50 protein-coding genes, 18 pseudogenes and 3 riboswitches (2 of these 71 only partly in view) are annotated in these 57,671 nt (G+C 39.7%); of the genes and pseudogenes, 32 read left to right on the top strand and 36 right to left on the bottom strand.

Annotated features, from left to right (window positions below):
• The 4 genes and pseudogenes from ribE to ribD form a co-directional block, all read right to left on the bottom strand.
• Positions 1-270: the 5' portion of a 6,7-dimethyl-8-ribityllumazine synthase gene (gene ribE / locus G4D76_RS08715; RefSeq protein WP_026859458.1), read on the bottom strand. 198 nt of this gene lie to the left of the window's left edge; 270 of the gene's 468 nt are visible here — the first part of the coding sequence; it begins with the start codon at positions 268-270; its stop codon lies off the left edge, out of view.
• A gap of 12 nt (positions 271-282) precedes the next feature.
• Positions 283-1,448 (bottom strand): annotated as a pseudogene (gene ribB, locus G4D76_RS08710) (3,4-dihydroxy-2-butanone-4-phosphate synthase).
• Positions 1,441-2,055, bottom strand: a complete 615-nt coding sequence (locus G4D76_RS08705) for a riboflavin synthase (protein WP_213809678.1) — start codon at positions 2,053-2,055, stop codon at positions 1,441-1,443. Before G4D76_RS08705 ends, ribB begins: the two are co-directional and overlap by 8 nt.
• Positions 2,040-3,080: a bifunctional diaminohydroxyphosphoribosylaminopyrimidine deaminase/5-amino-6-(5-phosphoribosylamino)uracil reductase RibD gene (gene ribD / locus G4D76_RS08700; protein WP_250129871.1), complete on the bottom strand. Its 1,041-nt coding sequence runs from the start codon at positions 3,078-3,080 to the stop codon at positions 2,040-2,042. The genes G4D76_RS08705 and ribD overlap by 16 nt, the downstream gene beginning before the upstream one ends.
• 144 nt (positions 3,081-3,224) lie before the next feature.
• Positions 3,225-3,366, bottom strand: a riboswitch (FMN riboswitch).
• A gap of 232 nt (positions 3,367-3,598) precedes the next feature.
• Here ribD and tcuA point away from each other — a divergent pair.
• Positions 3,599-5,094 (top strand): annotated as a pseudogene (gene tcuA / locus G4D76_RS08695) (FAD-dependent tricarballylate dehydrogenase TcuA).
• Positions 5,095-5,138: 44 nt separating this feature from the next.
• On the opposite strand, the pseudogene G4D76_RS08690 reads toward tcuA, so the two are convergent.
• A pseudogene (locus G4D76_RS08690) lies at positions 5,139-6,004 on the bottom strand (LysR family transcriptional regulator).
• 247 nt (positions 6,005-6,251) lie between these two features.
• Here G4D76_RS08690 and G4D76_RS08685 point away from each other — a divergent pair.
• Together G4D76_RS08685 and G4D76_RS08680 are read left to right on the top strand one after the other, a co-directional pair.
• A pseudogene (locus G4D76_RS08685) lies at positions 6,252-7,627 on the top strand (phosphate--AMP phosphotransferase).
• A gap of 39 nt (positions 7,628-7,666) precedes the next feature.
• Complete coding sequence (locus tag G4D76_RS08680) at positions 7,667-8,395, top strand: SDR family NAD(P)-dependent oxidoreductase (protein WP_213809677.1); 729 nt, start codon at positions 7,667-7,669, stop codon at positions 8,393-8,395.
• 45 nt (positions 8,396-8,440) lie between these two features.
• On the opposite strand, the pseudogene glnA reads toward G4D76_RS08680, so the two are convergent.
• The 3 genes and pseudogenes from glnA to G4D76_RS08665 form a co-directional block, all read right to left on the bottom strand.
• Positions 8,441-9,768: pseudogene (gene glnA, locus G4D76_RS08675) on the bottom strand (type I glutamate--ammonia ligase).
• Positions 9,769-10,227 carry a hypothetical protein gene (locus G4D76_RS08670; RefSeq protein ID WP_213809676.1) on the bottom strand — a complete coding sequence of 153 codons (459 nt, stop codon included), beginning with the start codon at positions 10,225-10,227 and terminating at the stop codon, positions 9,769-9,771.
• Positions 10,228-10,637: 410 nt separating this feature from the next.
• The gene (locus G4D76_RS08665; RefSeq protein WP_213809675.1) at positions 10,638-11,054 is read right to left on the bottom strand and encodes a pyridoxamine 5'-phosphate oxidase family protein; all 417 of its coding nucleotides are present in this window, start codon (positions 11,052-11,054) and stop codon (positions 10,638-10,640) included.
• 136 nt (positions 11,055-11,190) lie between these two features.
• Between G4D76_RS08665 and G4D76_RS08660 the strand changes: the two are divergent.
• The 7 genes and pseudogenes from G4D76_RS08660 to gltS all read left to right on the top strand — a co-directional run bounded on the left by G4D76_RS08660 (position 11,191) and on the right by gltS (position 16,018).
• Positions 11,191-11,453, top strand: a pseudogene (locus tag G4D76_RS08660) (4a-hydroxytetrahydrobiopterin dehydratase).
• Between the two features lie 73 nt (positions 11,454-11,526).
• The gene (locus G4D76_RS08655; protein ID WP_213809674.1) at positions 11,527-11,775 is read left to right on the top strand and encodes a hypothetical protein; all 249 of its coding nucleotides are present in this window, start codon (positions 11,527-11,529) and stop codon (positions 11,773-11,775) included.
• Positions 11,763-11,933, top strand: coding sequence for a hypothetical protein (locus tag G4D76_RS08650; protein ID WP_213809673.1), 171 nt, complete (start codon positions 11,763-11,765; stop codon positions 11,931-11,933). Before G4D76_RS08655 ends, G4D76_RS08650 begins: the two co-directional genes overlap by 13 nt.
• A gap of 18 nt (positions 11,934-11,951) precedes the next feature.
• Positions 11,952-13,444, top strand: a pseudogene (locus G4D76_RS08645) (pyruvate kinase).
• Positions 13,445-13,473: 29 nt separating this feature from the next.
• On the top strand, positions 13,474-13,860 hold the full coding sequence (locus G4D76_RS08640; protein ID WP_026859445.1) for a GtrA family protein: 387 nt from the start codon (positions 13,474-13,476) through the stop codon (positions 13,858-13,860).
• A 69-nt stretch (positions 13,861-13,929) separates the two neighbouring features.
• Positions 13,930-14,564 (top strand): annotated as a pseudogene (locus G4D76_RS08635) (HD domain-containing protein).
• A 252-nt stretch (positions 14,565-14,816) separates the two neighbouring features.
• Positions 14,817-16,018, top strand: a pseudogene (gene gltS, locus G4D76_RS08630) (sodium/glutamate symporter).
• 58 nt (positions 16,019-16,076) lie between these two features.
• On the opposite strand, the gene G4D76_RS08625 reads toward gltS, so the two are convergent.
• Positions 16,077-16,295, bottom strand: a complete 219-nt coding sequence (locus tag G4D76_RS08625; RefSeq protein WP_250129869.1) for a hypothetical protein — start codon at positions 16,293-16,295, stop codon at positions 16,077-16,079.
• A gap of 130 nt (positions 16,296-16,425) precedes the next feature.
• Positions 16,426-18,180 (bottom strand): annotated as a pseudogene (gene ggt, locus G4D76_RS08620) (gamma-glutamyltransferase).
• A gap of 164 nt (positions 18,181-18,344) precedes the next feature.
• Here ggt and G4D76_RS08615 point away from each other — a divergent pair.
• From G4D76_RS08615 to G4D76_RS15015, 6 genes are all read left to right on the top strand, one after another.
• On the top strand, positions 18,345-18,755 hold the full coding sequence (locus G4D76_RS08615) for a 6-pyruvoyl trahydropterin synthase family protein (protein WP_213809672.1): 411 nt from the start codon (positions 18,345-18,347) through the stop codon (positions 18,753-18,755).
• A 71-nt stretch (positions 18,756-18,826) separates the two neighbouring features.
• Positions 18,827-18,918: riboswitch (TPP riboswitch) on the top strand.
• A 58-nt stretch (positions 18,919-18,976) separates the two neighbouring features.
• On the top strand, positions 18,977-19,558 hold the full coding sequence (locus tag G4D76_RS08610; RefSeq protein WP_213809671.1) for an ECF transporter S component: 582 nt from the start codon (positions 18,977-18,979) through the stop codon (positions 19,556-19,558).
• A 1-nt stretch (position 19,559) separates the two neighbouring features.
• Complete coding sequence (locus G4D76_RS15990; protein WP_256440446.1) at positions 19,560-19,721, top strand: ATP-binding cassette domain-containing protein; 162 nt, start codon at positions 19,560-19,562, stop codon at positions 19,719-19,721.
• Positions 19,722-19,810: 89 nt separating this feature from the next.
• Positions 19,811-20,959 carry an ATP-binding cassette domain-containing protein gene (locus G4D76_RS15985; protein WP_256440445.1) on the top strand — a complete coding sequence of 383 codons (1,149 nt, stop codon included), beginning with the start codon at positions 19,811-19,813 and terminating at the stop codon, positions 20,957-20,959.
• A complete protein-coding gene (locus G4D76_RS08600; protein WP_250129868.1) occupies positions 20,952-21,518 on the top strand; it encodes an energy-coupling factor transporter transmembrane component T family protein in 567 nt (188 codons plus the stop codon). The genes G4D76_RS15985 and G4D76_RS08600 overlap by 8 nt, the downstream gene beginning before the upstream one ends.
• A gap of 62 nt (positions 21,519-21,580) precedes the next feature.
• Positions 21,581-21,742: a hypothetical protein gene (locus G4D76_RS15015; protein WP_250129867.1), complete on the top strand. Its 162-nt coding sequence runs from the start codon at positions 21,581-21,583 to the stop codon at positions 21,740-21,742.
• 44 nt (positions 21,743-21,786) lie between these two features.
• Here G4D76_RS15015 and G4D76_RS08595 read toward each other — a convergent pair whose 3' ends face one another.
• Entirely contained in the window at positions 21,787-22,635 is an 849-nt protein-coding gene (locus tag G4D76_RS08595; protein ID WP_250129866.1) for an SDR family oxidoreductase, read from the bottom strand.
• 133 nt (positions 22,636-22,768) lie between these two features.
• On the opposite strand from G4D76_RS08595, the gene G4D76_RS08590 reads away from it, so the two are divergent.
• On the top strand, positions 22,769-23,848 hold the full coding sequence (locus tag G4D76_RS08590) for an aldo/keto reductase (protein WP_213809669.1): 1,080 nt from the start codon (positions 22,769-22,771) through the stop codon (positions 23,846-23,848).
• Between the two features lie 190 nt (positions 23,849-24,038).
• Positions 24,039-24,602: an immunodominant staphylococcal antigen IsaB family protein gene (locus tag G4D76_RS08585; RefSeq protein WP_213809668.1), complete on the top strand. Its 564-nt coding sequence runs from the start codon at positions 24,039-24,041 to the stop codon at positions 24,600-24,602.
• A gap of 37 nt (positions 24,603-24,639) precedes the next feature.
• Here G4D76_RS08585 and G4D76_RS08580 read toward each other — a convergent pair.
• The 3 genes and pseudogenes from G4D76_RS08580 to G4D76_RS08570 form a co-directional block, all read right to left on the bottom strand.
• Positions 24,640-25,526, bottom strand: a pseudogene (locus G4D76_RS08580) (DMT family transporter).
• Positions 25,527-25,609: 83 nt separating this feature from the next.
• Positions 25,610-26,308, bottom strand: coding sequence for an AraC family transcriptional regulator (locus tag G4D76_RS08575; protein ID WP_213809667.1), 699 nt, complete (start codon positions 26,306-26,308; stop codon positions 25,610-25,612).
• A 172-nt stretch (positions 26,309-26,480) separates the two neighbouring features.
• Positions 26,481-27,215 carry a glucose 1-dehydrogenase gene (locus tag G4D76_RS08570; RefSeq protein WP_213809666.1) on the bottom strand — a complete coding sequence of 245 codons (735 nt, stop codon included), beginning with the start codon at positions 27,213-27,215 and terminating at the stop codon, positions 26,481-26,483.
• 115 nt (positions 27,216-27,330) lie between these two features.
• On the opposite strand from G4D76_RS08570, the gene G4D76_RS08565 reads away from it, so the two are divergent.
• Together G4D76_RS08565 and G4D76_RS08560 are read left to right on the top strand one after the other, a co-directional pair.
• Complete coding sequence (locus G4D76_RS08565) at positions 27,331-27,963, top strand: TetR/AcrR family transcriptional regulator (protein ID WP_026859432.1); 633 nt, start codon at positions 27,331-27,333, stop codon at positions 27,961-27,963.
• Positions 27,964-28,018: 55 nt separating this feature from the next.
• Positions 28,019-28,495, top strand: coding sequence for a glutathione peroxidase (locus tag G4D76_RS08560; protein WP_213809665.1), 477 nt, complete (start codon positions 28,019-28,021; stop codon positions 28,493-28,495).
• Between the two features lie 51 nt (positions 28,496-28,546).
• Here the strand turns inward: G4D76_RS08560 and G4D76_RS08555 are convergent, their stop codons facing one another.
• From G4D76_RS08555 to G4D76_RS08540, 4 genes are all read right to left on the bottom strand, one after another.
• Positions 28,547-29,938 carry an efflux RND transporter permease subunit gene (locus tag G4D76_RS08555; RefSeq protein WP_250130309.1) on the bottom strand — a complete coding sequence of 464 codons (1,392 nt, stop codon included), beginning with the start codon at positions 29,936-29,938 and terminating at the stop codon, positions 28,547-28,549.
• Complete coding sequence (locus G4D76_RS08550) at positions 29,922-30,146, bottom strand: hypothetical protein (RefSeq protein WP_213809664.1); 225 nt, start codon at positions 30,144-30,146, stop codon at positions 29,922-29,924. The genes G4D76_RS08555 and G4D76_RS08550 overlap by 17 nt, the downstream gene beginning before the upstream one ends.
• Positions 30,147-30,151: 5 nt before the next feature.
• Entirely contained in the window at positions 30,152-31,015 is an 864-nt protein-coding gene (locus G4D76_RS08545) for an efflux RND transporter permease subunit (RefSeq protein WP_213809663.1), read from the bottom strand.
• A gap of 128 nt (positions 31,016-31,143) precedes the next feature.
• The gene (locus G4D76_RS08540; RefSeq protein ID WP_213809662.1) at positions 31,144-31,779 is read right to left on the bottom strand and encodes an efflux RND transporter permease subunit; all 636 of its coding nucleotides are present in this window, start codon (positions 31,777-31,779) and stop codon (positions 31,144-31,146) included.
• 142 nt (positions 31,780-31,921) lie between these two features.
• Here G4D76_RS08540 and G4D76_RS08535 point away from each other — a divergent pair, with 142 nt between their 5' ends.
• Positions 31,922-32,503, top strand: coding sequence for a TetR/AcrR family transcriptional regulator (locus G4D76_RS08535; RefSeq protein ID WP_184283395.1), 582 nt, complete (start codon positions 31,922-31,924; stop codon positions 32,501-32,503).
• A gap of 80 nt (positions 32,504-32,583) precedes the next feature.
• Here G4D76_RS08535 and G4D76_RS08530 read toward each other — a convergent pair whose 3' ends face one another.
• The 7 genes from G4D76_RS08530 to G4D76_RS08500 all read right to left on the bottom strand — a co-directional run bounded on the left by G4D76_RS08530 (position 32,584) and on the right by G4D76_RS08500 (position 37,722).
• Positions 32,584-33,042, bottom strand: coding sequence for a dihydrofolate reductase (locus G4D76_RS08530; protein WP_213809661.1), 459 nt, complete (start codon positions 33,040-33,042; stop codon positions 32,584-32,586).
• Positions 33,043-33,113: 71 nt separating this feature from the next.
• Positions 33,114-33,830, bottom strand: a complete 717-nt coding sequence (locus G4D76_RS08525; RefSeq protein WP_213809660.1) for an ABC transporter ATP-binding protein — start codon at positions 33,828-33,830, stop codon at positions 33,114-33,116.
• Positions 33,817-34,941, bottom strand: a complete 1,125-nt coding sequence (locus G4D76_RS08520; RefSeq protein WP_213809659.1) for an ABC transporter permease — start codon at positions 34,939-34,941, stop codon at positions 33,817-33,819. The genes G4D76_RS08525 and G4D76_RS08520 overlap by 14 nt, the downstream gene beginning before the upstream one ends.
• Positions 34,938-35,648, bottom strand: coding sequence for an ABC transporter permease (locus tag G4D76_RS08515; RefSeq protein ID WP_213809658.1), 711 nt, complete (start codon positions 35,646-35,648; stop codon positions 34,938-34,940). Before G4D76_RS08515 ends, G4D76_RS08520 begins: the two co-directional genes overlap by 4 nt.
• A 22-nt stretch (positions 35,649-35,670) precedes the next feature.
• Entirely contained in the window at positions 35,671-36,156 is a 486-nt protein-coding gene (locus G4D76_RS08510; protein ID WP_213809657.1) for an ABC transporter permease, read from the bottom strand.
• A gap of 25 nt (positions 36,157-36,181) precedes the next feature.
• The gene (locus tag G4D76_RS08505) at positions 36,182-36,586 is read right to left on the bottom strand and encodes a hypothetical protein (RefSeq protein ID WP_213809656.1); all 405 of its coding nucleotides are present in this window, start codon (positions 36,584-36,586) and stop codon (positions 36,182-36,184) included.
• Positions 36,583-37,722, bottom strand: a complete 1,140-nt coding sequence (locus G4D76_RS08500) for a DUF6583 family protein (RefSeq protein ID WP_213809655.1) — start codon at positions 37,720-37,722, stop codon at positions 36,583-36,585. Before G4D76_RS08500 ends, G4D76_RS08505 begins: the two co-directional genes overlap by 4 nt.
• A gap of 162 nt (positions 37,723-37,884) precedes the next feature.
• On the opposite strand from G4D76_RS08500, the pseudogene G4D76_RS08495 reads away from it, so the two are divergent.
• Positions 37,885-38,668: pseudogene (locus tag G4D76_RS08495) on the top strand (SDR family NAD(P)-dependent oxidoreductase).
• Between the two features lie 523 nt (positions 38,669-39,191).
• On the opposite strand, the gene G4D76_RS08490 reads toward G4D76_RS08495, so the two are convergent.
• The gene (locus G4D76_RS08490; RefSeq protein ID WP_371814453.1) at positions 39,192-39,575 is read right to left on the bottom strand and encodes a hypothetical protein; all 384 of its coding nucleotides are present in this window, start codon (positions 39,573-39,575) and stop codon (positions 39,192-39,194) included.
• A gap of 385 nt (positions 39,576-39,960) precedes the next feature.
• On the opposite strand from G4D76_RS08490, the pseudogene G4D76_RS16385 reads away from it, so the two are divergent.
• Positions 39,961-42,216: pseudogene (locus G4D76_RS16385) on the top strand (ATP-binding cassette domain-containing protein).
• Positions 42,217-42,314: 98 nt separating this feature from the next.
• A pseudogene (locus G4D76_RS08480) lies at positions 42,315-43,443 on the top strand (NADH-dependent flavin oxidoreductase).
• Positions 43,444-43,522: 79 nt separating this feature from the next.
• Here the strand turns inward: G4D76_RS08480 and G4D76_RS14990 are convergent.
• The 4 genes from G4D76_RS14990 to G4D76_RS08465 form a co-directional block, all read right to left on the bottom strand.
• The gene (locus G4D76_RS14990) at positions 43,523-43,726 is read right to left on the bottom strand and encodes an EamA family transporter (protein ID WP_250129862.1); all 204 of its coding nucleotides are present in this window, start codon (positions 43,724-43,726) and stop codon (positions 43,523-43,525) included.
• Entirely contained in the window at positions 43,717-44,346 is a 630-nt protein-coding gene (locus tag G4D76_RS08475; RefSeq protein ID WP_250129861.1) for a DMT family transporter, read from the bottom strand. The genes G4D76_RS14990 and G4D76_RS08475 overlap by 10 nt, the downstream gene beginning before the upstream one ends.
• 104 nt (positions 44,347-44,450) lie before the next feature.
• Positions 44,451-44,864: a MutS-related protein gene (locus G4D76_RS08470; RefSeq protein ID WP_213809654.1), complete on the bottom strand. Its 414-nt coding sequence runs from the start codon at positions 44,862-44,864 to the stop codon at positions 44,451-44,453.
• Positions 44,843-45,841, bottom strand: a complete 999-nt coding sequence (locus tag G4D76_RS08465) for a P-loop NTPase family protein (RefSeq protein WP_213809653.1) — start codon at positions 45,839-45,841, stop codon at positions 44,843-44,845. The genes G4D76_RS08470 and G4D76_RS08465 overlap by 22 nt, the downstream gene beginning before the upstream one ends.
• Before the next feature lie 419 nt (positions 45,842-46,260).
• On the opposite strand from G4D76_RS08465, the gene G4D76_RS08460 reads away from it, so the two are divergent.
• From G4D76_RS08460 to G4D76_RS08445, 4 genes and pseudogenes are all read left to right on the top strand, one after another.
• Complete coding sequence (locus tag G4D76_RS08460; RefSeq protein ID WP_213809652.1) at positions 46,261-46,995, top strand: DUF554 domain-containing protein; 735 nt, start codon at positions 46,261-46,263, stop codon at positions 46,993-46,995.
• 146 nt (positions 46,996-47,141) lie between these two features.
• Positions 47,142-47,240, top strand: a riboswitch (SAM riboswitch).
• A 163-nt stretch (positions 47,241-47,403) separates the two neighbouring features.
• Positions 47,404-48,434: pseudogene (locus G4D76_RS08455) on the top strand (methionine ABC transporter ATP-binding protein).
• Positions 48,424-49,074, top strand: coding sequence for a methionine ABC transporter permease (locus tag G4D76_RS08450; protein WP_213809651.1), 651 nt, complete (start codon positions 48,424-48,426; stop codon positions 49,072-49,074). Before G4D76_RS08455 ends, G4D76_RS08450 begins: the two are co-directional and overlap by 11 nt.
• A 19-nt stretch (positions 49,075-49,093) precedes the next feature.
• Positions 49,094-49,912, top strand: a complete 819-nt coding sequence (locus G4D76_RS08445) for a MetQ/NlpA family ABC transporter substrate-binding protein (protein ID WP_213809650.1) — start codon at positions 49,094-49,096, stop codon at positions 49,910-49,912.
• A 33-nt stretch (positions 49,913-49,945) separates the two neighbouring features.
• On the opposite strand, the gene G4D76_RS08440 is transcribed toward G4D76_RS08445, so the two are convergent.
• On the bottom strand, positions 49,946-50,236 hold the full coding sequence (locus G4D76_RS08440) for a hypothetical protein (RefSeq protein WP_213809649.1): 291 nt from the start codon (positions 50,234-50,236) through the stop codon (positions 49,946-49,948).
• A gap of 148 nt (positions 50,237-50,384) precedes the next feature.
• Here G4D76_RS08440 and G4D76_RS08435 point away from each other — a divergent pair, with 148 nt between their 5' ends.
• The 3 genes from G4D76_RS08435 to G4D76_RS08425 all read left to right on the top strand — a co-directional run bounded on the left by G4D76_RS08435 (position 50,385) and on the right by G4D76_RS08425 (position 52,771).
• Complete coding sequence (locus G4D76_RS08435) at positions 50,385-51,518, top strand: trans-sulfuration enzyme family protein (RefSeq protein ID WP_213809648.1); 1,134 nt, start codon at positions 50,385-50,387, stop codon at positions 51,516-51,518.
• A gap of 268 nt (positions 51,519-51,786) precedes the next feature.
• Entirely contained in the window at positions 51,787-52,614 is an 828-nt protein-coding gene (locus G4D76_RS08430; protein ID WP_213809647.1) for an NAD(P)/FAD-dependent oxidoreductase, read from the top strand.
• Positions 52,583-52,771 (top strand): hypothetical protein, encoded by a 189-nt coding sequence (locus G4D76_RS08425; protein WP_213809646.1) that lies wholly within the window; start codon positions 52,583-52,585, stop codon positions 52,769-52,771. Before G4D76_RS08430 ends, G4D76_RS08425 begins: the two co-directional genes overlap by 32 nt.
• A gap of 44 nt (positions 52,772-52,815) precedes the next feature.
• On the opposite strand, the gene G4D76_RS08420 is transcribed toward G4D76_RS08425, so the two are convergent.
• The 5 genes and pseudogenes from G4D76_RS08420 to G4D76_RS08395 all read right to left on the bottom strand — a co-directional run bounded on the left by G4D76_RS08420 (position 52,816) and on the right by G4D76_RS08395 (position 56,587).
• A complete protein-coding gene (locus G4D76_RS08420) occupies positions 52,816-53,346 on the bottom strand; it encodes an ABC transporter substrate-binding protein (RefSeq protein WP_213809645.1) in 531 nt (176 codons plus the stop codon).
• Positions 53,277-53,597, bottom strand: coding sequence for an ABC transporter substrate-binding protein (locus tag G4D76_RS15980; RefSeq protein ID WP_213809644.1), 321 nt, complete (start codon positions 53,595-53,597; stop codon positions 53,277-53,279). Before G4D76_RS15980 ends, G4D76_RS08420 begins: the two co-directional genes overlap by 70 nt.
• Positions 53,572-54,240 (bottom strand): annotated as a pseudogene (locus tag G4D76_RS16850) (ABC transporter substrate-binding protein). Before G4D76_RS16850 ends, G4D76_RS15980 begins: the two are co-directional and overlap by 26 nt.
• A gap of 430 nt (positions 54,241-54,670) precedes the next feature.
• Positions 54,671-56,132, bottom strand: a pseudogene (locus tag G4D76_RS08400) (malate:quinone oxidoreductase).
• 32 nt (positions 56,133-56,164) lie between these two features.
• Positions 56,165-56,587: a universal stress protein gene (locus G4D76_RS08395; protein ID WP_026859323.1), complete on the bottom strand. Its 423-nt coding sequence runs from the start codon at positions 56,585-56,587 to the stop codon at positions 56,165-56,167.
• Positions 56,588-56,773: 186 nt separating this feature from the next.
• On the opposite strand from G4D76_RS08395, the pseudogene G4D76_RS08390 reads away from it, so the two are divergent.
• Positions 56,774-57,671 (top strand): annotated as a pseudogene (locus G4D76_RS08390) (ABC transporter ATP-binding protein) (it continues 195 nt past the right edge of the window).

Below are 57,671 nucleotides of genomic sequence, written 5' to 3'. Positions count from 1 at the left end.
ATCATAATGCGTCGTACTGCCGCGGATTACGCAGCCGAGCGTTATAACGCTGTCATATTTGTCCGTTTCAGCCAGTGTTTTCGCTGTTAATGGCAGCTCAAACGCGCCCGGTACATAAACTAAATCGATGTTATCATCTTTAACACCGTGTTTCAGCAAAGTTTTATGTGCACCATCTAATAAACGGCTCGTTATAAATTCATTAAATTCCGCCGTAACAATCGCTATTTTTAAATTTTCACCGTTCATTGTTTTCTGTAACTCATTCATTATTACTTCCTCCTATAATAGATGTCCCATTTTTTTTTTTTGTATTTAAATAATCTTCATTGTAAATATTCGCAGTCACAATATGTTCTCTCGAATGCACTTTAATTCCTTCGTTTTCCAGACCTTGAATCTTTTTTGGGTTATTGCTCAGCAGTGTCACTACATTTACATTTAAATACTTAAGCATTGCCGCTGCTTCTTCGTATGTTCTAAGGTCTGCATCAAAGCCCAGATGTTCATTCGCCGTTACTGTGTCATAGCCTTGTTCTATCAATTCATACGCTTTTAATTTATTCGTTAAACCGATACCTCGGCCTTCTTGGCGCATATATAAACAATACCGTCTTCGTCACTCATTATCTCCAGTGCCTTATCGAGTTGCTGACCGCAGTCGCAGCGTGAACTTTTAAAAACATCGCCTGTCAGACACTCCGAATGAATACGGACATTCATATGCGGTGTAATCTCACCATGCACAAGTGCCAAATGTTCTTTCCCTTTACCATCGACAAAGTCATACATTTTAAACTCCCCGAATTTCGTCGGCAAATTAATAGTACTCTCCAGTGTAACTGCACGCTTTTTTAACATATATTCTTTTAAAGCTTCAATCGTAATCATCTTCAGCTTGTGCTGTTCTTTATAAATCTGCAAATCATCGACGCGCGCCATCGTGCCGTCGTCATTCATAATTTCACAAATCACACCTGCCGGTTTTGCACCTGTTAGTTTTGCTAAATCCACTGCAGCTTCTGTATGTCCCTGGCGTTCTATCACGCCGCCTTCTTTAGCAACAAGCGGGAAGACATGCCCCGGCCGGTTAAAGTTTTTCGGTGAAACATTGCTGTCTAAGAGCGACTTTATCGTGTTGAAGCGTTCGAATGCACTGATGCCTGTCGTTGAACTGACGTGATCAATAGAAATTGTAAATGCTGTCTGATATTCATCACTGTTATGCTCTGTCATCGGTACAAGACCTGCTTGTTCAGCAATACTTTTCGAGACCGGCGTACAGATTAATCCTCTAGCATGAGTTGCCATAAAGTTAATGGCTTCTGCGTCGATAAACTCCGTTATACCGACAAGATCACCTTCATTTTCTCTGTCTTCATCGTCGACAACATAATCAGTTTCCCCTCTTTTAAACCTTTTAAGGCACTGTCAATTGAATCAAACATGAGTACCACCTGCCTCCCTAAAATTAAGCAGATGATCGATATGCTTAATCATCATATCCGCTTCAATATTCACGATATCACCGGCAGTTTTCCGGGCGATATTTGTCTTATTCTGTGTTTCCGGAATGATATTTAAGATAAAAATATCTTCTTCAGGTTTGATATCAAATAATGTTAAACTGATGCCGTCGATTGTCACAGAACCTTTTAAGGTCATATATTTCATCAATGCCCGGCTGCACTTCACTGATATTACCAATGCATCTCCGTCATTATAAATATTCTCAATAATTCCTGTGCCGTCAACATGGCCTGACACTATGTGCCCGCCTAAGCGCTGGTCCAGTCTCATCGCGCGTTCCAGGTTGAGTATATCGTCTTTTTTAATATCGGATAACGACGTTACACTGCTCGTTTCATTAACGATTTCAACGCAAAATGAGCGCTCCTGAAGCTTTGTAATGGTTAAGCATGCACCGTTAACTGCGACAGAATCGCCTATATTTAAATCGTCAAAAAGAGTGTTCTGTATTTCCATTTCAGTTAATGCAGATGTTTTATTAATAGAAAGTACTGGTGAAGTTTGTTCGATTAATCCTGTAAACATGCTGGAGTCCTCCTGTAAGTAAGTTTGATGTCCGACTCGAGCTTTTCAACATGATGCAATATCAAATCCAGCTGACTCTTGGGGTCACCTTGATGGAGCTGATATTCAGAATAACCAAATATTTTCGGGGCAATGTAAATGATGAGGTCATCGAATAATTTTTCGTTTAAAAATTGAGTGTGGATGGACGAACCGCCTTCCACTAAAAGTGATGCAATATTTTCTTCATATAATATATGAAGTATTTCAGTTAAATTATAATTTCCAAAGAAGATTTTTGCGCAGTCCTTAAACTGTACATTCTCTTCGTTACTAGTAAATATAATAGGCTTATGTGAATGATCGAATATCATATCCTCGCGCAGTGTCTGCGAACCGAGCAGAATAACCGGCACCGCGTGTTTATCGTTTTCAGATAAACGGGTCGTTAAGCGCGGGTCATCATTTAACAATGTATGGGCACCAATCAGTATACCGTCGTGATGCTGCCTTAAATTGTGCACGTCACGCCGCGATTCATCGTTGCTGACCCAGTGGCTGTCACCATTCTTATGTGCAATTTTACCGTCGAGGCTCATCGCACTCTTTAATGTAATGAACGGGCGCTTATTTGCGAGTTGAATATTAAACGGACGGTACAATTCATCCACCTTATTATTATTAAGATGAATCGTTTCAATGCCATGACTGTTTAATACCTTCAGTCCGTCGACTTTATCATTCGTATCCCGGTACGCGTAGTACACGCGTTTAATACCCGCTTCAATAATCGCATCGGTGCACGGCAGTGTTTTGCCATGATGAGAGCACGGTTCAAGTGTTACGTAGATGTCCGAACCAGTTGCCGATTCACTGCAGCTGTTCAATGCTGCACGCTCCGCATGAAGCTCTCCCGCTTTTAAATGCGTACCGTAGCCGATGACCCTGCCGTCTTTAACGATAACAGCACCTACCGGCGGATTTACTGCAGTTTGTCCGGCTGCCATATTGGCCATGTTAACAGCCATATTCATATATCTGTTCAAGTTTTTACCTCCTGAATAAAAAATAGCACCGTCGAATAAACTTATCCGAAGGCGCTAAAAAATGTATGCTGAATTAACACAGTGTTTCACAATGTTAAATAGACGTATATAAAATGAATTAAAAGACATTTTTACGCTGCTACATTATTCTCTCTCCCATCCAGACTTTAACTGTCGGCTTCAGACTTTAACTGAATCAGCCATACGGTATAAATACCGTACAGGTCGCGGGCTTTCTAAAAAGATTACCGCCGGTTGGGAATTACACCCTGCCCCGAAAGAATAGTATTCAGTTGAAAAACTCTTTCTAAAATATAGTACATTACTATGGTAAACGCAATGTATTGATATTTCTGACTATTAATTCGCTGCTTAATACTATGAATTTAACTGCTAATCAACTGAAGTTAAAGCATCATAGAATCTTTTTATCATAATTGATTCAAAAACGATATTTCATTTATTATCAGAAATGTTCTAATCTTAAGCTATACATCAAACACAGGGGGAAATATAAAATGACAGACTATGAATACGATTTAGTTGTAATCGGATCCGGTAACGCAGCATTAAGTGCGGCGGTCTCAGCAAGTGAAGATGATTTAAAAGTACTCGTTGTCGAAAAGGGGCCGCAGCACAAACGCGGAGGCAACTCATTCTTTACTGATGGTGCAATACGTTTTGCTTACAACAATCTTGACGGTTTAAGTAAGGTTGTAGACAACCTATCTGAAGAAGAATTGAAAGCAATTGAATTACCAAAATATGCAACAGAGGATTATCACGGCGACTTAATGAACGTTACTAAAAACGAAAGCAACCCAAGTCTTGCTGAACATTTAACAGGCAAGTCATATGAAACAATTCTTTGGATGAAAGAACAGGGCGTAGAGTTCCAGTTAAATGAAAATCAATTCTTTGAAAAAGACGGAAAGAAATCATTCTGGGGCGGTCTGCCTGTTAAAACAGTCGATAAAGGTATCGGTCTTGTAAAATCATTATTCAAAAAGCAGAAGAGAACGGTGTGGACTTCTGGTACGCATCACCTGCTGAAAAGCTTGAAAAAGCAGATGGGAAAATTACAGGGGTTCACGTAAACAGTGAAGAGCACGGTAAAGTACTTGTTAAAACTAAATCAGTCGTTCTTGCAAGCGGCGGATTTGAAGCCGATAAGAAAAAACGTATGGAGCACCTCGGCAAAGAATGGGAAAACGCAATTGTCCGCGGAAGCGAATACAACACAGGTGACGGTATCACAATGGCACTTGAAGTCGGTGCAGTAAAAGCAGGACAATATGACGGCTGTCACGCACATACTACAGACTACAACTCACCTAAAACTGGTGACTACAGCAAACCTGGTGACATCTATAAGAAATCATCATATCCATTAGGATTAATCGTTAACGTTGAAGGAGAACGTTTCGTTGACGAAGGTGCTGATTTCAGAAACTACACCTACGCAAAATATGGTAAAGAAACTCTGAAACAGACTCAGCAAAAAGCATTCCAAATCTACGACGAGCAAGTCAGAGACATGCTGAGAGTAGAGTACAATTTAGAAGAAGCAACAATGCTGAAAGCTGACAGTGTAGAAGAACTTGCAGTGAAAATGGGCGTTGATAAAGAAAATTTCCTGGAGACAATTAACAGCTACAACGATGCAGTTCAGGACGGCGACTACAACCCGAGTGTTAAAGACGGTAAAACAACAGTCGGCTTATCACCGAACAAAACAAACTGGGCGCTTAAGTTTAACGAAGGTCCTTTTTACGCTTATCCAATTACTTGCGGTATCACATTTACTTTCGGTGCAATCAAAGTAAACAACAAATCAGAAGTACTGGATGAGAATGATGAACCTATTGAAGGGTTATATGCTGCAGGCGAGATGGTCGGAGATCTTTTCTACCATAACTATCCCGGCGGTTCAGGCTTAATGTCAGGATCTGTATTCGGAAAAACTGCAGGTGACTCGGTTAAAAACTATCTTTCTACAGCAGCACAGAATTAGACATAAATTAAAAAGGAAAGCATCCCCCCGATGCTTTCCTTTTTTTATTTGATATTTCCCCACGAGCGCATATGTTCAATGAATTTTTTTACAATAACCAGATTTTCGTAGTCCTCATTGTACATTATCCATGTATCTCTTTTTATTAAAGCTCCGTCTTTCGATTCAACTTTTGATTTATACAGGTTCTCCTCTTCTTTTAAACAAATTTCAGGCACAATAGAATATCCTAAACCGCTTTTTACTAATTCCTTACACGTATCAAGACGATCTACTTCCATTTCTATACTTGCCGGCGAAGCAAATTCAGTCGTCCACCAGCGGTTAATAATCTCTTTAAGAGAAGAATCTGTTTTATAATCTATCTGCTTATATGAAGGTAATTCCTGCACATTAATTTCGTTTTGAGAAATAATATACAGCGGTTCCTGATTTAATAAATACTTCCTGCTTTGCCATTGATAATCTCTTCTAAGAATACCAATATGAACTGATGAATCGTTTAACATCTTATAAACATCTGAACTCACACCTGTTCTAACATTAAAACGTACTTCAGGATATTTATTTGAAAATGTTTTAAGCAGGTTAGGCAGAACATATTGAGCAAAGTTACTGGATACACCGATCTTCAGTGTGCCCGATATTTCTTCACTCATATTATTAATATTATCTTTGACCATCTGAAGCTGCTGCAGCATATCTTTTGCATATTTAACGAGATATTCTCCTTCAGACGTAAATTCAATACCTGTTTTCGTTTTAAAAATAAGCTCGGTTCCTATTTCTTTTTCTAAATTTTTCAAACGATAACTTAATGAAGGTTGCGAAACATATAATTTCTCAGCTGTTTTCGTAATATCTTCTCTTCATAGAGCAATTTTAATATTTTCCAATCCTTCTGATCCATCGGACCACCCCTTTTTAATGCTTTAAAGACTATAATTCACTCTTCATGTTATCAGATTTTACTATCGCATAATGTAAAAAGTTAACAATTTGTTTATATAGTACCCAGTTTCTCCGGTTAAAGATATACTGGAATTAATAGATATTCTTTAAGTTGAATCGATATATTCAGATTGGAGATGGATAAACATGATTTCAATTGATAAAGACCTGGAATTTGAATTAGGAGAAGTCACGCAGGACACAATATGGGTATTCCTGTCATGATTATTATTGAAGGCGCTCCTGCATCGGGTAAATCACGGTTATCAAATGCCTATATATGTCGCTCGATGCGAAGTATACAAACTTCGTCGCCACGCGTCCCCCGAGAGAAGCCGATTTAAGGTATCCTTTCCTTCACCGCTACTGGTATCATCTGCCGAAAGACGGCAATATTAATATTCATTTCAGAAGCTGGTACTCGCAATTAATAGAATACAAGGATTATAATATCAAGCGCAATATTAATACTGACTTCAAATTGATTGAAGAAGATATGAAGAACTTTGAAGAAACTTTAACAAACAACGGCTATGAGGTTTTAAAATTTTACATTACTACGGATAAAGAAGTCCGGGAACGTCATATTCAGAAGCTGAAAGATAACCCTATGCTGAAATGGAAAGCTGAAGAATTCCAGAGCCGCCTGCAGCACCATGACTATGATGAAGAAATGGAATACTTCCTGCAGGATGAGACAGTTTCTCCGTGGACTCAGATTGATTTTCATAACAAAGAAGATGCCGCAAATACTTTATACTCTGCGATTATTACTCGTTTAAAGAAACGTATTAAAGCTGATCATAAAAATAAGCCAAAGACCGAAGGCAGGTTCAGCGATAACTTTAAAACTGACTTGTTCACATTTGATTTTGATAAAGAAACTATCCCAAAGCATGAATATAAAGAAATACTGCCGGATTTACAGGCAAGAATGCGTGAAATTCAGTTCCAGCTCTATCAGGAGAAGATTCCGCTTGTCTTAGTTTATGAAGGAATGGACGCTGCCGGCAAAGGCGGTAACATTAAACGTACGAGAACACTCCTTGATCCGACGGGCTATAAAAACAATGCTATTGGTGCCCCGACTGATATCGAGCTTGCCCATCATTACTTATGGCGGTTTGCGAAACGGACACCAAGAAGCGGCCACATTGGATTTTTTGACCGCAGCTGGTATGGACGGGTTCTCGTCGAACGTGTAGAAGGTTTCGCTTCACAGGATGCATGGCAGCAGGCCTATGAAGAAATCAATGATTTTGAACAGTCTCTGCATAATTCTGGAGCCATCATAATTAAATTCTTCCTTTCACTGGATAAGAATGAGCAGCTCGAACGGCTTAAAGACCGTGAGGACACGCCTGAAAAACAATGGAAGATTACAGATGAAGACTGGCGAAACCGTGAGAAATGGGATTTATACCTGGAAGCTTCTGAAGATATGATTCGTCAAACAGATACTGACTATGCACCGTGGATAGTCATACCGGCAAACGATAAGCGTTATGCTCGTATTACTGCATTGAAAACTATTATAAAAATATGTGAAGAACGTTTAGCAGATTGGAATAAAAGAGTATAATAGAATTGTTGTGACATAAAATCAAGGGGGAAAACATCAATGAAATACGTATTTTTAACAGGTACTAACAGAGGTCTAGGTGAAGCGACTGCAAAAATATTCAAAGACAGTAAAATTATCAGCATTACAAGAAGCGGTGTAGAAGAAACAGGTAATATCCATAAAGCATTTTCAGTAGATTTCAGCGATACAGATGCGATGGAACAGTTTGTGCCTGAAATCTTCAATTCTGTAGATCCAGATGAAACGGATGAAGTATATTTACTGAACGTTGCAGGTATTGTTGATCCTGTAAAAGCTGTCAGCAATTTATCATCAGATGATATGTTAACAAACTATAAAGTGAATGTGGTGGCACCAACGCTGCTTATTCAGGGATTTGTGAACCGCTTCAAGAACTTCGGCGGAGAAAAACGTATCGTTACCGTAACGAGTGGTGCGGCACGCGGTCCAGTTGAAGGATGGAGCGTGTACTGTAGTTCGAAAGCTGCAATCAATATGATTCACAGTGTACTTGATAAGGAAAACGTTCATCAGGGCAACAATATTAAGAGCTCGGTGTTCTACCCTGGCGTTATCGACACTGGAATGCAGGAAGTCATCCGTGCATCCGATATTAAAGAGTTCCCGAATGTGGACCGCTTTAAAGAATATAAGGAAACAAACAAGCTTGCCAAAGCTGAAGACGTCGCAGCAGCACTGCACAAAGTAGTAACACTGAAAGATTTTGGCAGCGAAGAAAGCTATGATGTAAAAGATTATATCTAAATAAAAAACGGAAATAACGCATAGCGTTATTTCCGTTTTTCTATATTAATACTGGCTTAAATACTGTTCTTTTTCCCATGACGTTATTTGTGCACTGTACATTTTCCATTCATAGTTCTTGTTCTCTATGAAGTGGTCGCATATATGTTTACCCAGCGCTTCCTGAATTACTTCATCCGCTTTTAATGCTTTCAATGCTGTATATAACGTTGTAGGCAGGTCTTCTACATCTTCTGCCTGACGTTCTTTTTGTGTCATTTCAAAATATTTTCATCTACCGGCGTCGTCAAATCTTTTTGTTCCTTAATACCGCTTAAACCTGCTTTTAATATTACTGCAGTCGCAAGATAAGGATTAGCTGACGGGTCCAATGATCTTACTTCAGCACGTGTTCCCGCGCCTCTTGTGGATGGAATTCTTAAAAGCGGTGTACGGTTGCTCCCGCTCCATGCGATATAACGCGGCGCTTCAAATCCTGCACTTAGTCGTTTATAAGAATTTACCAGCGGATTACAGATTACCGTGTAACCTCTCGCATGGTCTAACAGACCCGCCATAAAGTATTTCATTTCTTCGCTGAGACCATACTCATCATTTTCATCGTAAAACACGTTTTTACCGTCTTTAAATAATGATACATTATAATGCATACCGCTTCCGGCTTCATCGTATAAAGGTTTAGGCATAAATGTAACATGCAGACCGTATTGTCTGGCTACTGTTTTTGCCACCAGTTTAAACGTCTGAATATTATCACTCGACGTTACCGCATCACTGTATTTAAAACTGATTTCATGCTGGCTGGGTCCTGCTTCATGGTGAAACATTTCTACTTCAAAATCCATTTTCTTAAGTGTTTTTGCTATTTCACGTCGGCATCTTTCACTTGTATCTGTGATCGATACATCAAAGTAACCGCTCGTGTCATTCACGATAGTAGTGGGATTATTGTCTTTGTCCAATTTAAATAAATAGAACTCAGGCTCCGGACCAAGGTTAAATGCATCGTAACCCATGTCTTCCATTTCTTTAACAATACGCTTTAAATTACTTCTCGGATCTCCTTCGAAAGGCTCGTTATTGAGGTTATGCACATCGCAAATTAATCGTGCAACTCTGCAGTTTTCTTCAGACCATGGGAAAATACTCCAAGTATTATAATCAGGCTTTAAATACATATCCGATTCTTCAACGCGGACAAACCCTTCAATAGAAGAACCATCGAACATTATTTCCCCATCCAGTGCTTCTTCCAGCTGCTCAACAGGGATTTCCACATTTTTAAGTGCACCTAATATATCAGTGAACTGTAGTTTTACATAACCAATCTTTTCTTCTTGTGCAATCTTTAAAATATCCTTAGATATACTCATTTAAATGACCACTCCTAAATTATATTTAACACATAAGTCTTCTCTTACTTTATAAACCCGCTTACCTGCTTGTTTAAACGGATTTTTTATTTTTATTTTAATTATAACTGTAATCACAGAGCAAACTGCTAGCAGTACGCTTATAATCAGCAATGTCATATCCAAGCTTGAATACTCGCTGCTATTCTCAACATAGATGGCGTACAGCGGCCAAATAATAACAAGCGGATACAGCCAATCTTTAAAGTAAAATGCTGTAATTAAACCGATAATGCCTGCAGCTGACAGCATAATAATTGTCCATGTTAATTCATCCAGGCCGATTATAGAATCGATATTATTATCATTTGTTAATTGGAATACATTCACAATCGATGCAACTGTGACCCAGGCAAAATAAACAGAATAAGGGAAACGGTCAAACCAGCTGTAATTCTGATTCGTAATTAAAATATGCATAAAATTAGTGTAATGAGCAATGCAAAAATTACAATTACCGAAGCCAGTATCATTTGCTGGGTAAATACTAAAATCCAGGCACTGTTCAGTAAGAAGTTAATGATTGGCCAGTATTTTAATTTGTAAGCAGGAGAACCTTCCCATGTTTTCTGAAAGAACTGCTTAATTATCCAGATAAATACCAGAAATATATTAATCCCCATATGGAAAACGCAAATCCCGCTGGCTGAATAATGGGCTGGTTACTGTCCGCAACATTACCAACATTAGTTCCTACAAAATAGTTCATTACTATCATTACTATAAAGCAGCTAAATAACCTGCTGCCCATTTTCTCTGGACGTTCATTGCATCACCTTCTAAAAATTATTAATCAAAATAAAAAGTGAGAGCATGCTCCCACTTTTTATTTATAGAATCACTTCGACTGGTTCATAATCATCATTCATAATTTTAATTGCATCCGGTGTAATTTTTAATACTTTAAGATGAGGATTTTCTTTTGAATCAAAGAAGCTTTTATCCTGTTTTTCCCACAGCCAGTCAATCGTTTCCTGGTTGTTAATTCTTTCAACACTGCCGTTTATTTCAACAAAAGCGTTATTATCAGTATCATTAAATCCAAGCAATACGTGTGCCTGAGGATTTTCTCCAAGCTCATCGTATTTCGGCGACTGATCATTTGTTTTCGCATATAATGTTAAACCGTCATTATAAAACCACATATAACGTGCATTGGGCACATTATCTTTCGCTGTTGATAAAACACCGATTTTTGATTCGTTTAAAATTTCCTCAATTCTTTCAATAGCTTTTGACTGTTCCACAATATCACCTGTCCTTGTTTATAAGTTGTTTTATATCTTTACCACAGAATCCACTGTCCCAATCATCTGAATGATTTCTTTTATGCAGACAGGGTATAAATTACATATGTACAAAATGAGCAGGAGGTAATTGATTATGAATGTTAAAGCAGAAGCAAAAAAACTCGAAGGCTGGGAATTAAAAGACGAAAAGCTGATTAAGAAATTTAAATTCGAGCGTTTCTTAGATGGTATCGAATTCGTAAATATGCTGGCTCAGCAGGCAAGAAAGAGCAGCATCATCCCGGAATCAGAATTAATTACACGACGGTAACTGTGGTATGGACAACGTTCTCTACAAACGAACTTAAGGAACGTGACATCGAAGGCGCAAAAGCGACAGACAAAATTTTCGGTTAAAATCACGGACTGCCTGATATCCAATACGCCGGCAGTCCTGTTTATATCTTTATACACTTAAGGGTTTGGATATATGAAATATTTAAAGTCAGGAACAGTCATTGGACTTATTTCAGGCACGTTTTTATTTATCGTTTGTGCACTGATAGAATGGCTGACTCAAATGGAGCTGATGACTCTGCTTTTGAATGTGGATTTTATGACGGAAATGAATATTCATACCGGCATAGAAATTCTATTCCATATGATCGTGTCAGTTATGATTGCAGTTTTACTTAAATTATATTTGATAATTTTAAAAGATTTTATATGCCGGCACTAGTGTTCAGCTGGATAGTCACGAGTCTGCTGTTTTACGCGCTTGGTTACTTAAGTGTGATGCATATCGAACTGCAGGGCTTATCAGGATTTACTGTATGGACAATTATACATCTTTCTTATTTCATTATTATTTTTTCACTTCACAAAAAAGGGTTCTAACACACTGAGGGGGACATTATGAATAAAGAAGCAGCACCGTTATTAAATGATGTAAAACAGATACGCCAGCAGGTAACTGAAGATGGAGAACAGATTCTTGGCCGCTGGCAGCAAGATAATGTAAGGGAGGAGTATGTTCAAAGTCTTAAAAATCTTGCTTATTACATGGCCTTCCGCCGCCATGACCACCGTGAAATACAAAACACTTTAATTCCCTGGGGTGTATCATCACTCGGGAGACTTGAACCTAACGTGTCCGGCAATCTGGATGCTGTAATTAAAACGCTCGGCTACATTACTGGAGAGGCAGAGAATGATACTGAGTATTTCAAGTATCCAGACTCAACTGACAGAAACAGTCTGCTCAAAAAAAATACCAAAATGCTGCTGGGTGAAGGCAATGAACATCGGCACACACAAATTATGGTCACGATGCCGTCAGAAGCTGCAAAGGATTATGAGTTAGTTAAAAACCTTGTGGTGTCGGGCATGAATTCAGCCCGTATTAACTGCGCGCACGATGACTCGAATACGTGGAAACAGATGATTGAAAACATTACGAAAGCATCTGAAGAAACAAATAATCCATGCAGAATTTTAATGGACATAAGCGGGCCGAAAGTCCGGATAAAAACACTTCTCACTTCTAAAAGAAATCCTAAACTGAAAACCGGAGAGTATTTCCTGCTGTCAAACCAGGAAGCAATGCTGCTGCCGCCAAAAGTAAATGTAGCGATTAACACTTCTGTTCCTGAAGTGCTTAAAAATGTAGACATTGATCAGCTCATTAAAATTGATGACGGGCAGATTGAAGCAAGAGTAACTGAAATCGAGGACGGCGGTTTAATTTGTAAAGTGACTAGAACCTCCAAAGCGAAAGGCGTAAAAATTAAAACAGAAAAAGGTATTAACTTTCCGGATCTTGACATCAATTTAAATGTACTGACAGAGAAAGATATGAACGACCTCGATTTTGCAGCTGAGCACGCAGATATCATTGCATTTTCCTTCGTAAAAAGTGCAGATGATATAAAATATATTGAAAATACACTCCAGAAAAAACTCCCGTCAGACAAAAAGAATATGCCGATAATCGCAAAATAGAAACGACAGAAGCCATTGAAGAAATTCCGAATATCATCGCTGAAGCGGCATCAAGAAGACCATTCGGAATTATGCTGGCACGCGGAGATCTCGCAGTTGAAATAGGGTATGAACGACTCAGCGAAATTCAGGAAGAACTACTTTGGATATGCGAGGCAGCCCATATTCCAATTATCTGGGCAACACAGGTGCTTGAATCACTGATTAAAACAGGTATCCCAACACGCTCAGAAATTTCGGATGTCGTTGCAGGCTCCCGCGCCGAGTGTATTATGCTGAATAAAGGTGATTACATCGTCGAAGGTGTGAAAACAGTAGATGATATCCTGAATAAAAGCGAGGATCATAATTATAAAAAAACAGCGATGCTCCGAGCATTGAATATTTCTAAATCAATGTTTGAATAAAGTAAACGCCTGCAGAGAGTTGTGTTTATATGCGTAAGCTTAAGGAGTTTTTTAAATACATTTTGATTGCAGCAGTCGGAGGCGCACTTGATTTACTGCTGTTTATCCTGCTGCATACATATACAGATATACACATTCAGCTAGTAAATCTAATAAGTATGTTCACAGGCGTTACAACAAATTTTATACTGAATTACCATTTTAATTTTAAAGCAGACAGCAAATTTTTCAGACGTTATTTATCATTCCTGACAGTCGGTGCAATTGGTTTTTCAATCGTTGCACTGCTCGTTTTGATTTTCGTTCAGCATCTTGGATGGAATGCCATTATAGTAAAAATCGGTGCGACAATGCTTGCAACTGTGATTCAATATTTTTTAAATCGTTATATATCATTCCGGAGATACAGAGCATAATCAATTAACCCGGATAGTTTGAAAAATAATATTTATCTAATTACTATATGGGGGAGAAGGAGAGATAATATGATTACAGATTTAGGTAATATTAAAGTACCGGACAGTAAGATTATTACGGATGCACAAGATCTCGTTCACGAATACGGTAATGAATTAATTTGGAACCATTCTAACAGAGTATATCTATTCGGTGCTGTTAAAGGGGATCAGGATAAAGTGAAGTATGATCATGAACTATTATACATCAGCGCACTTTTCCATGATTTAGGTTTAACAAAACAGTACAGCAGTGATGATTTACGTTTTGAAGTTGACGGTGCGAACGCAGCACGCCAGTTTTTAAACACTCATAATATCACGACACAGCAGATTCAGCTAGTCTGGGACGCGATCGCACTTCATACTACACCGGGTGTTGCGGAGCATAAAGAGAGCGAAGTCGCACTTCTTTTCCACGGTGTCGGCATGGACGTAATGGGGGATAACTTCGATCAGTTGAAGAAATCAGAAAATCTGTCGTTCAAAAGTTTCCTAGAAATGATTTTAAAAATGATATTATTCAAGCATTTTACGATGGAATTAAACATAAACCGGAAACAACATTTGGTAATATGAAAGAAGATGTTATCAAGCACTTCCAGCCTGACTATGCGAATGATAATTTCTGCACATGCATTCTTCATTCCAAATGGGAGAGTTAAAGGATTTAGGAACTTAACACTCAAAGCAATGTAATGCATAGCGTTACAAAACTATGCCATGCGTTACAATGATTATTTAAATCCCGCCCGAGCTGCTAAAGCTCCAGCGGGATTTTTGTTTATCGGCAAAATGTATGCGTTCACAAAAACTACATAATTTACTGCAAAGATGTAAAAGTTATTGTTGGTTATTCTTCAGTTATAGATTAGAATAGGTTTTCTGATTGAATTTTAAATGATGGAGGATGGGATATGGAATTAAATTTAGTGACATCATTATTTTTAGCAGTGATAGTTTACCTCATCGGTGCTTACTTAGTTAAAAAAATACATTTTTTAGATAGATACTCTATACCGGCACCAGTTGTCGGCGGTCTGATTTTTGCAGTGTTCACATTGATAATGCACACTGCTGGTTTAGTTACGATAACTGTTGATACTTCTCTACAGTCTTTATTTATGATTATATTTTTTACAACAGTCGGTTTAGGTGCAAGTTTTAAACTTATTAAATTGGGTGGAAAACTACTTGTGATTTATTTACTTGCCGCAAGTTTTTTATCAATTGTACAAAATACTTTAGGTGTATCCATAGCAAGTCTGCTTGGTATAGATCCGCTGCTTGGTCTTATGGCTTCTTCTCCTGCGATGATCGGCGGGCACGGGGGTGCTGCGGCATTCGGTGAAACAATTGATGGATTAGGAGTACAGGGTGCGACAACTGTCGGGATTGCTGCGGCGACACTCGGCCTCATCGCCGGCGCGTATTTGGCGGACCGGTTGCACGCTTTATGATTAACAAGCACAATCTTAAGAGTAACGAACCCAAGTTCGATGCTGGCGATTATGAAATTCCTGTTCAGAAAAAAGAAAATAAATTTACAATCGATCAATTCTTTATATACCTTGCCATTATTACATTTGCTATGGCTCTCGGCACGTATATCGGAAGTATCTTCTCCGATTTAACTGGAGTTATTTTACCCGATTATGTAGGTGCGATGTTTGTTGCGATTGTCGTTAGAACACTTCTCGATGCTTCACAGGACAGAATATCATTTAATTTCGATACGACTGTAAACGATAAAATCGGTGCGGTTTCTTTAGGTTTATTCCTATCATTCGCATTGATGAGCATAAAACTGTGGGAACTCGCTGATCTGGCACTGCCGATTCTGCTGATTGTTTCGGTTCATGTTATCTTCATTATTTTATATACGATGTTTATCGTCTACAGACTGCTAGGGAAGAACTATGACGCAGTCGTGATGATTAACGGTATGATCGGGAGTGGATTAGGTGCAACTCCTACAGCTATGGCTAACATGGATGCAGTTACATCTAAGTTCGGTTCTTCGAAGACCGCTTACTTAATCGTACCGGTCGTTGGAGCATTCCTTATTGATATCGTTAACATTCCCGTTATCGTGTTCTTCATAAACTTATTCAGCTAAACAAAAAGCCGGGATATCCCGGCTTTTTTATGCGTATTTATCTCCCTGTTCAGATGCCTTATCCCGTAGCTCGTAATAGTATAATACGCTTGTCATCGCCTTCATCCACCATATTTGCATCTCTTGCCTCATCAGGCTTACCGAGATTAATAATATAGTCATCATCCGTCCATTTATTTACTGCACCTTTAATTAACTGTCCCGCTTCTGTCTTAGATGCATAAAGCACTCCTGCTGCGAGCCCTGCTCCAATAATAAACTTTGTTCGTTTACGCATGATAAATCCTCCTTAAAAGATTAGTTCGCAACTGCCTTTATTTATCTATTCCCGTTTTAGAGAAGTTCATACCAAAAGCATAGAAGTTATTAAAAAAGATGAACCGAAAAATCCGGTTCATCTTTAAGTATTAATTCTGTGACTGCAGTCCAAATGCTGCACCATTTCTGTTTTTGTCAGTAGCACCTGTAAACTCTCCCGTTTCCGGATCAATTTGAATACTGCTGACATTGCCTATAGGTTCAGATTCCTCTTCAAAGTTATGTCCCATCTCATTAAGCTGATTAATTACTTCCTGCGGTACGCTTCTTCAAATCTGTATGATTCTAAATCACTCGTGAAGATCCGCGGTTCTGTTACAGCAGAATGTACATCGAGTTCATATTCATACGTGTTGATAATTGTCTGAAGAACTGACGTTATAATCGTCTGTCCGCCCGGTGATCCTGCAGTCATTGAGGGTGTTCCATTATCGAATACAATTGTCGGTGTCATGCTGCTTAACGGACGCTTGTTGGGCTGTACTTCATTTGCACCGCCCGGTTCAGCATCAAAGTCTGTCAGTTCATTATTCAGCATAAATCCATATTCAGGTACCATAATACCTGAACCAAAAACCTGCTCAATCGTTGTAGTATACGATACAACATTGCCGTACTTATCCGCTACAGAAAAGTGAGTCGTCTGGCCGTCAACTTTATCGCCCGGCTGTTCGACATTATCGACCTCATCTGTTCCTTTCTGATACTTCCACGGATCTCCCGCTTCCGGTTTCTCATTAACTTCATCCATACTGATTAACGCTCTGCGCTCATCGATATAATCGGGATTCAGTAATCCTTCAACAGGTACATCCACAAATTCTGGATCCCCTGCATATTCAGCACGATCTGCATACGCCAAGTGCATCGCTTCTGCTAATAAATGATATTTCTCCGGAGAATTTATACTGCGATAAATCAAAGTCATCTAATATACCAAGCATCTGCAGCATAAATACCCCGCCGGAGCTTGGAGGAGGCATTGTAGCAATATCATAGCCGTTAAACTCTCCCCAGATTGGTTCATCCCATGTTACTTCATAATTTGACAGATCTTCCGCTGTCATTGATCCCCCAAATTCCTGAACTGCATTTGCGGCAGCCTCGGAAATCTCACTGTTATAGAAGTAATCAATGCCATTATCTCTGATTAGACTTAAAGTCTTCGCTAAATCTTTCTGCACCAGCACGTCACCTTCAACTAACGGTTCCTGTTCATTAAAAAATACTTCACTGGCAGCAGTAGCCTGCAGTTTATCAGCGTTATCTGCAATTTGATTAGCAAGGAAATCGTCTATAGCAAACCCTTCTTCGGCAAGAGATACAGCCGGAGCAATCAGTTCTGCCATATCAATCGTTCCCCAGGATTCATGTGCTTCTTCCAGACCTCGCAATGTTCCCGGAACTCCTACTGATTTACCGCTTCTGACGCGTTCTTCAAAAGGTAAAGCTTCTCCTTCATCATCAAGGAACATTTCAGAATCAGCACCGCCAGGTGCACGTTCTCGGCTGTTTATGATAGATGTTTCTCCCGTTTGCTCTTCATATACCATCATAAAACCGCCGCCGCCTATGCCTGACATCATCGGTTCAGCTACAGTTAAGACGTATTGCATTGCAATCGCTGCGTCCATTGCATTCCCGCCTTTGGCAAGAACATCGTAACCTGCCTCTGAAGCAAGCGGATGTGCGGATACAACCATCCCTTCATGAGCTGTTGCCACATCATTTTCTTCTGTGTAATCAGGTTCATACGCTGCCCCTGATACTGCTGGATTCGCTGTCGACATAAGCAGTAACGCTAAAGTAAGTATTGTTCCAAAACGTTTTAAAAATTGTTTCATACAATTCCCCCTTGTTTTGAATAAATGATGTAAGTCTTTCGAAAAACGAAAGGATTTTATTTAAGATTATCATAACAGAAAATTCTGTCAATAATATGACGCATTTGAAAATTGGTATTGTGATTGGGTATAATTAACTAAATTGATTTTTAAAGGGGTATTAAATGAATATTAACGATATACAGCCGCCTGAAAAATTTAAATATTTTAATGAGAAGGTCATTATTCATAAAAATTACGAATTCACATGCGACAATCGGATATTTTTTTCAAAAACTGTGTTTAAAGATTTAAAAAATCACCGTTACACATTTAATTTGGAAATATCTTCTATGGTAAACGACACTGGTCTCGCGACTGATTTCCATTTAATCGATAAAATTTACGATGAACACATCGCTGTTAAACTCGATAACTGTCTCCTCAATGAAACACTGCCTGCAATGAATACAACAGCAGAAAACATTGCTTACTGGCTGTTTGAGCAGTTTGATAAAAATCTGCCTGCTGATGATGAACTGCTCAAAGTAACGCTATATGAAACTGACAAACAGGGGATTACCATCATTAAATAAATGCTACAAATAAATGCTGCTTCACAAATTCACATAAGTGGACTATGATAGTGATAATCAAATAATGAATTCACCACCACTGGGGGCGTCCGCATCGGACTGAGATTGACCCTTATCACCTGATCTAGATTATACTAGCGTAGGGAAGTGGCATTTTTATATGCACACCATTCCGTTAGTGGTGTGTTTTTTTGTTTGAAATTTATAACGGAGGCTTCAACATGGCAAAAAGAAATAGTTTAACACTCACTGATGTTTTAATTACTGTTGTTATTGCGCTCGTTTTCGCTGTAATCTACTCTCTATGGGGTGGAATTTACACAATTCTGCAGCCGTTTGGACTGCATTTAAATGAACTGGTCTACGGCATGTGGTTTATCGCTGCAATTGTTGCTTATTTAATTATCAGGAAACCCGGTGTTGCACTGATTGCGGAATTCGCAGCAGCTTCCGGTGAAACGATTGTCCTCTTACAGTTTGATATTTCATTGATTATGTACGGGTTAATACAGGGCCTGGTCTGCGAACTTGTTTTTATGTTCTTCAGATATAAAAGCACGAGTCTGATGACCGCGGTTCTTGCTGGTATCGCAGCAGCATTATCTACACTGCCGCTCGACTGGTATTATGGTTATCTTGGACACCTTGAGACATGGAACCTCGCACTAATGTTCAGTTTTAGAATACTAAGCGGAGCGTTTGTTGCGGGTTGGCTCGGGCATCTGCTTTACAAAGCGCTTAAAGAAACCGGCGTTTTAAAGTTTGTCGGTCAAAGAGCTGATAATTCACATGAAGGATTATAGTATGTCAAAAATCGATATCAAGAAACTGAATTTAAAATTTCCTGAGGCACCATCTAAATTGTTTACCGATTTGAATATTTCAGTTAAATCAGGTGAGAAAGTACTGCTCCTCGGTCCAAGCGGTTCAGGGAAAAGTACGCTGTTACATGTAATGGGCGATTAATCCACCAGGTCATCATACGCCGATGAAGCTGAACCTAAACATCCTAAAATAATGCTTATGTATTTCAGGACCCCGATTCTCAGTTCACTATGCCGACAGTTGCAGAAGAGCTCGCTTTTATTTTAGAGAATAGAAGTATTCCAAAAGAAAATATGGAACTAATGATGATGGAAGCACTCGGGCAGACTGGACTCGATGTACCTTTGACATTAAATATTAATAATTTATCCGGCGGAATGAAGCAGAAGCTCGCTATTGCTTCAGCACTGCTGCAAAAACCGGACACTCTGTTTCTCGACGAACCGACGAGCATGCTCGATGATGAGTCTGCAGCTTCACTATGGAACGTTATTGAAGGAATCTGGAGCGACCGGACCGTTGTTATTGTCGAACACCGTGTCGACTATATATGGGATAAAGTGGACCAGGTCATATTGATGAACGATAGCGCCCAGATTATTCATGAAGGGAAACCTGATGATGTGCTGAAGCACCATAAACAGCTCTTAAATGATTATGGTGTCTGGCACCCCGATTCATGGCAGGATGCACCTGTATTCGACCTGATAAAGCCTGACAATGAGGCGTTGCTGGAATTAAAAAACTTACACATCGAGCGGCGCGGAATGGACATTCTGAATGTCGATCATTTAACTATTAAAAAAGGTGAATGGGTTACGCTCGAAGGGAAAAATGGCACGGGGAAATCAAGTCTGCTGTCAGCTATAATGAAACTCATTCCTGCAGATGGTGCTGTTTATTATAAAAGTAAACGTATTAAAAAAACAAAGCAGTTTGCAGGTGAAGTGTACCCCGTATTTCAAAATCCGGAGCTGCAGTTTATTACGCATAAAGTTTTCGATGAAATATTTATTAATATGGAACCGCATTTTGAATATACCGAAGCAGTGCGCCAGACTGAAATCATTTTAAAACAGATGGGTCTTAACAGTGTGGCACATCTTCATCCTCTGGAAATTTCCACAGGGCAACAGAGACGGTTAAGCGTCGCTACAGCTCTCGGCGGTGTGCCGACAGTGCTGCTGCTGGATGAACCGACATTCGGTCTGGATCAGAAGCATGCATTTCGCCTGCTCCGTATGTTTCATGAAATGACTGCTGTCGGTACGACGATAATTATGATTACGCATGATGAAAATATTAAGATCCGCTATCCCGGCAGACGTTTAATTATTGAAAATCAGATGCTCAGGGAGAAGATGACAGATTATGTTTGAAGCAGTTAAAAAATATAAGACGTTTATAGATTATGCAAACCCGCTGACTAAAATTCTGCTCGCAGCAATACTTTTCGTTATGGTGATCTTTATTCATAATCCCAATGTTCTGTTTCACCTAACAATGCTGATGCTCCTTATGCTGCTCATCTTAAGCGGTGTAAAATTGAAGTATCTGATACTCCTCCTGATATTCATTTTTATATCCGGATTTATCTCCAGTCTGTATATGATTTTTTACGGTGAAGGGTCAGAAACGCTTTTTCGCTACGGCATTATTCATATAACAGAGGAAAGCTTTATCAGAGGGATTCACATAACGATGCGCGGCGTTACATTGTCGTTATTTGGAGCGTTAGTCATATTTACATCAAAAATTACCGATGTATTTTACGCACTGATGATTCAGCTGAAAGTGAAACCGAAGTATGCCTATTCTTTTATGGCAGCAATAAGGATGGTTCCGATTATTATTACTGAATACTTCCAGCTCAGACAAGCGAGGAAAGTCAGAAGAGCACTCATTCATAAAAGTATATTTCCGGCTTTAAAGGTCTAAAGTCAACAATTATTACACTCCTCAGCCAGAGTATAAGAAGAGCATACAGGCTCGGTATCGCGATGGAATCAAAAGGATTCACTGACGGCAGCCGCACGTATTACTATAGAACATCGTTCTCAAAGCATGATTTATATTTACTGGTCCTGACTGGTGCTGCACTATGGTTGTCGATTCAGCTGGGCACAATGATTACACCATTTGATACTACAGACGCAAGATAGAAAGAACTGCTTAACAAATTGTTAAGCAGTTCTTTCTTCATTTCTTATTCTGCTGGAGTTCCCGGTTCAATATCATAAGATTTCTGCACTGTTTCGTCTCGTTGACCGAGACCGTCTGTCGTTTTTTTATCCCAGACAGCTTGCTGTTTTTCTTTCAGTCCTGAAACCATTTTTTCAGGAATAACATTGCGGTATTGTGTCGTTTCCCCAAGAATTACTTTAATCGCAGGTTCTGTCACTTCACGAGGGTCGAACTGTTCACTCGGGAATGCTGTCTTACTGTAATCAAACACATTTTTATTAAGGTCTGTTTCCCAGTTTTTCCATGTTTCAAATTCACGGTCATTAAATCCAGTTAAATAAGGCCCCGGATTAATTGTTGAAACTTCTACATTAAACTCCTGCAGTTCTTTGCTTAATGACATTGCAAACGCTTCTACAGTATGTTTAGAGCCAGAGTAAGGGCCTGACAGCGGATTAGTTGTAATTCCGGATACAGACGATACGAAGACGATTCGTCCGCTCTTGTTCTCCACCATTTTACGGGCAAATCCTTTAGTTAAGAGTATCGGGCCAAAAACATTTGCCTCAAACTGGTGTCGTAAATTTTCTTCGGGTATATCTACTAATGATCCACCTTCTTTTACAGCTGCATTATTCACCAGCACATCAATATCCCATGACCATGCTTTTTCACGGTCTTTAGCATTTGTTACATCCAGCTTCTCAATCTGCATCGTCACACCGCGTTCTTTCGCCTCCTGCTCCATAGCCGAGACCTGCGACATTACTTCCACTGTTGCGATGACCGGGTAACCTTTTTCCGCCAATGCGAATGCGATATTTTTTCCGAAACCTGTTCCGGCACCTGTAATAAGTACTGTCTCTGTCATTAAGAGTCCTCCTGTAAATTTTAAATTTATCATTCTTTAATCTGTATACCCTGAATACATCTAAATCATACTTAAGTTTCACAGAGGCAGCTGCAGGGAATATATTTACTGTCTATATATTGGAGGGATAGTAATGGATTACAACTTACTTGGTAATTCAGGATTAAATATTTCTAAATATTCACTTGGGACTATTCCATTTAGCGGCACAAAAGGCTTTGAAGGTGCAGCAGATATGTCCCAGGAAACTGCAAATCACTTTGTAGATTATGCACTGGATCACGGGATTAACCATTTCGATACAGCAAACCTCTACGCAAAAGGCGATGCTGAAATCGTACTGGGCAAAGCGATACGCGGTAAACGACAAGACATGACCATTGCGAGTAAAACAGGCATGCAAATACAAGGCGGACCGAATGACGGCGGTGCAACGCGCGTTAATATAGAATCAACGATTGATAAAACTCTCGAACGTCTCGGTACTGATTATCTTGATCTCTATTATGTGCATATGTGGGACGGGCGTGTACCGGTTGCAGAAACAGTTCAGATCATGAATGATTTAATTAAAAAAGGTAAAATTCGTTACTGGGGTGTATCGAATTACAGCGGCTGGTCTCTTGCTAAAACACATACATTTGCAGTGGAGAATAATCTGATTCCGCCAGCGGCACATCAAATATATTACACACCTGAATCACGCGAAGCAGAATACGAGCTGCTCCCTGCAGGAACTGAGCTTGGAGTCGGCAATACAATCTGGTCTCCCTTAGGCGAAGGAATACTGAACGGAAAAATTACCAGAAATCAAAAAGCGCAGCCGGAAACACGTCAGGGCAACGGCTGGGCGGAACCATACCTGAAAAACAAAGAATTCTTTTACGACCTCGTTGATATGCTGCAGGACATTGCATCAAAACATAATGTAACAGTACCGCAAGTTGTTCTCGCATGGCTTCGTGACAGACCGAATGTCGACTCGATTATTATTGCAGCAAGAAACAAAGAACAGCTGTATGAAAATGTTGCATCATATACTTTACAATTAACTGATGAAGATGTTACACAAATCACTGACTTTACTGCTTTAGAACCTATTTATCCTCAGTGGCACCGAGCAATAAATACGATGGATATGGCTTCAGAATCAGAGAAAGTATATTTGGAAGCATATAATAAAACAATGAAACAGAAGGACCAAGAGATATAATTATTCATGAGAATGTTTAACGTGAAACATCATAATAGTTAATTTAAATACCGGCATAAAAGCATTTTACTGCATAGCGTTATAATATAACGCTATGCAGTATCTTCTTGTTTTTGGACATCAATTGCAGTTCATAGAAAATTATGCAACAATTAAAACTTAGCAATAACACTTTAGGAGATGATTCCAAATGAACATGCACAAGTTAGTTAAAGTGCTGGCATCAGCGGGAATTGCAGCTACTGTCGTGACAAGCGCACATGTTGCAAGCGGCGATGACGGTATAAATACAGTCGAAGCAGCAGAATCTAAAAGTTCAAATTATAAATATCAAGGCGATACAGGATATGGAGATGGAAACTTCCTTCTCAACGATGCCCTTATTAAAACACTGGAAGAAGACGGTGAGCTGGCATTCAACGGACATACTGTTGAAGCTTCAAAAGACGATTATGAAACACGTGCAGATAAAAAATCCAAGTTTGTAGAGGAACATGATCAGAAATTCACCCTGCGGGACGGAACAGCAACTAAAGTCGTTTTCCCAATTCAGTCTGAAAAGTTATCAATTGACGAAGTAACTGAGGCTTACGGAGATGACTACGAAACAAAAGACAGTAAGGATGGTAAGTACGAAACATATGTATATAAATTAGGTGATCAGAAAGATGATGCTAAGAAAAATGTAATCGCATTTAAGGTAGAAGATGGATATATAACACAAGGTACGATAGGTTACAGCAAGTCTTATTAAAGAAAAAAGCCAGGACAAATAATTTGTCCTGGCTTTTTTATACTTTTTCAGTTTTTAGATGTCGAGGTTTCCTCGATGCCAGAATCAGCACACCGATACCGAGCAGCACGAGTACCAGCCCAAACCACGATATGCTGCTCATATATTCTCCGAGGAAGAACACACCCAGTAAAGTAGCGGTAAGCGGTTCTCCAAGTGAAAGAGTCACAGCAGTTGAAGAGGAGACATTAAATAAACCTATTGCAAATAAATAGTATGCAATTCCTGTCGCTACAACTCCCAGGTGCAGGCCGACAATCATTCCTGCCTGACTGAACCCCATGCCATATCGAATATAAACAGGAAAGGTGACAGGAGCAGACCACTCAGAGTAAATACTACTGCGACTGCCGGCAGAGGAGACATCCTCACAACGACGTCTTTATTGACGATCGTATAACAGGCAAAGGCGAATCCTGCTCCTAATGCTAATAATATTCCAAATGGATCTGCCTGCACCGATTCCTGATTTGAAAAAAGTAAAATGACACCTGTTACTGACAGCAGTGTCGACAGCCACCAGATGTTTGCAGGTTTCTTTTTCAGAAACAGCATTTCTATAATTCCTGCCAGCATCGGCGCACTGCCGATTGCAACGACCGTGCCTATTGCTACACCGGTAATTGAGACTGCTGAAAAAAATAAAGGTTGATATAAAGCCATACACAGCGATGCAATGAGCGTTGCTTTAAGCGGCAGATCTTTCAAATTGAGCTTACCTGTAATCAGCACGACAATCAGTAAAAATAAACCGCCGATAAACAATCTGGCAGCACCGATTGCCACAGGATGTGCTGAATCCGGTGCCAGCTCCTGGACAGTTCCCGTTGTTCCCCAGAGCATTGCAGCCAAAAGAATAAGAAGCGGAGCAACTTGCTGTTTCAAAGAAAATCACCTCAGTATAATTTATGTTACAGATATCTTATACAATTACGTGATGATTTACTTTACTGCCGGCAACATGTTATTTACCATTTCTTAAGCTTTTTGAATACATGGGGCGACATACCCTCATTTTTCACAAACCAGCGTGTAAATGAAGAGATATTCAGAAAATCCATTTCTCCGGCTATTCTTGTGATCGACCAGTCTGTCGCTGTCAGCATATGTTTGGCCTCTTCCCGGCGAAGTTCATTTATATATACTTTTACACTTTTCCCGGTTTGCTTTTTAAACCATTTTGAATAATATGCCGGATGATAATTTTCAATTTGAGCCAGTGTTTCCAGGCTGAGCCTCTGTCTATAGTTTTTGTTGATATAGTCAATAGACAAGGGCATTTCAGTTTTAAGTTTTCCTGTTATATAATTTGTTAAATTAACAATAGATGATTCATTATCATGACGGTTTATTTCTGCTGCAAGCAGCTGCTTTACAGCTGACCATTCATTGTTCATCTCCGTATACATATCATCAGTTTGTTCAGGCAGCATCCGTTCTGGTATATCCAGAACTAAAAATTCATTTCTGCCGGGAGAATGGAATACGTGATCGGTGTAGGGGGCAAGGTAGAAACAGTAATCTGGCGTTAATTTAATTTGCTGATTCATCGTCTTCAAATCCATAGAGCCGTACAAGGGAAATAAGAATTGTCCATATGCATGGTGATGAGCTGTGACGGCTTCGGTATAAATTCGCGTTTCACATGTAACATTTTTATTTTTCAATGTAATAACCCCTCTCTAAAAATTCAGCAGTTATGCAGCGTTTCTATCATCAAACCATATATTATATTAAATACTATTTTCATATATCACTTTTTACAAAAAAGAGACCTGAACATTTTACTTAAAAAATGGCCGGGTCTCCTGTTATATTTTAAATTAAAGTAAACTTCAATTACATAGCTGTTAAGCCGCCATCAATGATGAATTCTGAGCCTGTAGAGTAGCTTGACTCATTTGACGCAAGAAACAGTACCATATTTGTAACTTCTTCCGACTGAGCCATGCGGCGCATCGGGATATGTTTCGCAAATTCCTTAATCTGCTCTACTGCGTCACCTTCAGTAACCATCGGCGTTTCAATAACACCCGGATGTACTGAGTTCACTCTGATACCAAGGTGTCCGACTTGTAAGGCAGCAGCTTTCGTCAGCCCTCTGACAGCAAATTTAGAGTCTGTATAGCCGACTGCTCCGCCGACAATTCCGTTCATCGATGAAATATTCACGATTGAACCGCCTTCAGCTTTTTGCATTGATGGCAATACCGCTTTAATCCCGAGGAAGACAGAAACCTGATTAATATCGATAATTTTTTTATAGTCTTCAACTGACATATCAAAGATACTCTTGCTCATGCTGATTCCTGCATTATTTACCAGTACGTTAACCGGTCCGAAAGCCGCTTCTGTTTTTTCAACAACTTCTTGCCATCCCGCTTCATCAGTCACATCGTGTTTTACAAATAATGTACTATCACCAAGCTCCGAAGCAAGTTTCTCTCCAACTTCTTCGTTTATATCCGTAAATACAACTTTAGCGCCTTCTTCAACGAAACGACGTACGTGTGATTCTCCCATACCTCTAGCTCCGCCTGTAACAATAGCAACTTTGTCCATTAATCTTGTCATCTTGCATTCCTCCAATTATGATAGTCTAACTATCAATATTATTATAACGCTAATTTATCTGATAGGCTAATATTTAGCCATGTATTATAATTAATAATTGAAAGGGGAAGATTCTATGTCAAAACAGCTGGAAAACAAAGAGCGCCGTACACAGGCGATTGTCGATGCTGCCGAAAAACTGCTGATTGAAAGCACTTGGGACAGCGTGCAGATGCAGGATATTGCAAATGAGGCAGAAGTCGGGGTCGCAACACTTTTCAGATACTTCCCGAAAAAACAGATGCTTATTATCGCTGTTGCCAATCAAATATTGTCAGAAGAGCTCGATTTCTATTGCAGCATCAACCGGCAGAGTAACACTGGTCTTCAAAAAGTAGAATCTATTTTTCAAAGAGTCAACAGACTGGGCAACCCGGAAGCACTGAAAAAATCAAAATTTATTGATATATTCGAATCAAATATTGGCGAGCTTGAAAACTTCGTAACAGAAGCTGAAGAATATTTTAAGATACGTAATGATATTTCTAATATTGTCAGCCGGATAGTAAGCGATGGCCAGGCTGATAAAACATTGCCTTCAGGTGAAGGTATTACCGATGAAATTATGACGATGATTAACAACTACAGTCTGTTCGCACGAAAACTTGCACTGATGAAAAATATTATGACTTTGGAAAAACATCCAGGCACAGACGTCCAATTAAAAATTATGCATGACATGTATATGGAACGTTTGAGAAGTTTATAAAATTGTTATTTTTCACTTTCAAACGGGTATACAAATTAAAAAGGCGGGATAATCAATGAACAGTATTTATGATATAGAAGTTGAAAATAAAGACCATAGCACTTATAAGCTTGATAAGTACAAAGATCATGTAATAGTCATAGTAAACACAGCAACAAAATGCGGTTTAAGCGGACAGTTTGACGGACTTGAAAAACTGTATCAGCAATATAAAGATGAGAAGTTTATCATTCTAGGTTTCCCATGTAACCAGTTTGCCAATCAGGAGCCGGGCAGCGCGGAAGAGGCTGCTGAGTCTTGCAAAATTAATTACGGGGTTACTTTTCCCATTCATGAAAAAATTAATGTCAACGGCGACAATGAACACCCGTTATACACTTATTTAAAAGAACAGCAGGGGGGATTGCTCGGCAGTAATATCAAATGGAACTTCACTAAATTTGTTATAGACAGAAACGGTGAAGTCGTAAAAAGATTCGGACCTAAGGACGAACCCGAGAAAATGGACAGACTTATACAGGAACTGCTGTAACAATATAAAAATGCCTTACCGGAGTTGTTCCGGTAAGGCATTTTTCATTTACTATTTTCTATTGTTATTATTTTTCATTTTATCGATTAATCTTTGCATCTCATCGATATAATTTCTTTCCTCTTCTTCTTCATTCACTTCGTCAATACTCATATGCTCTCTCTGCTCTTCTTTACGTTTCTCAGCATCGATGTCTTTTTGAGTAATGACTTCACCTTCAGGCGTCATATACTTCTTATGCATGTTGCGTGTTTCTTTGTCGATATAGCTGTAAAAGATCGGAATTACAAACAGTGTAAAGAACGTACTGCTGACGAGTCCGCCGATGACTACTGTCCCCATAGGTGCAATCATCTCTCCGCCTTCACCGATACCCATTGCCAGCGGCAGCATACCAAGCGCTGTTGTCAGTGCTGTAATAATAATCGGACGGAAACGGTGCCGAACACTGATTTCGAGCGCTTCAATTGTCGGAATACCTTTTTCTTTCTGCTGATTTGTATAGTCAACAAGCAGTATGGAGTTGTTGACTACTATTCCGAGCAGCATAATAATACCGACGAATGACACAACACTTAACGGGCTGTTTGTAAGTACCAGTGCCGCCATGACACCGACAATACTTAACGGCATTGCCATAATAACGATAAAGGGATGTCTAAATGATTCAAACTGTGCAACCATAACCAGGTAGATAAATACTACACCTAAGACGATTGCGAGCAGCATTTGAGGAATCGCATCCCCAAGCATTTCTAGATCTCCACCGACAGAGTAGTGTGTATCTTCGCTGAAGTCCGCGGCTGAAACTATATCTTCGACGTGTGTCCCCGCTTCATTGAGAGACATATCTGAAGAATAAGTTACTGTCAGCTCACTTGTTTCTTCCTGGTCGTTGCGCGTAATTAACGGCAGCATTTCAGTTTCTTCAAGTTCTGCGACTTCGCTGATTGGAACGTACTCACCTTCAGCATTTGGAATCTCAAGTGTTTCAAAATTCGATACGCTGTCGAGATACGTATCCGGATATTTCACGTTGATAGAAAGATAATCATTATTTGCTTCCACAGTAGAAGCTTCCACTCCATTTGAAGCTTCGTATAATGCCTGACCGATCTGGGCCGGCTGCAGGCCGTTTTCACGTGCTGCATCTCTGTCGACTCTGATCTGCATTTCTTCAACCATATCTTCACGGCTTGAAGCTACGCTGTCGATACTGCCGTCTGCTTCCAGCTCTTCGATAATAGTCGCTTCTGATTCTGCTAAACGTTCAGCGTTATCATCAGATACTCTCAGCATCAGAGTGTTCGGCTCAGAACTTATGCCGGACTGTGACATCGGAATGACGTTGATTTCTGCTGATTCATCAAGTCCTTCTATCTCATCTTCAATATTGCTTATAAATTCATTAGTCGTAACATTACGATCAGCCTGGCTTACCAGTGTCGCTGTAATACTCGCTTTTTTGTTTTTCTTCCGACATCGACATCATCGGCTGCAGAGAACCGACGTTGCTTAAGTACATTTCTACTTCAGAGTAATCTTCCAGCTGATTTTCAATGCTTTGTACTGTTTCAAAAGTATCTTCATAAATTGTGCCTTGTTCTTTTTCAATTTCAATTGTTAGGGCACCTTCATCGCTTTCAGGCATTAATGTCATACCCTGATTGACGATTCCGAAATACCTGCTGCCATAAGCAGTACAGTGATTATCATTACTAAGAGACGGTGCTGTAAAGTCCAACGCGTAAACTTAGTCAGTAATTTCATGTACGGTCTTTCGCTGCGTGCTTTTTCAATATTCTCTTTAGGCGCATCTAAAATACGGCTCGAAATCATCGGCACTACAGTTAACGCGACGAATAATGAAGCAAACAGACTGAAAACAACTGTAATTGCCAGCGGTGTGAATAACTGTCCTACAAGGCCGCTGACGAAAACAACCGGTGCAAACACTGCTGCAGTTGTTAATGTTGATGCAATAATGGCTGAAGCGACTTCTTTTGTTCCGTCACTCGCTGCTTTCTTAGGATTTTTACCCATAGACAAATGTCTGTATATATTTTCTATTACAACGACAGAGTTATCGACCAGCATACCGATACCGAGCGCAAGACCGCCGAGTGTCATTAAGTTAATGCTGATGTTTGTAAAGAATAACAGCGCAAATGTTGTAATAACTGAGAATGGTATCGCAAGACCGATGATTAACGGTGCTTTCAGATTTCTAAGGAAAGCAAACAGTATAATCATCGCGAGTACCGCACCGCTAATCAGTGAAATGTACACACTGTTAATCGCGAGGTCGATATATTCACCTTCATCGTAAAGTGTTTCAACAGTTAAGTTGCTGAATTCATCTTCATCGAGTTTTTCATCGAGTACTTCATTGAATTCACTATTTACGTTTGATGCATTTGCATCGGATGCCAGCATAACGTCAATAGAAAGTGCGTTATCCTGATTCAGTCTCGTAATTGAATTGCTGTCCTGTTCTTCAACAGACATCTGCAATATCATCCAGTGTCAGCGTCCCGCCTTCCGGCAGATCCGCAATAACCAGTTCGCGCAATGTTTCAACACCGTCGATATTACTTACTGTACGAGTTGAAATCGAGGTGCGGCTTTCTGTATCAACTATAGTTGCGTTAGGAATAGATATTATTCGCTTCTATAAGTCCCGCAACATCGCTTTGGGTCATATTAACTTCAGATAATGCATCGACATCCAGGTTAACCTGAATTTCTTCGACGACAGTACCATTTTGAGATATCGAAGCGACACCTTCAATGTTTTCTAATTCAGTGACTAAGCTATCGACCTGCCCCTGGTAATCACCGACATTTTCACCGCTTGAAGTAACTGCCATCTGGATACTCGGCATCATTGATATATCAAACTCAAGGAATGCAGGATCTCCTGCCTGTTCAGGCAGCTGAACGCTTTCGAGCGCTCTCGTTATATCACTTTCCACTTCATCAATTGTCATATCATAACCAAATTCTAAAATAACAACTGAAGAACTTTCCTGTGACTGTGACGATATATTCGATAGTCCGTTAATGGATGACAATTCCGATTCGATCGGTTTCGTGACATCCTCCATTACTTCCTCAGGACCTGCCCCCTGGTAAGTAGTTGCCACTGCCGCAATCGGCGGCTGGATGTTTGGCATAAGCTGGAGTGGAAGTCTTGTTAAAGAGACAATTCCGAGCAGCATAAGTATAATCATAACGACGATTGTAAATTTAGGACGTCTTATGGAAAAATCCGATAGTTTCAAATTGAGTACTCTCCTTATATATTGTTTATTTGTTTAAGCCGACAACGTGTTGTATAATCCCTTATAATCATAATAAAGTAGTTGAATACTATCAATAAACAATAACCGGTAATGTGTTGAAAAATAGAAAGAAGTGTCTAAAATGAGTCAAAGAGATGTGACCAGAAACAACCTGATAGAAGCATTTTGGGATATTTATAAAATAAAACCTCTGTCAAAAATTACCGTTAAAGAGATAACAGATAAAGCAGGATATAACCGCGGAACATTTTATACATACTTCAGTGATATAAATGAAATTTTGACTCTGCTTAAAGAAGGCTTAATCCCGACAAGAGATATGATTATCGGTCCGCTGATGATGCTCGATAAAAACGGCGGCAATATTTTCGATACGCTGGAGCGGACGAATGATTACGTCAAAGAACACAGTGATAAAATTTCAGTTCTGATTGGACCTGAAGGTGATCCCAGTTTTGTTCACGAATTTAAAATGCGTATCAGAATGATTATTATGGATTACGTTTATGAACTTAAAATTAAAGAACCTGAAAAAATCGAGTACATTATAGAATATCAATTATCAGCTCTTATCGGTATGTTTCAATTATGGCTGGAGAAGAACGGGGAAGTTGATGAAATAATTCTGGGTAATTTCGTTGAAGATATTTCGAATCAGGGCGTTACAACCTTAATGACTTCCATGCTGAATAATAAGGAGTAAATCAACCCCCGGAACTGTTTCTCAGTTCCGGGGGTTTAAGCTGCAGTTATTATTTTCTTCTCCATAATTCGAAAGTATGTTCATATAAATTTTTTTCCAATAATACCTTTTTCAGTTTTAACCAGTTCAAACTTATCATAGTCAAATTTTTCATCGAAATACGTATCGCCTTCAAATGTGTCATGAATGACCGTGCGGTATAATTCATCGACTTCATCTTCGAACATTCTAAATAATACAGCACCGCCGATAATATAAAGATCTTTATCACCAGTCTGTTCAAGTTCAAGTATTTCTTCTTTAGAGTGAACTACTATTGCCCCCGGTGCTTCATAATCCCGCTGTCTTGTTAAGACGATATTCCGGCGGCCGGGGAGCGGTCTGTTCGGAATTGATTCATAAGTTTTTCGGCCGGTCACCATGTCGCCCCGCATCGTTATCTTTTTAAAAAAGGCAACATCAGCAGGCAGACGCCAAGGCAGTGCATCACCTTTACCGATTAGCCTGTTCTCATCTTCTGCCCAAACATAAGCAAGCATATACATCTCTCCTTTGAAACTAAAACTGTTGTTATAAATGTCATACCCTAATGCAGGATGAATCATTCATTTTATAAAAACCCTTCACACATAAAGTTTATAACACTATGCATTATAAAATAACGCATAGTGTTATTTATATATTCCGCAAGTAAGTCTTTGTAGAATGAGTCTTTTCCGATAATAACAACACGGTCGCATAAGTCTTTAATTTCATTCATATCATGAGATGTATAAATAATAAGTGTATCGTTGTTCTTCGCATGAGTTTTTAAAAACTCTCCAATTTCTATCCTCGATTTTAAATCGATACCGGCAGTCGGCTCATCCAGCAGCAGAAATTCAGGATTATTTATTAAACTGATAGCCAGGTTTAATTTCCGCTTCATACCCCCGGATAATTTACTGACTTTAGTATCGTGTCTGTCGAGCTGTATGTCATTCAGCAGCGTTTTCAATTCATGCACAGATTTCTTAGCAGATGACAGCTTTTGAAAGAACTTCATATTTTCAATGACAGTTAAATCTTCCCATATAGCAATATCCTGAGGTACATATCCGATAACTGTTCTGTGTGCTTTAAAATACTTTTTGTATGGCTTGCCGTTTAAATAAAGTTCTCCGCTATCAGGTTTCGATAAGCTTGCTAAAATTTTCAGCAGTGTTGATTTACCTGCACCATTCTCACCAACGAGCCCGATAATTTCTCCCTGTTCTGCGGACATGCTGAAGTCTTCCAGTACGCGGCGCTTACCATAACTTTTATTTACCGAGTTAACTTCCAGCATTGTTATCCCTCCAAATCCATATGAGCATTAAAACTGATATTAGAATAATCCATGGAATATTAAGTCCATTCGCTAAAAACATCTGCACCGGGTGCACCGACGACATTAAAGACAGTCCTGTCAGTGAAATAATGGCAGGCATAGCGAGTTGAAGTGCCAATAGAGCAATCGTTAATGCCACGGCTGCCTGATATAATTTCATCGGGGATTTTACAGAAATGGCCAGTAAAAATGCAATGACATTTATAACAATCCGGTACATGACGAGAGACAGAAAACTAATATCCGCTTCCAGTACTTCTTTTATCACCACATAAGTAACACTGTCTATTATCAACATCACAGCGGTCATAAGAACTAACGTCAGCAGCATAAACTTCGTATATGAATGCTTCATAAAATTAAATCTGACCCTGGCACTGCTGATAGTTTCACGTGTAACAAAATCGAACGTAAAAATAGTTACGGTGAACGTAATATAAGCCCAAACCATCCATGGATGAAAGGCTGGTGTTTCTTCGATATCAGCCGATTCTCCAAGGAAATAAAATGTCTGTTGCAAGAGATTCGTATCTGTTTCTGTACGTTTGCGTTCAGCTGCTATATCTTCAGCAGTCACAGCTGTCTCATCCAGCAGATTATTCTGCAGCTCCAGCACATAATCAACAGTCGTGTATTCACCCATCTGCTCCTGCACGAGCGAGGCTGCCAGTTCTTTTGCCGGTTCGTAATAGATCGAGCGGTCTGTATAATACGTTTCAATTAAGTCCCTGCGCTGACCTTCACGTATTTTTTCTGCAAAGTCTTCCGGCAGTATAAACACACTGTCCAGCCTGTATTGCTCCAGCTCTCTTATTGCAGCTGTGCTGTTTTCTGTATTAAATACTTCAACCGCCATAAATTCACTGCTCTTAAGCCCTTCTATAAAGATATTTGCTTCTGCACTGCTTTCATGGACAACTACTGCTGCAGGCATTCTGAAGTCTTCTCTGGTGTTGTTAAACACATTTGTAACGACGAGTGTCAGCAGCACTGGCACAATGAGCCACAACGATATTTTAGGAAGCTGCCGCTTTATGAGCAGCCATCTCGCATATATCATATCTATCATAAGAATCGACGCTCCTTCAGGACACTTAAAACGAGCAGCAGCACTGCAGCTATCCCGAATGTCGCTATCATAATATCGATCTCCATAGTAAAGCGGCCGTTTAATATAATTTCTTCGATCCAGGATAGTGATTGATAACTGTACATATAATCAAAAAATGTATCCAGATAAATAGGAAAGTATATTCTCGGAATGATACTGCCGGCGAACAGTATAATCATGAGCAGTACCGCAAGCTGAACCACCATACTGATTTTAAACGATGGAAGCAGCCAGTCGATAATAATCATAATCATCGCTGTAATAAATATGTGAAGAGCAATCAGAATAAACAGCCTCAGCAGATTTTCTGACTCCAGGTCAATACCACCGAACGTTAATACTCCATATGTGAAAAGGGCAGAAGCCACCGTGACAATTATGCCGGTTGAAAGCACTCTCGCAAGGCCTTGAGCAAGATGCGTTACTCCGAACACCTTCATCCGGTCTTCCAGGTTACTGCTTATGTCCCGCATTAAAGCAATGTACAGCATATACACCCAGACAGTCATTATAATGAACAGGCCATTCACGATAAAATACATATTTCCCGCGCTGATATTCTGCGCTTTTTGATGTTCATCCATCAAAGTATCACTCGAGAGCACCTGAATAAACTGGCTCACAAACTCTTCGAAAATTAAGTTCTGCCTTGCCTCATCAGTCATGCCGAATTCACGGGCATAATGATTAATCGTTAATATTGGCCTGTGAATTCCGGATATGTCTGACGACTGTATCAATTACGCTGCTGATTACATAACTCTCCAGCTGCATATCCGGGTTGCCGACGACAATCAGTTCACTTGATTCCCCCTTCATCATTTTTTCCGTGAATTTCCCGGGGAATATTATATATGAAACAAGTGTATCGTTTTCAATCATCAGTTTTGCTTCAGATTCCGATACTTCAATAATCTCAAGTCCATCCGCTGCCTCAGCTGAGCCTGCGAGCGCCGAGACAATCACAGCAGTCTCGTCACTGTCATCCAGATTTACAAGGCCGACAGACATTTTAGCCGCCTCATCAAACGACAGGAGTGAGCTGAGCATCCAGATTATCAGTCCGATAAAAATAACCGGTGAAATTAAAATAAGAGGAAGTGTCAGCCACTTCCTCTTAAGTCTGCTGATGTCGTTAGCGATGAATACAAATATATGCTTCATTATTCTCATCGCTGACGCATCCTTTCTTTTTTAATTAAAATCCTGATGGCGCACCGAAGTTTTCATTCATCCACTCTTCAAATTGCGGACTAACTTCATCGTTAAAGTACGCATCAAGTTCTTCCATGCTCATCTGGCCAATGTTTTTCTCATTATCCCCGCCAGGCACTTCAATTTCACTTACCGTCTGGCTGTCGCTTGTCAGATTCAATACGAAAGTATCTCTCGTTACACTGACACCGTCGTCAGCATACAGAGTCATATCACCGGTTGCCTGGTCTTCGTTGTACACAGAGCTGCTCTCCATGAATAATGTCAGCGGCGAGCCGGTCAATTGTTCATTAAAGTTAATATCCACATTCCAGACTTCACTGTCTTCTTCAGTTTTAACAGAGTTGATGACAAACAGATCTTCTGAATCCGCTCTTAATGTGATCACATCTTCATAACCTGATTCAGTTCATTTAAATCAGCAGTATAGCCTATTACTGATTCCATAGTCTCGTCAGAGAATGCCATATCATAATTGAAAACTGTGCTGTCTTCAGTAATTTCTGTAACACCGTCGACTGCAACCTGGCCTGTAGATCCGTCAACTGTAATTGACGTATCGAAATCACGCTGAATGATATTATCGTCACCGTCTGTCCAGACAACAGATGTTAAAACTTCAGGGAAGCCGACATCTTCTATATTCTCTGCCGCTTCTTTTAATGAGTTGTTGAACTCGGTTGCTGCGTTTTCCGCAGAAGGCGCTTCGGGGTTGCCAAGGTTTGCGGCCATCATCTGAGTTTCGATAATGTTTGCAAGCTCTTCATCTTCTGCCATCTTATTAAATAAGTCTTTTAAGAACGTGTGAATCTGTTCTTCTGTTAATGTCATGGTCAGTTTATCAGCGTTCACTGTATTATCACCGACAGTAATTTCTTCACTTCCCGACTCAAACGCATCATCCGGCAAGTTCTCTCTAATGAAAGTTGAATATTCATCAATGAAATATTCCCGCTGAGTTTCTGTCAGTGCACTGGTTTCAAAGAACATTGAGTAATCGATCTCTTCTTCACCTGTAAAAGTTGCCGGATCAAGAGTATTCAGGAACGTTGCTGCATCTGCTTCATTCACTACCATATATTCTTCAATGAATGGCAATGTAAGTCCCGCTTTTTCACCTGTGATATATGCATTTACATCTGAAATAGATAAGCCCGCTATATCTGCATTAAGCCCCATCGTACTGACTTCATTTGCCATATCCTGACCGATTGTCAGATCAATATTAGAGTTATTAATCATCTGATCTATACCCATCTCTTGGAATGAAGGTTCGTTTGTTTCTGCTGTAATGCCTAATGTTGATTCGATCGCATTTTCCTCGGCATATTCATACCAGTCAAGTTCGCTCTCAAAACGCTCTTCAAATAACTCGAAAGTACCTTCAACATCGTCCAGTTCAGCCATTAAGTAATTGTTTTTCGGGTTGTTCACCATCGTCTGAAACAAAATGTATGCCCCGACTGCCAATACTGCAATAACACCGACCGATACCCCTAAAATTGTTAAACCTTTTTTACCCATAATAAATTCTCCTTTACGGTGCGTTAATTTACTCTAATATTATATTTAGTTCATATTTTACCAATATTATGTCTAAAATGTGACGCCCGTTGGATTTTATACTTATGAGTTAAATATTGATAATATAATAAAGAAAGCAATTTACGAGAAGGATGGGATGTTATGAGACTTAAAAATAAAATCGCAGTCGTTACCGGGGGGAGTCAGGGAATAGGGCGCGGCGTCGTGCAGGTTTTTGCAGAAGAAGGGGCAAAAGTTGTCATTGCTGATATAGATGCTGAAGCAGGCGAAAACACTGTAAAAGATTTAATTGATAAAAACCTCGATGTCCGTTTTCATAAAACAGATGTCAGTAATGAAGAAGATGTTAAAAGTTTAATTGAATACACGATAAATGAATTCGGAAAATTAGATGTTTTTAAATAACGCCGCAATTAATTTCCGAAAATCTGTGCACGAAACATCGCTCGAAGAATGGAACAATTTAATGGGAATAAATTTAACAGGACCATTTCTGTGCAGCAAGTATGCTATACCTGAAATGCAGAAACAGGACACTTCATCGATTATCAACATGGTATCATGGCATGCTGAAACAACAATTACGAGGCTCGCAGCATATGCAAGTGCGAAAGGCGGACTGACAGCTTTAACACGTCAGATGGCACTCGATTACGGACAACATCAGATTCGTGTCAATGCAGTCGGACCAAGTTCTGTCGACACACCGCTTCTCCATAAAACTTTTGCAAGTCTCGAAAACCCGGAGAAATCATTTGAAGAATCATTGGCTTTCAATCCGATGGGACGCGTCGGCACAGTCGACGACATCGCTAAAGCATGTCTATTTTTAGCGTCAGATGATTCAACTTACGTCAGCGGCCAGACCATACTCGTCGACGGCGGACAAAGCAACAAAATAGCGAGACCAATAGAATTTGACTGATAAATAGGCGGGGGACTACCATGTGCGGTTGACATGGTCATTCAAACGCTTCCGAACTACCATGTGAGCTCGACATCGTCATCCAAACGCTTCCGGACTACCATGTGAGCTTGACATCGTCATCCAAACGCTGCCGGACTACCATGTGAGCTTGACATCGTCATCCAAACGCTGCCGAACTACCATGTGAGCTTGACATCGTCATCCAAACGCTTCCGGACTACCATGTGAGCTCGACATCGTCATCCAAACGCTGCCGAACTACCATGTGCGTTTGACATCGTCATCCAAACGCTGCCGAACTACCATGTGCGTTTGACATCGTAACCCAAACGCTGCCGAACTACCATGTGCGTTTGACATCGTAACCCAAACGCTGCCGAACTACCATGTGCGTTTGACATCGTCACCCAAACGTTCACGAACTACCATGTGAGCTTGACATCGTCATCCAAACTCATTTTCTCCAAGCAAATACGGCTCAAAATCCTCTGGTGAGGATTTTGAGCCGCTTCTTTATTTTTTAGGCTGATAAAGCAGTGTCTGTACGAAAAATGCAACAAAACTTAAGAGCAATGTAACACCGCCGCCGATGTAGACGATAAGTGTAACTGCAGCGCGGAAGATTGAATGACACAACATTAGTTAAGAACATTCCTAAAACCAGACCTGTCGTACCGATAATGGCAGACCAGACATGGAATTTCGATAATGCATTATATTTAACTTCAAATACTTTATAAAAAATGGACCATGAGAATAAACTTAACCATCCCACGACTAAAATATGTGCGTGAATCGGTCTTAGTGCATATGATCCTGAACCTGCCATATGTGCGCCCATTACAGAACCAATCAGCCCAAAAATCCCTGAGAATACGAGTAAAAGTTTAACTGGATTATTCATAATAACTTCCTTTCAGTGACTATTTACCTTATATTCTATAATCGCAATATGAACAGTATGAACAGGATTGATAAAATAATATATAAATAAAGCCGCGTATAACTTTCAGTTAGATACTGAGAGTTATACACGGCAGTTTAAATTAGTTTATCTTAATCCAAGGAATGATAATACAGCTAAAATAACTACAATCAACCCAATAATATAAATAATATTTCTCATTTTATTTGCCCCCTTTATTGTCTTAAAAATTACATTCCCCGAACTTACCTCCTGAAAACATTAAATTTACTTCAGACCTGTCGTTCTGATTTAATACCTCTATAACAGGGTATGGTTTAAATATGCTTACTTACAGATAAATTTATATACAGAGGTGGATTTCATGTCATATATACGCGTGCATGGTGCGAATCAAAATAACTTAAAAAATGTGAGTGTCGATATTCCAAAACATCAGCTGACTGTCTTTACCGGTCGTTCGGGTTCAGGAAAGTCTTCACTTGTGTTCAACGTCCTGGCTGCGGAGTCAGAACGTCTCTTGAATGAGACTTACTCTAGTTACATCCAGCATCAGCTGACGCAATATGAAAAACCTGATGTCGACAGAATAGAAAATCTGCCGGTCTCAATGGTTATTAACCAGAAAAACTCGGCGGCAATTCACGTTCAACAGTTGGCACAATTTCCGACATATATTCATCCGTTCGCTTATTATGGTCGCGCGTCGGCGCACCTTTTGTCGGCTATTCAAATGTCTTTTCATTTAATAACCCGAGCGGAATGTGTGAACGGTGCCAAGGACTCGGCTACGTCGAAGACATTGATTTAAATGAACTGCTCGATTTTAATAAATCACTTAATCAAGATGCAATTAAATTCCCTTCATTCAGACCGGACAGCTGGAGAGGGAAACGTTACTTATACAGCGGTTTATTTGATAATGATAAAAAATTGCAAGATTACACAGAAGAAGAAATGAATACATTTCTTTATACTAAACCCAGAAAGATTAAAAACCCGCCGGATAACTGGCCGAGAACGGCTAAGTTCGAAGGGCTGATTCATCGCTTCAGACGGTCATTTCTGCTCAATGATAACTTTGAAAAGAAACGGTTTTTAACGGACGTAGAACGCGTCGTAACCAGTCAGAAATGTCCGGACTGTGAGGGCAAACGCCTTAACGATAAAGTACTGAGCTGTAAAATTAACGGAGCGAGTATTGCCGATTTTACGGCATTATCAATCGATGATGCGATTAGCTTTTTAAAAGATCTGAATGACAAGAAAGCTAAATTTATCGTTAAACCATTACTTGAACAAATGGAAGCTCTTGCTTATATCGGTTTAAATTATTTAACGCTCAACCGCGAAACACCGACATTGTCAGGCGGAGAATCGCAGCGCATTAAGCTGATCCGTCATTTAAACAGTCCATTAACCGACTTAGTATACATTATTGATGAACCGAGTGTTGGACTCCATCCCGAAGATATAGAAAAAATTAATGAAATTATGCGTTCCATACGCGATAAAGGAAATACTGTGCTGATTGTCGAACATGATCCCGATGTAATTCATATTGCAGATCACATTATCGATATTGGCCCAGGCGCAGGTCAGCACGGGGGAGAAATTATATTTAACGGTACGTATGAGGAGTTAATGCAGACCGATACGCCGACCAGTATCGCACTTAACAGAAAACATCAGCTTAAAGAGAATCCCAGACAGTCTGAGTCATTTATATCACTTAAAATATTACTAAGAATAACTTAAAAGATATATCCGTCGATATCCCTGAAGGTCTGATATCGGTCATTACCGGTGTTGCTGGTTCAGGTAAAAGTACGCTGATTAAAACAGGTTTAGGTAAATCTTCAGATGCGATATTTATAGATCAGAAAGCAGTACAGGCGACTAACCGTTCCAACCTGCTGACTTATATGGATTTATTTGATGAAATCCGCACATTTTTCAGTAACAGACCGGCTTAAGAAAAGGCATGTTCAGTTATAACTCAGAAGGCGCATGTCCTGAATGTAACGGTAAGGGCGTTATTAAAACAGAGCTCGCCTTTATGGCCGATTTCTCACAAGTATGTGAAGTGTGTAACGGTACGCGTTATAAAAAAGAAGTACTTGAAGCGACAGTGAACGGCTATTCCATTGCGGATGTACTGGCACTGACAGTCGAAGAAGGTGTATCGTTATTTAAAAATAATGAAAAAGTTGTATCGCGTCTTAAAAATCTTGAAGCGACGGGACTGCATTATATGACGCTCGGCCAATCGCTTGATACGTTGTCAGGCGGGGAAATTCAGCGCTTAAAATTAAGCCGTTATTTAGACAGTAATGCAAAAGATAAAGTATTTATTTTCGATGAACCGACAACAGGGCTCCATGAAGATGATATCCCTGCATTATTATCGTGTTTTGAACAATTAATTGAACAGAGTAATACCGTTATTCTGATTGAACATAACCTCACGATGATGACGCACGCCGACTGGCTTGTTGACGTCGGTCCAGGTCCCGGTATGAGAGGCGGTAAAATTCTATACAGCGGTGAACCTGAAGGACTGTTAAATGTTAAAAATTCAGTGACTGCAGAACACCTTAAAAGATATACAGAAAATTAAACTATCTTGAGCAGAAATTTAGGCTGTATCAATGAACTTGGTTATTATTTAGTAATGTAATATTAGTTCACAAAAGTTTACTGGAGGATTTTATCTATATGAATAAGAAATACGAGACTCTGTTTCAAAAATTCACATTCAAAAATGGAGTTGAATTAAAAAATAAATTTGCGCTCGGACCGATGACACACATTTCTTCACACGATGATGGTATTGTTTCGGACGAAGAAATTGAGTACATGCGTACACGTTCGAAAGACGTCGGCTTGTCGATTTCTGCAGCCCAATGTAACTGGTCTTGGTAAAGCATTTCCGGGTCAGCCGTCAGTGGTCCGCGACTCAGATGTCGAAGGACTGGCACGTCTTGCAGACGCTATGAAAGAAAATGGAGCAAAAGCAATACTCCAAATTCATCACGGCGGCGTTCAGGCACTTCCAAGGTTAACACCCGGTGCTGATTCTGCAGGACCAAGCCCCATTACGATGCAGAGCTTTGATGAAACAGAACCGCATGATGCACGTGAAATTACAGAAGAAGAAATTCTTGAAACGATTGAAGCATTTGGGGAAGCAACACGCCGCGCTGCTGAAGCAGGATTTGACGGCATTGAAATTCACGGTGCCAACCATTATATTATTCATCAGTTCGTTTCACCGTATTTCAACAGACGTAGTGACAAATGGGGCGAAGACCGTTTCCTCTTCGCTATGGAAGTCGTCGATGCAGTTACGAAGGCAAAAGAGCAGTATGCTGAAGATGATTTTATTATCGGCTACCGTTTCTCACCAGAAGAAGCAGAGACTCCCGGGATTCGTATGGAAACTACAGAGGAACTGCTCAGCATGCTTGTTGAAAAGCCGATCGATTACCTGCACGCTTCATTAAGCCAAGTTCACTCTAAAACACGTGAAGGAAAATATGCCGGTTCAGAGCGTATCGAGCTGCTTCACAAATGGATAGATGGACGCATGCCGCTCATCGGTATCGGTTCTGTATTTACTGCAGATCAGGCACTCCGCGCTATTGAAGAGGACAATATGGAAATAATTGCTCTAGGCAGAGTACTGCTGCTGGATTATAACTTCATCAGCAAAATCGAAGAAGGCAGAGAAGATGAGATTTTCAAATACTTTGATGCTGAAAGAGAAGATAAATACGAACTGCCGGAACTGTTATGGAAACAGCTTGATAACGGTGCTTACTCAATGCCAAAAAAAGAGAAATAGAGAAAAAATGCTCTGGACAATATAATGTCCGGAGCATTTTTATAAATTTTTCCGTCTATTTCTCTGACTAAATATAAATTCAATATCCTGTCCCAAACAGCACGCCAATCACTACAAATATAAAACCGATTACCTGCGAAGCAGTAATCATTTCATTTAAGAAAATCACTGAAAAAACAACGCCGAAGAATGGGACAAAGTTATTGAATATAACAGTTTGTCCGGCACCGATCTGCTGTATTGCCGAGTTGTATATTATATAGCCGAACCCTGTTACGACCATACCGGAAAAATAAATAACACATAAATAAAAGGACTGGCCGTAAACATCTGGCTGAAACTTCCCGGCTCAATAATAAAGCTGAGAATAACCAGACCAATAGAACCGGTTAAAAACATCATTGTCGTAATTTGTTTTGAATCGATAGTTGCGGTCGCTTTTTTTATAAAGATAAAACTGATTGCCTGCACAAGCATTGATGTAAATATTAATACTTCGCCTAACGAAAAATGAAAACTTGTAAAAGATTCTCCTTGAATGAAAAATACACCGATCAATGCCAGAAAAATACCGAGGAGACGTGCACCTGTCAGCTTCTCACCGAGAAAAAATATCGCCAGTATAACGGTCGTGAGCGGCACAAGTGCCAGTATTAATGCTGCACTGGATGCATCGATCATCGTCAGTGATATTGCCAGCAATGAATGGTGAAGCACAACGCCAAATAATGTTCCTAGCAGAGTATAAATCCATTCCTGTTTAGTCATCCGGCGGAAAGAACGTGTCAGTATTAAAATACATAACGTCGTTACACCGGCAATCATTACACGGAAAGCCGTCATCGTCGCAGGAGGTAATTCAGTAACCAGAAGTTTAAGAATAACAATATTTAAACCCCACAAACCATGATGATAAACACTAATAGATAAATGAGCATATTTTTATTTTGCTTCATTTTACATCCCCATTCTATTTATAGTATCCCTTCTGCTGAATCAGTTATTACTCACTTTTCCTCTCGCTTCCTGATATACCGCTTCAGGAATTCATATAATCTCAATAACTCAATCGCATTTGAACTGGTTGCAATTCCGTCTTTAATTTTATAATCAAAATTAATATCATCACCAGCCAGCTCTTCGCTGAAATGGTAAAAATCAAATTCTCCATCCAGTAACTCTGTCAGCTCCATATCGTGTGTTGCTGCGATTAAGCAGACATTTTCTTTTTCATGCAGATATCTTAAAAATGACTCTCCTGCAGCCAGCCGTTCAATCGTATTTGTGCCTTTGAATATCTCATCAATAATACAGTAAACAGTACCGTCAAAATCTTCAATTTCGTCGACAATCCGCTTCAGTGATTTTACTTCGCTGATAAAGTAACTGTCGCCTTCGATTACACTGTCGGTAATTTCCATCGACGATATGACTTTCCCGGAGTATATTTAAATAGTGTGCTGGTGGATGTGTTTAATGCATTACTGATAATTACATTGATACCCAGTGCTTTCATAAATGTTGATTTGCCTGCTGCATTGGAACCAGATAATAAAATATCATTATTAAAATTAAGTTCATTATCAACAGCATCTGCAACGAGCGGATGATACAGTCCCTCGGTTTGTATATATGAAGATATTTCTGTTACGGGCACTGTATAATAGGGCAGCGTTTCTCTCCACATGGCGAGGCTGTAGTGCAGATCGAGCGAAGCAGTGTAACGCCATCCTTCTTTATATAACTCATGGTTCTTATTCAGTGTCCGGTTAGCAGTGTGATAAAGATGATAGTCTATTAAAAACATTAATTTAAAAGCATTAAACATCTGAACACCAGCATTCAACTCTCCTGCACTGTCATCAGTAACAAACAAAGGACCCATTAAGGCCAGTCTTTTCAGACCTTTGCTGTTGAATTTTGAATTCAGTTTTCCGGCAGTGACAATAATATTAATCGCATAAAAAATATCCGCGTAGTCCAAACCCGTTGAACCTTTATGCTTCTGTGATAAATATGCATTTATGCCAAAGCCCGCCAGTATAGTTAATAATGATAAAAACGGATTAATTAAAAATAGAAACACACCGATAATCGGCATCAATGAAAATAGTATAAACAACGGATTATACTTCTTCACCGGCATAAATTCATACATGAACTTACTCGTGTTTGAGTTTACGGACCTCCCGAGTTTAGCCAGCCGGTATGATATCTCTTCCCGGAAACCCCGATTATTTTTGATTTTATGTAATAAATCTTCAGCTATAACATGATTTTCTGATGAGTTTCTGAGCACTGCATATAAATTTTCAGTGCCTATCGTTGTAAATGTATAGTTTATTTTGTCCATCAGCTTGCTGAGATCCAGGTCATTCCACGTTTCATCATCCACCACGTTCCTGTCATCCGTGTGCTCCTGTTCCATAATATTAACGAAGTAGTTATAGTAATGAACGTAGTATTCAGGCTTTGTTTTTAACCTGACACGTCTGTCCCATAATGTTTTAGTATCTTTTTTCAGTTTAAAGTACTCAAATATTTTTATAATCAGTGAATCACAATTAAAATCATAACAACGATAAAAATATACAGCGTCTGTATGATAATCACCTTCCTCTTAGATGTGCAATTCTTTACTGATAATTTTATCATTAATACGAAAATATACTACAAAAGTAAAGCTTTATGTAATGTTATTAATTAAATACAATATTTATAAACTATCCAACTATTCCGGATAGTTGATTTAATATATCACCCCCGTCACCGTTATGATATTTAGTTTAGATATTTATAGAGACGAGGGGATTTTGCATGGCGCTGTTTGGTACTATTGTAGATGCTTTAGCTATTATTTTAGGCAGCATCATCGGTCTTTTTTGGAAAAATATAAATGAAAATATGAAAGTTACTATACTCCAGGCATTATCAATTACCATACTGGTTATCGGTATAGATATGGCACTGGAAGCCAACAGTATACTTATTGTAGTCGTTGCCAGTCTCGCTCTCGGTTCCATGCTCGGTGAAAAATGGGATATTGAAGATAAAATGAATCACTTCGGTATCTGGCTCGAAACAAAAACAGGCGCTACTGAAGGCGGTGCTGCAGCGGCTTTTGTCACTGCAACATTAGTCTATGTCGTCGGCGCAGTCAGCATCATCGGTGCCTTGGACAGCGGACTCCGCAATGATCATACCGTACTCCTAACAAAAGCGTTAATTGATGGGGTACTCGCTATTTTCCTGACGTCCACTATGGGCATCGGAATTATGTTCTCGGCCATTTCCGTATTTCTGTTCCAGGGAATTATTGCATTGTCAGCATCTCAAATTATCCGCTTTGTACAACCTGATTTGATGGAAGAGATTATTGTTGCTATCACAGGCACAGGCGGTATTATGATTATTGCGATCGGTATAAGACTGCTCGGACTGTTGAATATAAGAGTAGCGAATATGCTGCCTGCGATACTGTTTGCAGTGCTGTTTGTAACGATTCAATATTACTGGGATACAATCAGCTTATTCTTTGTACAAATGTTCTAGTTTCAAAAGAAATAAGTACTTATGGGAGATAAACAGTATTAAGCAATGTATTTCTAGCTCTCGTGAAATTAATTTCAATTTCCTTATTGACTTTAATACCACTCTGCAATATAGTTAGTTTAAATTAAATAATCAAATAACTTACTTTCTTATCAAGAGAGATGGAGGGACTGGCCCTATGAAATCTCGGCAACAGACATTATGTACTGTGCCAAATCCTGTAGCAGCACGCTAAAAGATGAGAAGAGCGAATATACATTGGCCTCTTCTTATATTTTAAGGAGAGGTTATTTTCTTTTTACAAAGAATGTATATCTGGTTTTTAAAAAAACACCGGTCATATACTGGTGTATTTTTATTACATTTTTTAATTCCTACTATTTAGCTATGTTTAAGGAGCGTTTTTTAATGATTGAGTTTATCGATGTAGACAAAACGTATGACGGCACCGATGCACCGATTCATGCATTGGATGATATTAATTTCAAAGTCGGCACTGGAGAAATTTACGGTGTGGTCGGATACAGCGGGGCAGGAAAAAGTACGCTGATTCGCTGCGTCAATCAGCTGGAGAGCGTGTCGGCTGGACAGGTTATCGTAGATGGTAAAGATTTAACAGCACTGACAGCTCCCGAACTGAGAGTGACGAAAAAACGTATCGGCATGATTTTCCAGCATTTTAATCTGTTAAATTCAAAAACATATATACGAACGTAGCGATGCCGCTGATTTTGAATAAGACACCTAAAAATGACATTAAAAAACGTGTCGCCGAGTTACTCGAATTCGTCGGTTTGTCTGATAAAGCTTCACAGTATCCCGACCAGCTGTCGGGCGGACAGAAGCAGCGTGTCGGCATTGCCCGTGCACTTGCAACCAATCCGTCAATTCTGCTCTGTGACGAAGCAACATCTGCTCTCGATCCAGAGACGACTGAATCCATACTTGAACTTTTAAGAAAGATTAATAAGGAGTACAACATTACAATTTTACTGATTACACATGAGATGTCCGTTATCCGTGATGTCTGCCATAAAGTCGCAGTGATGGAAAACGGCAAAATTATTGAACGCGGTTCTGTCTTCGATGTATTCTCTAATCCTAAAACAGAAACCGGCAGACGGTTTGTTAACACAGTCATGCAGACAGAACTGCCAGCCTATGTCCGGGAGCTGATTCAGGAACGGGACAACGATCAATTTATTTACAGAATAAACTTTATCAATAAGCTTGCAGTGAAACCGTACTTATCACAAATCAGCAAGCTGTATGATCTGGATGTGAATGTGCTGTTTGGCAATATTACTGAACTGCAGGGCGTGCCGTTCGGCAATTTAATCGTTCAGTTCGACGGTTCAGCAGAAGAGCTCAAAAAAGCATTGCTTTATTTAAAAGAAAACGATGTATATTACAGCGAGGTGAATACATATGCTGGTTAGCTGGAGCACTATATTAGAAGCGTTTTTAGAAACGGTTCAGATGGTGAGCATTTCATTTATTTTTTCTATCATACTTGGACTGCCACTCGGTATTCTATTATACGTGACAAGACCTGGTCAGATTTTAGAAAATAAAATTATTTTCACAGTGCTGAATGCTGTAATCAATATCTTTAGATCACTGCCGTTTATCATCCTGCTTGTTGCGATAATACCGGTCACAAAACTAATCGTCGGGACATCAATCGGAACGGAAGCTGCTATTGTACCCATGGTATTCTTTGCCGGACCGTATATTGCAAGACTCGTAGAGAGTTCACTCCTTGAAGTAGATGAAGGCGTGCTGGAGGCAGCGGACGCTATGGGTGCAACACCAATGCAGACAATAATTAAATTCGTGCTGCCGGAAGCATTCGGCTCTCTGATAGTGAATTTCACAATTTCCATTATCGGCTTAGTCGGTGCATCTGCGATGGCCGGCACGGTCGGCGGCGGCGGTATCGGTGATTTAGCGATAACATACGGCTATCAGAGATTCGATACAGTCACAATGCTGATTACAGTCATCATCCTGATAATTATGGTTCAAGGCCTTCAGTCAGCTGGTAATAAGTTTGCAAGAGTTGTAAGAAGAAAATAACAATTGGAGGAAATATATTATGAAAAAAGTTTTTTTATTAACGAGTTTACTTTTAGTCGGAATCGTTCTTTCAGCATGTGGTGACAGCGGTAAAGAAAAAGTCAGTATCGGCATCAGCGGAACTGATACAGTAGTATGGGATTATGTTGCAGAAAAAGCTGCAGAAGAAGATATTGAAATAGAAATTGTTACATTTAACGATTATGTTCAGCCGAATACGGCGCTTGCAGACGGTGAAATAGATCTAAATGCATTCCAGACTGTCGCGTATTTCGATGAATTTATCGAAGATAGAGATTTAGATTTAGTACCTATTGCAACGACGAACCTTGCACCGATGGGTATTTACTCAGATTCATTGACAGATGCCACTGATATTCCAGACGGCGGTACAATCGCATTGCCGAATGACGTGTCTAATCAGGGACGTGCATTAATGCTGCTGGAAGATGCCGGTCTGATTACACTTGTTGAAGATTATAACGGGTTAGGCTCAATCGAAAATGCAGTCGTTGAGAATCCGAATGATTATCAATTTGAAGAAGTGGCACCGGCACAAATTCCACGTGCCTTAGGTGATGTGGATCTCGGCGTGATTAATAATGGTATTGCAAAAGATGCAAACCTTCATCCGATTAAGGATTCCATTTTCCGTGAAGACGACACAGCAGTTGATTATGTGAATATTATCGCTTCAAATGCTGAGGATGCAAATAATGAAACGTACAACAGAATTGCTGACCTTTACCAGGAAGCAGATACTGCAGAGTTCATCGAAGAAGAATACGACGGTGCATTAATTCCGACAGTACTTGAATTAAGCGAAATTGGCTGGTAAATAATAAAGCTCCCTTAGCGGGAGCTTTTACTTTTATAACGATTCGATAAACTGCTCTTCCTTTTCACTCTGCGGATTAAACGTTATATCTTCACTGATATTCTGTTTCATAAAAGACGTATACATCTGCTTAGCTACAGGCTCATTGAAGTCTTCTTTAAAATCAAAATGCACATCGATTTCATTATCCAGCTCACTGTCTATACCTGCGAGATAGGCAATAATTCCTTCTTCTGTGCACAGCGTTAAATACTTAACATTTTCAAGCTGCAGCTGCTGTTCAAAATCAGGAATTGCTGCCGGTTCGATATTTTTAATTTCCATCAAAAAACTCCTTCCGGTGTTTTTAATCAATTACCCTTTTTCACGAGAAACAATCGTCTGTTTTCATAGTAAATTTATCTGAATTTATAGATAATTACAAAAGTCATCTGTATACTGTTTATATAAACTTTAAAAAAGAGGGATATATATGCGTTTTGAAACGAAAGCAATTCATGCTGGCAGACAGGTTGATCCGGTCACTGGTGCGGTTACAACACCGCTTCATTTGTCTACTACTTACGAACGGTCTGCAGATGGTTCTTACACTGACGACTTTATGTACAGCCGCGGAGATAATCCAAACCGACGTTCTTTGGAGGAATGTCTGACAGCACTTGAAGAAGGCTATGATTCTGTGACTTTTGCATCCGGCATGGCCGCTATTTCATCAGTGATTGAATCACTGCCGCAGGATATGCCTCAGCGTATTATTTTACCGGATGATATGTATTTCGGTGTATTGACTTTACTTAATGAAACGGATATCGGCAGAAGGTTTGATATCGTCACTGCAGACATGAGTAATTTAGAGGATTTAAAAGCAGCAGTTAAAAGTGAACCAACTGGCTTAATCTGGATTGAGACACCGTCAAATCCTCAGATTAAAATCATCGATATTGCTGCGGTTGTTAGTATTGCAAAAGAGGCAGGTGCAGTAACTGTTGTCGATAATACAACAGCTACACCTATGCTACAAAACCCGCTGGCGCTCGGCGCTGATTTTTCACTGCATTCGGTCACTAAATATATCGGGGGTCACAGCGATTTGCTGCTCGGTGCGGTAGTTGCGAAAGAAGACAGTCCAATGCTTCAAAACTTAAGAACATGGCAGCATGCGAAAGGTGCCGTGCCGTCATCGTTCGACTGCTGGCTGGCCCTCCGCGGTGTTCAGACTCTATCGGCAAGAATGTCAGTCCACTGCTCCAGCACTAAAACCATCGCTGACTTTTTAAATCAGCATGACAAAGTTGAAACAGTGTATCACCCGGGCCTTCCTGAGCACCCCGGACACGATATTGCAGCATCACAAATGAGTGATTTTGGCGGACTAATGTCGTTTAAAGTTAAAGGAAAGGCTGAAGCTGCACTAAAAGTAGCCAATACGGTTAAAATCTTTACACAAGCAACGAGTCTCGGCGGCACCCACAGCTATATCGAGCATCGCGCTTCAGTGGAAAAAGAATTAACTAAAGCGCCGGATACACTGCTCCGCTTATCTGTCGGTCTCGAAAACGTTCAGGATCTGCAGGAAGATCTTGAACAGGCACTCGCTCAAATATAAATCATAAGAATAAATTATAATATGACTAACCTCTGTGTAAACGGGAATATTCCCAGTAACACGGAGGTGTTCTTATGAAACAGCATTATAAATTAGTTATTCTTGGCGGAGGGACTGGCGGTATATCGACTGCCAGCCGGATACTTTCCAAAAAGAAAGATTAAAAGATGATGTCTTAATTATAGAACCCGATGATTATCATTATTTCCAGCCTGCATGGCCGTTAGTCGGAAGCGGTGACGAAAAACTGGATTCCACAAGAAAACCGATGAAAAAAGTGATACCAAAAGGAGCCAGATGGCTTAAGTCATCTGTTAAACATATCGATCCCGTAAAACGGGAAGTGACAGCTGACGATACAGTCATCAGCTATGACTTTCTAATCGTTGCACTTGGTATTGAACTTAATTATGATGCGATTAAAGGCGCTAAAGAAGCTATTGGCAAAAACGGTGTGTGTACAAACTATTTATATGATTTTGTCGAATACACTTATGAGTCTCTGAAAAATACAAAATCCGGCAACATCGTAACGAAGCCGCAGTCAAAAATTAAAGGCGGCGTGTCAGCGGAAAACTCGCTGTTTACGATGGATGATTTTGTAAAACAGCATGACCGTAACGTCGATATAATGTTCAGAAGCGGACGTGAAGAACTGTTTGAAGTAAAGAAATATAACGACAGCCTCATCAATCAGATGGAAGAGAAGCATATCGACTACAAGCTGAATGAAGAACTGATTGAAGTCAAAGGCAAAGAGAAGCAGGCAGTATTCAAAAATAACAAAACTGGCGACACACATACTCTGTCTTTTGAAATGCTTGTCGTCACACCGCCGATGCACGGACCGTCAATTTTAAAAAGCTCAGGCCTGCTCGATGAAGAAGGCTGGGTGGACGTCGATAAACACACGATGATGCACAAACAATATACAACGGTATTTTCTCTCGGTGATTCATCCAGTCTGCCGACAGTAAAAATGGGCGCTGCTGTCAGAAAACAGCTGCCGGTGCTGGTCGATAATCTAATTGAACGTATGAATGATCAGGAACCCAGTCATAAGTATGATGGCAGAACGCCAGCCCATCGCAACTGAATACGGGGAACTTATTCTCGCTGAATTCGGCTATGACAGAGTGCCGACAGAAACAACTTTTCTGAATCAGGCTGATGATAAGAAGATTTTTTATCAGTTTAAAAAGAATATGCTGCCGATTATGTACTGGTATGCACTGCTGAATGGTAAATCATAGCACCATAGAAAAAGACGTTATCATTTAACGATAACGTCTTTTTACTATTTAAAACTAAGGTTTTCAAGCCTGATATAGCCTGCCGCATCGAGTTCAACACCTTCAAGCTGAGCAGTATTATAAGCAAGGCTCATATTGGGATGAACCAGAGGTGCATACGGTACATCTTCACGGAGCATATTATGAATATTTGTATACTCTGAAAGTCTATCCGTATCTTCTGTTGCACTTCTCGCACTTTCGAGTGCCGCATCAACATCCTCATTCGTGTAGAACGCTCTGTTACCTCCAAAACCTCTGTTAGAACTTAGAGTCAGCGCTGACAGCAGGTAATCCGCATCACCGGTAGATGCTGTAAAACTGAGCAGGAACATATCATGCTGTCCTTCGCCTAAACGTTCCATAAATGTTGCCATTTCAAATTGTTCGATTGTGATATTGATATTTAACTCTTTAAGCTGCTCCTGGATATACACTGCAGAATCGACTAAATCCTGACTGTCATTTACCCAGATCGTGGCATCAAATCCATCAGCATAAGTGGATTCAGCAAGAATCGCCTGTGCTTGCTCCATATCCTGGCGACTTCTGGTAATTCTTCATCGTGTCCAAATACGCTGGCAGACACCAGGCTGTTCGGAATCGCAGCCTGTCCGTTATAGATACCTTCCTTTAACTCTTCTCTGTCGAGTGCAAAATCGATAGCCTGACGCACTTTAACATCATCAAAAGGTTCCTGTTCCGTATTGAAGCCAAGGTAATTCGTTCTTAATGATTCCGCTTCAACAAATTCAGTACTGTCACTGTTTTGGACTCTGTCCATCATCGCCATATCGACTGGGCGTAGTAATGTTTATCCCGCCGGATTCAAGTTCCGCCATCATCGAACCGGATTCAGGAATAATAACAAATGTCAGATTATCAATATTGCTTTCTCCCGCGAAATCTTCAAAGCGTTCAAACTCTATATTCTGTCCAGGAGCTCGCGCTTTAAATTTAACGTAGTTTGTACCATCAGGATTCTCTGAAAGATAAGTGCTTGTATGCTCGGCAATCTGTTCTGATATCTTTGTAAACTCCTCACCGCCGGCATCTCTCAGTTCATAATAATCTTCTGCAGTCATATCGAGCTCAGCCTGATCAATAGCATTTTGATAATCAGCATAAATGCTTTACTTTATCATAATACTCCCAGCTGTGTGCGCTAAATTATCCGGCAGCGGAGCGAACGGGGCTGTAGTAATATTTAGTTCATAGTCATTAACCACTTCAATGTCTTCAATCATGTCAAAAAGGAAGACAGTAGGAGCACTGACACTTGGATCCAGCACACGTTCAAGTGATGCCTTTACATCTTGCGCGCTAAACTCAGAGCCATTATGAAAGGTCACCCCTTCAGCTAATTTAAAGTTCCATGTTGTGTCATCCACCTGCTCCCACTCCGAGGCGAGACCCGGTTTATGAGACATATCAATTTCACGTGCAACAAGTGTCTGATAGAGATGACGCCTGATTTGAATTGCGTTGACATCATTTGTTCCATGAGGATCAATAGTCGATAAATCTGGTCAAAGCCGACAACAACATCACCTGTATTCGCATTCTCCGCATTTTTATCCTCGCTGATATCAGCAGCATCATCATTCGAAACATGCCGCCGTAACCGACAGCAAGGCAATCGCAAACAATAAAAATAACTTTCTAAGCATAGCAGTACCCCCAATATTATTTAGTGTTATATCTCTTTTAAAATAGTTAGAATATTTAAAATTATATAATGAAAAAGTTATAATAGCTATTTATATTTTCGAGAGATTAAATAAGGGGAATGAACGATATTCTTTGGCTCACTAACTCATCTCATTAAAAAAAACGGGACAAAATTGTCCGGTTCCGATTTTATTTAAGCTCCAGATTGTCTGCAGTCATTTTTCTAATATCATACAGCAAATCGCTATTTTCAATTAACGACTGACCGTATGAAGGTATCATTTCTTTAATTTCGTATCCCATTTGTCTCTATATTCAGAAGCTTTGTTTGAATACTTCAAGCGCTACTGAAACGATACGGAAGCACCTGGTGATTCACCGAGCAGTGCAATTACAGAGTTATCTTCAGAGCTTACGACTTCCGTTCCAAACTGAATAAAGCCTTTGCCGTGTACCTCTGTATCTTTAATGACCTGTACCCGTTTACCTGCGATATGAATATCCCAGTCTTCACTTTTGCATCAGGCACAAATTTTCTGAGCTCTTTCATTCTGTCAGCTTTACGCATCATAACTTGCTGGATTGAATATTTCACCAGCGGTAAATTTTTAATTCCTGCTGAAACAAGCGTTAAGAGATTGTCTGTCTTGATTGATTTGAACAAATCCATATTCGAACCGTATTTTAAAAATTTCGGCCCGATTGCAGCAAATGGTCCAAACAATAAACTTCCTGTCCTTGAATGTAGCGCCTTGTGAGGGGTACCGTCATCGGGGTGTACCGTATGGTTCTTTGCCGTAAACTTTAGCATTATGACGTCCGACGACTTCAGGGTTGTTGCATACTAAAAACGCACCGCTGATCGGGAAGCCCCCAAGATGTTTGCTTTCTGGGATTTTCGTTTTCTGCAGCAGCGGAATTGCATGTCCGCCGGCACCAATGAAAATGTAATCTGCAGTATGATACTCTATTTTATCATCTTCAATATTGAGGATTTTAACTTCCCATTATTATTTTCAAGCTGTCTGAAATCTAACACTTCATGACGGTAATAAACGGAAGCATTATTATGACCTTCAATATTTCTTGCCAATTTACGTGTTAATTCACCGAAGTTAATTACGTCGGTACCATCATCGATTTTACTTGCAGCAACTGGTTCGTTTGACGTTCGTCCGTTCATCATAAAGGAATCCATTCTTTAATCCTATTGTTATCTTCTGTATATTCCATGTCGTGGAACATAGGATGCGGCACCAGCGCTTCATAACGCCGCTTCAGGAAATCTACATTGCCTGTACCCATAACAAAACTGATGTGCGGAAGCGGACGGATAAACTCCTCCGGATTCTTTATATGATTGTTTCTGACTAAATAAGACCAGAACTGTTTAGAAATTTCGAATTGCTCATTGATTGATTTGTTCTCAATATCTATCGAACCGTCTTTTTGCTCTACATAAGTTCAATTCACATAACGCAGCATGTCCGTTCTGCATTATTTGTTCATGCGAACTTTCATTTCCTGAAACATCCAGCCGTTCAAACAGTTTAATATTCCATCCGGGTTCTAAATTCTTCAAAAAGGAGCCGAGTGTTGTACTCATAATTCCTGCACCGATTAATATGTTTTTAGAAGAGTTATTGTCCATGTTTAGCCAGCTTTCTGTTTTTTAATCTAAAATTATTTTATAATCATTACAGGGATGTTCGCGCGTTTTGCCACTTTATGTGTCACATGACCAAGGACATGTTTGATATCGCGCTTAGATCGCTTGTTGCTCATAACGATAACTTCATATTCATTACTTTCAATTTCTTTTTTAAGTTCATTAATTACACGGCCTGTTTCAAAATAAATTTTGTAATTAAGACCATGCTCATCCAGCTGATCTGTAAAGAACTTCATATTTTCGACTCTTTCTTTTGCTATGTCCTCAAAATGCTTGCCCTGATACTTCACATTATCCGCCATTTCATTTTCCGTTATTACATTAAAAATCGTAATCATCGAATCTCCATTTTTATCTGTGAGTTTCACTAACTGCTCAGGTACATTCTCAAATGAATTCCCAAAATCAAATGGCACTAAAATATTTTTATACATACAGAACACTTCCTTTCATTTTTCAGTAATCATTAGTTTAATTTTAAATCTTAACCTGCTACTTTTGCAATGTAATACTCTTTTGAATTTGAAATTTATATACCCGTTTAATACCCTGTTATAATTAAACAGTAATTATTAAATACAGAGATGTTTAATTACAGCGAAATATTAAGGAGAAACTCTATGGCCCGTTTATTTTTAAAAAATATAAAAAAACAATATAACAGCTCAAGTCCTCTCGTCGTTAAAGATTTCAGCCTGGATATAGAAGAGGGGGAGTTTATAGTCCTTGTCGGACCGTCAGGCTGCGGTAAATCAACAACTCTCCGTATGATGGCCGGACTGGAAGAAATCACAGAGGGTGAATTTTTTATTGGCGATAAGCTGAATAATATTCCGCCCAAAAATCGAGATATCGTCATGGTTTTTCAAAATTATGCGCTGTACCCTCATATGACAGTATTTGATAACATAGCATTCGGGCTGAAAATTAAAAAAAGGCCGAAAAAGGAAATTAAACAAAAAGTCGATGAGGCGGCAGAGATACTTGGGCTGACTGATTATCTTCACAGAAAACCTCAGGCATTATCCGGCGGCCAGAGACAGCGCGTCGCTCTCGGACGGGCTATAGTGAGAGAGACAGATGTATTCCTGATGGATGAACCGCTGTCGAACCTCGATGCTAAATTACGCGTACAGATGAGAGCCGAAATTATGAAACTTCACCAGCGTTTGAAAACGACAACTGTGTATGTGACCCACGATCAGACTGAGGCACTTACTATGGCAAGTAGAATTGTCGTTATGAATAACGGGGAAATCATGCAGGTCGGTTCGCCTCAGGAAGTATATAACACACGGCAATTTATTTGTCGCTCAGTTTATCGGCTCCCCCGCAATGAATATATTTGGTGTGTATTTGATGGAGAAGAATTTATAGGCATTAAAATTAAAGTTTCGCTGCTGATCAAGAGCTGCTGAGAAAATTAGGCTATGCAAATAAGAACATTAAATTTGGAGTACGTCCGGAAAATCTTCTGGAATATGGAGAAGCTTCACTTTTGAAGATTTAACACCCTTC

Source organism: Jeotgalicoccus sp. WY2 (assembly GCF_018437745.1).
Taxonomy (GTDB): Bacteria; Bacillota; Bacilli; order Staphylococcales; family Salinicoccaceae; genus Jeotgalicoccus; species Jeotgalicoccus psychrophilus.
This window is presented reverse-complemented; position numbering and strand designations above follow the sequence as displayed.

Coding starts and splice junctions, on each gene's coding strand:
- G4D76_RS08705 (WP_213809678.1), bottom strand. CDS start 2,055: ATGTTTACAGGATTAATCGAACAAACTTCACCAGTACTTTCTATTAAT.
- G4D76_RS08680 (WP_213809677.1), top strand. CDS start 7,667: ATGAAATACGTATTTTTAACAGGTACTAACAGAGGTCTAGGTGAAGCG.
- G4D76_RS08670 (WP_213809676.1), bottom strand. CDS start 10,227: ATGCATATTTTAATTACGAATCAGAATTACAGCTGGTTTGACCGTTTC.
- G4D76_RS08655 (WP_213809674.1), top strand. CDS start 11,527: ATGAAATATTTAAAGTCAGGAACAGTCATTGGACTTATTTCAGGCACG.
- G4D76_RS08650 (WP_213809673.1), top strand. CDS start 11,763: ATGCCGGCACTAGTGTTCAGCTGGATAGTCACGAGTCTGCTGTTTTAC.
- G4D76_RS08640 (WP_026859445.1), top strand. CDS start 13,474: ATGCGTAAGCTTAAGGAGTTTTTTAAATACATTTTGATTGCAGCAGTC.
- G4D76_RS08625 (WP_250129869.1), bottom strand. CDS start 16,295: ATGCGTAAACGAACAAAGTTTATTATTGGAGCAGGGCTCGCAGCAGGA.
- G4D76_RS08615 (WP_213809672.1), top strand. CDS start 18,345: ATGAATATTAACGATATACAGCCGCCTGAAAAATTTAAATATTTTAAT.
- G4D76_RS08610 (WP_213809671.1), top strand. CDS start 18,977: ATGGCAAAAAGAAATAGTTTAACACTCACTGATGTTTTAATTACTGTT.
- G4D76_RS15990 (WP_256440446.1), top strand. CDS start 19,560: ATGTCAAAAATCGATATCAAGAAACTGAATTTAAAATTTCCTGAGGCA.
- G4D76_RS15985 (WP_256440445.1), top strand. CDS start 19,811: ATGCCGACAGTTGCAGAAGAGCTCGCTTTTATTTTAGAGAATAGAAGT.
- G4D76_RS08600 (WP_250129868.1), top strand. CDS start 20,952: ATGTTTGAAGCAGTTAAAAAATATAAGACGTTTATAGATTATGCAAAC.
- G4D76_RS15015 (WP_250129867.1), top strand. CDS start 21,581: ATGGAATCAAAAGGATTCACTGACGGCAGCCGCACGTATTACTATAGA.
- G4D76_RS08595 (WP_250129866.1), bottom strand. CDS start 22,635: ATGACAGAGACAGTACTTATTACAGGTGCCGGAACAGGTTTCGGAAAA.
- G4D76_RS08590 (WP_213809669.1), top strand. CDS start 22,769: ATGGATTACAACTTACTTGGTAATTCAGGATTAAATATTTCTAAATAT.
- G4D76_RS08585 (WP_213809668.1), top strand. CDS start 24,039: ATGAACATGCACAAGTTAGTTAAAGTGCTGGCATCAGCGGGAATTGCA.
- G4D76_RS08570 (WP_213809666.1), bottom strand. CDS start 27,215: ATGACAAGATTAATGGACAAAGTTGCTATTGTTACAGGCGGAGCTAGA.
- G4D76_RS08565 (WP_026859432.1), top strand. CDS start 27,331: ATGTCAAAACAGCTGGAAAACAAAGAGCGCCGTACACAGGCGATTGTC.
- G4D76_RS08560 (WP_213809665.1), top strand. CDS start 28,019: ATGAACAGTATTTATGATATAGAAGTTGAAAATAAAGACCATAGCACT.
- G4D76_RS08550 (WP_213809664.1), bottom strand. CDS start 30,146: ATGCCTGAAAGCGATGAAGGTGCCCTAACAATTGAAATTGAAAAAGAA.
- G4D76_RS08545 (WP_213809663.1), bottom strand. CDS start 31,015: ATGATATTGCAGATGTCTGTTGAAGAACAGGACAGCAATTCAATTACG.
- G4D76_RS08535 (WP_184283395.1), top strand. CDS start 31,922: ATGAGTCAAAGAGATGTGACCAGAAACAACCTGATAGAAGCATTTTGG.
- G4D76_RS08530 (WP_213809661.1), bottom strand. CDS start 33,042: ATGCTTGCTTATGTTTGGGCAGAAGATGAGAACAGGCTAATCGGTAAA.
- G4D76_RS08525 (WP_213809660.1), bottom strand. CDS start 33,830: ATGCTGGAAGTTAACTCGGTAAATAAAAGTTATGGTAAGCGCCGCGTA.
- G4D76_RS08520 (WP_213809659.1), bottom strand. CDS start 34,941: ATGATAGATATGATATATGCGAGATGGCTGCTCATAAAGCGGCAGCTT.
- G4D76_RS08515 (WP_213809658.1), bottom strand. CDS start 35,648: ATGACTGATGAGGCAAGGCAGAACTTAATTTTCGAAGAGTTTGTGAGC.
- G4D76_RS08510 (WP_213809657.1), bottom strand. CDS start 36,156: ATGAGAATAATGAAGCATATATTTGTATTCATCGCTAACGACATCAGC.
- G4D76_RS08500 (WP_213809655.1), bottom strand. CDS start 37,722: ATGGGTAAAAAAGGTTTAACAATTTTAGGGGTATCGGTCGGTGTTATT.
- G4D76_RS08490 (WP_371814453.1), bottom strand. CDS start 39,575: ATGAATAATCCAGTTAAACTTTTACTCGTATTCTCAGGGATTTTTGGG.
- G4D76_RS14990 (WP_250129862.1), bottom strand. CDS start 43,726: ATGGTCGTAACAGGGTTCGGCTATATAATATACAACTCGGCAATACAG.
- G4D76_RS08470 (WP_213809654.1), bottom strand. CDS start 44,864: ATGGAAATTACCGACAGTGTAATCGAAGGCGACAGTTACTTTATCAGC.
- G4D76_RS08460 (WP_213809652.1), top strand. CDS start 46,261: ATGGCGCTGTTTGGTACTATTGTAGATGCTTTAGCTATTATTTTAGGC.
- G4D76_RS08450 (WP_213809651.1), top strand. CDS start 48,424: ATGCTGGTTAGCTGGAGCACTATATTAGAAGCGTTTTTAGAAACGGTT.
- G4D76_RS08445 (WP_213809650.1), top strand. CDS start 49,094: ATGAAAAAAGTTTTTTTATTAACGAGTTTACTTTTAGTCGGAATCGTT.
- G4D76_RS08440 (WP_213809649.1), bottom strand. CDS start 50,236: ATGGAAATTAAAAATATCGAACCGGCAGCAATTCCTGATTTTGAACAG.
- G4D76_RS08435 (WP_213809648.1), top strand. CDS start 50,385: ATGCGTTTTGAAACGAAAGCAATTCATGCTGGCAGACAGGTTGATCCG.
- G4D76_RS08430 (WP_213809647.1), top strand. CDS start 51,787: ATGAAAAAAGTGATACCAAAAGGAGCCAGATGGCTTAAGTCATCTGTT.
- G4D76_RS08425 (WP_213809646.1), top strand. CDS start 52,583: ATGATGGCAGAACGCCAGCCCATCGCAACTGAATACGGGGAACTTATT.
- G4D76_RS08420 (WP_213809645.1), bottom strand. CDS start 53,346: ATGGAGCAAGCACAGGCGATTCTTGCTGAATCCACTTATGCTGATGGA.
- G4D76_RS15980 (WP_213809644.1), bottom strand. CDS start 53,597: ATGATGGACAGAGTCCAAAACAGTGACAGTACTGAATTTGTTGAAGCG.
- G4D76_RS08395 (WP_026859323.1), bottom strand. CDS start 56,587: ATGTATAAAAATATTTTAGTGCCATTTGATTTTGGGAATTCATTTGAG.